We start from the raw sequence: 54645 nt of genomic DNA, 5'->3' as shown, positions 1-54645 counted from the left end.
CTACTTCGTCCCGCACACCATCGACTTCCGCCGCCCACCGAACACGACCTGGTCGGCCTGAGCCCCGCGCTCCGCTCAACTCCTCCGCCCCGCCGCCGAAGCTGGACAGAGGAACCGGCACGAGGGGGACGCAGCAAACGTGGGGACGGACACGCTGCCGGAGCGCGCGCAGCCGCGGCACGGACGGCGAACGGTGCAGCCGAGCGGCGTGGAGCGCCGACTGGAGCCCGATGACCTGATCGTGTCGAAGACCGACCTGCGCGGGGTGATCACCTACGCCAACGAGTCGTTCCTCCGGGTCTCCCGGTACGCCGAGGACGAGGTGCTGGGGCAGCCGCACAACCTGATCCGGCACCCCGACATGCCCCGCGGGGTCTTCGCGCTGCTGTGGGACACCGTCGCCGCCGGCCAGGAGGTCTTCGCCTACGTGGACAACCTGGCCGCCGACGGCGCCAACTACTGGGTGCTCGCCAACGTCACGCCCACCTTCGACCCCGGCGGCACGGTGATCGGTTACCACTCCAGCCGCCGGGCGCCGGCACCGCAGGCGATCGCCGGGGTGCGCCCGGTCTACGACCTGCTGCTGACCGAGGAGCGGCGCCACCCGAACGCCCGGGCAGCGACCGCGGCGTCCTCGGCGCTGCTGAGCTCGCTGCTGGCCGAGCGGGCGATGAGCTACGACGAGTTCGTCTGGTCGCTGATCGGTGAGGGAGGGCCTCGGTGAGCGCGCTGCCGAGGAGGCGACGGAACGGCGGGGGGCCCCGGGGCGCCGAGGAGGAGCTGGCGGTCTACCGCGCCTTCGTCCGCGAGCTGAGCGCGGTCTGCCGGGCCGCGGCGGCCGGTGACCTGGAGGCCCGCAGCCGTGCGGTGGACGGCTCGGCGGACGTACCCGAGCTGCGCGAGCTGCAGCACGGGGTGAACCAGCTGCTGGACGTCTCCGACACCTTCGTCCGGGAGGCCGGGGCCGCCCTGACCTCCGCCGCGAGCGGCCGGTTCCACCGTCGGGTGCTGCCCGCAGGGCTGCCCGGCACCTTCCGCCGCAGCGCCGGCGTGCTCAACCAGGCGGCCGAGGCGATGCGCGCCTCCGCCGGCCGGGTCACCGAGGCGCAGGCCACCCGCCTGCAGCTGGCCGACGAGTTCGAGTCGGTCGTGCTGGCCATGTCCGAGCAGGTGGCCACGGCCTCGACCGAGCTGAGCGCCTCGGCTGCCGGGCTGACCGGAGCCGCCGGTTCCGCGAGCACCGAGGTGCGTCGGGCCGGGGAGACGATCACCTCGCTGGAGGCCTCCTCCACCGAGATCCAGCAGGTGATCGCGCTGATCGACGCCGTCGCCGCGCAGACCCGGTTGCTGGCGCTCAACGCCACCATCGAGGCGGCCCGCGCCGGCGAGGCGGGCAAGGGCTTCGCCGTCGTCGCCTCCGAGGTCAAGGACCTCGCCGACCAGACCGCCAGTGCCACGGAGCGGGTCACCGCCCAGGTGGAGTCGGTGCGTGCGGCCTGCGACGACGTCGCCGAGGTGATGAGCAACGTCGGGACGACGGTCGCGGACATGACCGGGCTGGTCGACGGCATCACCACGGCCGTGGACGGCTCACCCGCACTGGGCCAGGACGGCGGCGCCTCCCCCGGCCTCTCCCAGCTGGCCGAGCAGCTGCGGTCGCAGATGACCGGCTTCCTCGGCGAGATGCGCGGCTGACCTCCACACCCGCCCGGAGTCAGCTCGTGCGCGAGGCCAAGCTCGTCTCCCGGCGCCACAGCCGCAGCACCAGCAGGCCGCCGATCGCCGGTACCAGGGCGCGCAGCCGCACCCGGGTCGGCACCGGCAGCTGCCAGGCCAGCACGATCACGACCAGGTAGCAGAAGCCGTGCACCGGGCCCAGCGCGGAGGCGACCGCCGGCAGGTGCACCGTCGCCAGGTTGGCCAGCAGGAGGACGAGGGACGCCGTCTCGACCGCCGCGGCGACCGTCAGCCAGCGGGTCTGCACCTCAGACCCCCGTGGTCGACCCGGGGCGCAGGATCATCAGCACCACGACCACCGCCCACAGCAGGTTGAAGGTGCCGGAGGCCATGGCCAGCCGGCGCACCAGGACGGCGGCGTCCGTCTGCCGGGTCGTCGGCGCGACCAGTGCACCCGCGGCGGACGTCGGCCCCGGGCCGCCCTCGGCCAGCTGCAGCAGCTGTCGCTGCCGGGGCAGGACGACGCCACCCAGCAGCAGCCCCGCGGCGAGGGTGAGCGCCATGGAGACCAGCACCCAGGGCTCGCCGAGCACCCCGAGGGCCGACCCCACCGCGATCCCGAAGACCGGGACGGCGAGCGCCAGCACCGCGTACACCCGGCTGATCCGGTGCAGCAGGTGCACCGCCGGGAGTGCTGGGGCCGCGGTCTCCTCCTCCAGCGCGAGCCGGGCGTAGCGGGGGAACAGGCTCACCGCCACGGTCACCGACCCCACGAACACGATCGCGGCCACCACGTGGACGCTCAGCAGGAACCCCGCCATCGACTGCTCCTCTCGGTCGCCGCGGATAGTATCAGCCCGACTGAAACTAGGGACGGTCTGCGGTGCTGGAGGCTGCAAGGATGGGGCGCTCCGCCGTCCGGGCGGTGGACCGAGGGAGACCCACGTGACCGACCCGACCGCGCCGGGTGCCGCGGAGCCGCCGGCGACGAGCCCGGCCGTGCTCCTCGTCGCCCTGGGCCGGGAGGTCGAGTCACGGCTGGGTGCGGCGCTGGAGGCCAGCGGCCTGTCGCTGCGGCTGATGGGCGCGCTCGGCCATCTGGCCCGGCAGCCCGGGCTGTCCTACACGGAGCTCGCCCGCCGGGCCCGGGTGACCCCGCAGAGCATGCACGCCACGGTCGCCGCGCTCATCGAGGCCGGCGCGGTCGCACCGGCGGGGCCGGGCCGGGGGAAGCGGGCGCTGCTCGAGGTGACCGAGCAGGGCCACCGGCTGCTCGCCGCCGGCCAGGCCGCGATCACCGCCGTGGACGTCGAACTGCGCTCGCTGGCCGCGCTCCCCCCGGACGGCGACCTGTTCCGGCTGACGACGGAGCTCTCCCGCCGTCCTCCGCCGGCCCCCTGACCCGCCTCGGGGACCTCAGCCGAGGGCGGCCGCGGCGGGGAGCCAGTCGATCCGGCCGCCGTGGGCGGCGGTGTACGCCAGCGGCTCGCCGTCCAGGGCCAGCAGGAAGCGGGCCTCGTCGTCGGCCGGCGGCGCGGGCAACCGCTCCCGGACGGCGGGCAGCACGCCCACCCCCTCCTGGGAGACCCAGCGCACCGGCAGCCCGGTGACCAGCTCGGTGAACGCCTCCTTCGCCGGCGTCGGCAGGTAGGCCAGCACCGCGGTGTGGAAGACGACGACGGTGGCCTCAGCCGGCATCGCGGCGACCAGCCCGGGCAGCTGCTCGACCAGGTCGCCCCGCCGGATCTCCGCCGGCTCCCGGGCGGCGATCGCGGCCGCGGCGGTGAGCCGGTCGCGTCGCTCGTCCATGCCCGGCCAGATCAGCGCCTGCAGCCAGGCGACGTCGTCGGGGTCCGCGGGGTCGAGCGGGTTCAGGTCGATGCCGGCCCGGCGGACGACCTGCGGCACCTCCGTCGGCACCGGCCCACGCCCGGTCACCGCACACCGCAGCTGCACGGGGCTCGAGGCGGGCCCGACCCGGACGTCGTCGTACGCGTAGCCGTACCGGTCGGGGTACAGGCACAGCCCGGCCGACGCGCCCACCTCGATCAGCGCCAGCGGCCCGGGCAGGCCGGCGAGCACCGGCAGCAGCGCTGCGCAGCGGGCGGCCTCGTTGGTCTGGGTCGCCCGGGCCAGCATCGTCGCCCGCAGCCGGTCGGCGTCGCCGGTGACCCGCTCGTGCAGCTGCCCGCCGTCGGCCGGCGGGCCGCCGTACAGGTACTGCAGCGCGCCGAGCAGCAGGTTGGCCTGCCGCTTGGGCCGCGGCAGGGTGCCCAGGAAGGCCAGCACCTCGGCGTCCTCGGCGACCGCGGCAGCGAGCTCGGCGTACCGCGGCGAGACCGGCGCGGCCTCCACCTGGGCGAACCACCGGTAGTGGTCGGCCAGGTCGGTCAGCTCCTCGTCCAGGGACCTCATGTGGTGGTCAGGTCGCGCGGGGCGGCGGCGAAGCGGGCCAGGTCGTCGCGGGTCGGCTCCACCAGCACCCGGCCGTCGGGGGTGAGCACCACCGGCGCGGACGCCTCCTCGACCCCGAGCTCGGCGAGCAGCCGGGCGGCGGCGTCGTCCTCGGCCGGGTCCAGCCAGGTGTGCGGGACCCCGTCCTCGGCCAGCTGGGCCCGCAGCTCGGCGCTGGCCGGCCAGCGCCGGTCGCCGACCACCCGCAGCCCGCTCGCCTGCCCGATGAGCATCGCCCGGCGCAGCAGGAACGACCGGGTGATGACGTCGGCCAGCCCCCGGTCCCGGGTGAAGACGGCGCGCAGCTGCTCCAGGCTGAGCACCAGCACCTCACCGTCCTCGGCGGCCACCAGCGAGCGCACCGGTCGCTGCCCGGCCAGCATGTTCAGCCCGCCCAGGAACCGCCCCGGGCCGTGCACGGCCACCACCCGCTTGCCGCCGTCCGGCCCGCCGTCCAGCGGCCCCTCGACCACCGCGACGGCGCCGGCGAGGACGACGAAGAAGTCGAACTCCGCCTGCCCCGAGCGCAGCAGCACCTGCCCGCGGGTGGTGCTCAGCCGGCGCCCCACCCGCCGCAGCACGGCGGTGTGCCCGTCGGACAGCCGTGGCGAGGCGCCGTCCTCCGGCGTCTCGGCGAGGCGCTCGCCCGGCAGCACGTCCATCGCGGGCAGCTGGGCGGCCGGGGAGAGGGCCACCGACGACCGCGCCGGGGTGACCAACTCGGCCGCCGGCAGCAGGCTGCCGTGGCCGGGCCCGCGCGGGTCGGAGGCGACCAGCGCGGCGGCGAGCGCCTCGGTGGTGGTCGGGCCGTCGTGCCCGACACCGTTGACGAAGAACGTCGGGGTGCCCTGCACCCCGCTGGCCTCCGCACCGACGACGTCGGCGCGGACCCGGGCCGCGTGCGTGCCGCTGCCCAGCTCCTCGGCGAAGCGGCCGAGGTCCAGCCCGAGCGCGGCGGCGTGGTCGAGCAGCTGGTCGGCCTCGAGCTGGTCCTGGTGGGCGAACAGCCGGTCGTGCATCGCCCAGAACGCGCCCTGGGCGCCGGCGGCCTCGGTGGCCTCGGCGGCGAGCTCGGCGTGCGGGTGCACGTCGGGCAGCGGCAGGTGCCGGAAGACGTAGCGCAGGTCGTCGCCGAACCGGCGGCGCAGCTCCTCGACCACCCCGGTCGCCCGGCCGCAGAACGGGCACTCGGCGTCGCCGTACTCGACCAGGGTCAGCGGCGCGTCGACCGGGCCACGGAGGTGGTCGACCTCCGGGTCGACCGGCGGGTCCAGCTGCCGGGGCCCGGTGCTGGCCACCTGCGGCGAACGTCGTCCCAGCGCCCAGAACCAGACCGCGCCCAGCGCGGCGGCGGCGACGCCGGCGGCCAGGACGCCGACCATCGCCTCCTCGCGCAGCACCGGGTCGTCGAAGGCCAGGTCGGCGACGAACAACGACACGGTGAAGCCCAGGCCGGACAGCGCCGCCCCGCCCCACACGCTGCCCAGCGACACCCCGGGCGGCAGCGAGCCCATCCCGAACCGGACGGCGAGCGTGGACGCCAGCCCGATGCCGACGAACTTGCCGACGACCAGGCCCACGAAGACGCCGATCGTGATCGGGGAGGTGAGCGCCCGGTCCAGCAGCTCGGTGTTGAACTGCACCCCCGCGTTGGCCAGCGCGAACACCGGGACGACGACGTACCCGCTCCACGGCACCAGCAGCGCGCCGATCCGCTCGTTCGGCGAGATCGCCCGCTCCACCGACAGCTTCGCCCGCCGGGCCAGCGCGACGTCGGGTGCCTGCCGGAAGGCGCGGGCCAGCGTGCCGGCGGACTCCACCTCGTCCCGGCGCGGCCGGTAGGCACTGACCAGCAGGCCCAGCACCACGCCGCCGATGGTGGCGTGCACCCCCGAGGCGTGCATCGCCAGCCACATCACCACGCCGACGGCGAAGTAGGCCGGCCCGCGCCACACCTTCAGCCGGGTGAGCAGTCCGAAGGCGACCACGCACAGCGCGGCGACACCGAGGGCGACCAGGTCGATGTCGTCGGAGTAGAAGACCGCGATCACGGTGAGCGCGCCGATGTCGTCGACGACGGACAGTGAGAGCAGGAAGACCCGCAGCTGGGTGGGGCAGCGGGAGCCGACCAGCGCCAGCGCACCGAGGACGAAGGCGGTGTCGGTGGCCATCGGGATGCCCCAGCCCTGCGCGCCGGGGCCACCGGCGTTGATCGCCAGGTAGAGCCCCGCGGGCACCACCAGCCCGGCGACCGCGCCGAGCGCCGGCACCGAGAGCCGGCTGCGCTGGGTCAGCTCCCCCATCGACAGCTCGCGGCGCACCTCCATGCCGATGAGGAAGAAGAAGAACACCATCAGGCCGTCGTTGACCCAGTGCCGCAGGTCCATGGCGACGGCCATGGAGCCCAGCTCCAGGCTGAGCTCGGTGTGCCACACCCGCTCGTAGGAGTCGCCCCACGGGGAGTTGGCCCACAGCAGCGCGGCCAGGGTGCCGACGACGAGCAGCGCCGCGCTGGACGCCTCGGTCTGCAGGAACCGGCGGGCCGGGGTGGACAGCTGGGCGAGCAGGTGACCGGTCCGGGAGGCTCGGCTCGAGGTGCGGGACGGGGACGTCACGCGCTGTTCCTACCCTGCCGATGTGACGGCGCGGAATCCGCCGGACGACCCGTCCGGCGGAACCGGCCTGCCCGCCGGACGACCGTGCGGCGGCACGGACCACCAGGAGGACCGACATGGCGGACCACGGAGCTCTCGAGGGCAAGGTCGCGGTGGTCACCGGGGCGGCGCGGGGCATCGGCCGGGCGATCGCCCTGGAGCTCGCGTCGGCCGGCGCCGACGTGGGCCTGGGCCTCCGGGACGTCGCGTCCGACGGCGGGCTCACCGGGGAGATCGCCGCGCTCGGACGCCGGGTGGTCGCCGTCCCGATGGACGTCACCGACCTGGCCCAGAGCCGGGCGGCGATCGACCGGGTGGTCGACGAGCTCGGGTCGGTCGACGTCCTGGTGAACAACGCCGGCGGCGGGGTGATGGCCTCGGCGCTGGAGCTGACCGAGGCGGACTTCGACGCCGTCTGGTCCCGCAACACCCGCTCGACGTTCTTCCTCGCCCAGCACGCCGCCCGGCACATGGCCCGGGCCGGCGGCGGGGCGATCGTCAACGTCGCCTCACAGGCCGGGCTGGTCGCGCTGCCCGGCGAGTCCGCCTACTGCACCGCGAAAGCAGCCGTCATCCACCTGACCCGGTGCCTGGCCGTCGAGTGGGGCGAGCTGGGCATCCGGGTCAACGCGGTTGCGCCGACCTTCATCGAGACGCCGGGCACCGAGCCGGCGCTGTCCGACCCGGCGTTCCGGGCCGACGTCGTCGACCGGATCGCCGCGCTGCACCGGATCGGCCGGCCGGAGGAGGTCGCCACCGCGGTCGCCTTCCTCGCCTCCCCGGCGGCCTCCCTGGTCACCGGCCACACCCTGACCGTGGACGGCGGCTGGACCGCCCGCTGAGGCCCGGGTCAGCCCAGGACGACGAGCAGGTCACCGCCCTCGACCTGCTGGACGGCGCCGATCGCGACCCGGGAGACCGTGCCGGCCCGTGGCGCGGTGATCGCGGCCTCCATCTTCATCGCCTCGATGGTGGCCAGCTGCCCGCCCGCCTCCACCGTGTCGCCCTCGGCGACGGACAGGCTGACCACCCCGGCGAACGGTGCGGCCACCTGCCCCGGGTCGCTGCGGTCGGCCTTCTCGGCGGGCTGGACGTCGGACGTGACGGACCGGTCCCGTACCGACACCGGCCGGAGCTGGCCGTTGAGCGTGCACATCACCGTGCGCATCCCCCGCTCGTCGGCGTCTGAGATCGCCTCGATCGCGATGAGCAGCCGCACGCCGGGCTCCAGGTCGACCGAGTGCTCGACCCCCTGGCGCAGGCCGTAGAGGAACTCCTTGCTCGGCAGCACCGAGGTGTCCCCGTAGGCCTCCCGGTGCTCCTGGAACTCCTTGGTCGGGCCGGGGAACAGCAGCCGGTTCAGCGTCGGCCGCGGCGCCTCCGCCAGACCCGCCAGGTCCTCGTCCGAGAGCTCCGCGGGCGGCTCAGCGGGGCGCCGTCCCTGCAGCGCCTTGGTGCGGAACGGCTCCGGCCAGCCACCGGGCGGGTCGCCCAGCTCGCCGCGCAGGAACCCGACCACCGAGTCGGGCAGGTCGAAGCGCCCCGGGTCGGCGGCGAACTCCTCGACGTCCACCCCCGCACCGACCAGCTGCAGCGCCAGGTCGCCGACCACCTTCGACGACGGGGTGACCTTGACCAGCCGGCCGAGCAGCCGGTCGGCCGCGGCGTACATCGCCTCGACCTCCTCGAACCGCTGCCCCAGCCCGAGGGCGATCGCCTGCTGGCGCAGGTTGGACAGCTGCCCGCCGGGGATCTCGTGGGTGTAGACCCGCCCGGTCGGGGCCGGCAGCCCGGACTCGAAGGGCGCGTAGACCCGGCGGACCGACTCCCAGTAGGGCTCCAGGTCGTTGACGCGCGTCAGGTCCAGGCCGGTGGCCCGCTCGGTGTGGTCGGTGGCGGCGACGATGCTGCTCAGCGCCGGCTGGGACGTCGTCCCGGCCAGCGCCGCGCTGGCGCCGTCCACCGCGTCGACCCCGGCCTGCCAGGCCGCCATCAGCGTCGCCAGCTGCCCGCCGGGGGTGTCGTGGGTGTGCAGGTGCACCGGCAGGTCGAACCGCTCACGCAGCGCGGTGACCAGCGTGGCCGCCGCCGGCGGGCGGAGCAGCCCGGCCATGTCCTTGATCGCCAGCACGTGCGCCCCGGCCTCGACGATCTGCTCGGCGAGCCGGAGGTGGTAGTCGAGGTCGTACAGCTGCTCGGCCGGGTCGGAGAGGTCGGCGGTGTAGCAGAGCGCGACCTCGGCGATCGCCGTCCCGGTCTCCCGGACGGCGTCGATCGCCGGGCGCATCTGGCTGACGTCGTTGAGCGCGTCGAACACCCGGAAGACGTCGATCCCGGTGCGGGCGGCCTCGGCCACGAACGTCGTCGTCACCTGCTCCGGGTAGGGGGTGTAGCCGACGGTGTTGCGCCCGCGCAGCAGCATCTGCAGGCAGATGTTGGGCACCGCCTCGTGCAGCGCCGCCAGCCGCTCCCACGGGTCCTCGTGCAGGAACCGCAGTGCGACGTCGTAGGTCGCCCCGCCCCAGGCCTCGATCGACAGCAGCTGCGGGGTCGCCCGCGCCACATGCCCGGCCACGGCCAGCAGGTCCTTGGTGCGCACCCGGGTGGCCAGCAGCGACTGGTGCGCGTCCCGGAAGGTGGTGTCGGTGACCGCGAGGGCCTTCTGTGCGCGCAGGTCGGCGGCGAACCGCTCGGGCCCCAGCTCGCGCAGCCGGTCCCGGGAGCCGTCCAGCGGGTGCAGCGCCAGGTCCAGCCGCGGGAGCTTCTGCACCGGGTCGACCAGGTGCGGGCGCTCACCGTGCGGGGCGTTGACCGTGACGTCGGCCAGGTAGGTGAGCATCTTGGTGCCGCGGTCGGCGGAGCTACGGGCGGTGAGCAGCTCGGGCCGCTCCTCGATGAACGACGTCGTCACCCGGCCGGCCTGGAAGTCCGGGTCGTCCAGCACCGCCTGCAGGAACGGGATGTTCGTCGACACCCCGCGGATGCGGAACTCGGCCACGGCGCGGCGGGCCCGGGCCACCGCGATGTCCCAGGTGCGACCCCGGCAGGTGAGCTTGACCAGCATCGAGTCGAAGTGCGCGCCCACCTCGGCGCCCAGGGTGGCGGCGCCGTCCAGCCGCACCCCGGCCCCGCCGGGCGAGCGGTAGGCGGTGATCCGGCCGGTGTCCGGGCGGAAGCCGTTGGCCGGGTCCTCGGTGGTGATCCGGGTCTGCAGCGCCGCCCCGCGCAGCACGATCGACTCCTGGGTCAGCCCCAGGTCGGCGAGGGTCTCCCCGGCCGCGATCCGCAGCTGGCTGCCCACCAGGTCGACGTCGGTGACCTCCTCGGTGACCGTGTGCTCGACCTGGATCCGCGGGTTCATCTCGATGAAGACGTGCCGGCCCTCGCGGTCGACCAGGAACTCGACCGTGCCCGCGCAGCTGTAGCCGATCTCCCGGGCGAAGGCGACGGCGTCGGCGCAGATCCGCTCGCGCAGGGCCGGGTCCAGGTTCGGCGCCGGGGCGATCTCGATGACCTTCTGGTGCCGGCGCTGCACCGAGCAGTCGCGCTCGTACAGGTGGATGACGTCCCCCTGCCCGTCGGCCAGGATCTGCACCTCGATGTGCCGGGGGTCGATCACCGCCTGCTCCAGGAAGACCGTCGCGTCCCCGAACGCCGACTCCGCCTCCCGCATCGCCGCCTCGATGGCACTGCGCAGCTGGTCACGCTGCTCGACCCGGCGCATGCCGCGCCCGCCACCACCGGCCACGGCCTTGACGAAGACCGGGCCCTCGATCGCGTCCGCGGCGGCCAGCAGCGCGTCGACGTCGTCGCTGGGCTCGGTGCCCTGCAGCACGGGGAGGCCGGCCGCACGGGCCGCGGCGATCGCCCGGGACTTGTCCCCGGTCAGCTCCAGGACGGCGGCGCTCGGGCCGACGAAGGTGATCCCGGCCCGCGCGCAGGCCTCGGCCAGGTCGGGGTTCTCCGACAGGAACCCGTAGCCGGGGTAGACGGCGTCGGCGCCGGCGCGCTGGGCGGCCCGGACGATCTCGGCGACGTCGAGGTAGGCCCGCACCGGGTGGCCGGGCTCGCCGATCTCGTAGCTCTCGTCGGCCTTCAGCCGGTGGACGGAGTTCCGGTCCTCGTGCGGGAAGACGGCGACCGTCCCGGCGCCCAGTTCATAGGCGGCGCGGAAGGCGCGCACGGCGATCTCGCCGCGGTTGGCGACCAGGACCTTCTCGAACACGGGCGCGTCCTCTCGTGTCGGGGGAGGGCCGGCACGCGCGCCCTCGGGGGCCGACGCTAGCGGCGCGCCCGGCTGCCTGACTGCCGGACGTTTCTGTTGTGCGCAACGCGCGTGCCCCGGCGCTGCGCCGGGTAGCCCCCCGGCGTGACCGCCCAGAGCCCGGCTGACGACGTCTCCTCCGCCCGCGAGCTGAGGGAGGTCGTGCTCGTCCTCGGCGCCTCCAGCGGCATCGGCCGGGCCAGCGCGATCGGGTTCGCCCGGCGCGGTGCCTCCCTCGTGCTGGCGTCCCGCAGCGCCACCGCCCTCGCCGACGCCGCGGCCGACTGCCGGGCCGCCGGCGCCGCGGCCGTCGAGTGCGTGCCCGCCGACGTCCTGGACGCCGAGGCGGTGCAGGCCGCCGTCGACCGCGCGACGGGCACTTTCGGCCGGCTGGACGTCGTCGTCCACTCCGCCACCGTGATGGCCTACGGCCGGATCGAGGACATGGACCCCGCCGTGTTCCAGCGGGTGGTCGACACCGCCGTCCAGGGCACCTTCCACGTCTTCCAGGCGGTCGTGCCGGTGTTCCGCGCCCAACGCCGGGGCTCGCTCGTCGTGGTCAGCTCGCTGCTCGCCTCGATCACCGCCCCGACCATGAGCGCCTACGTCACCGCCAAGTGGGGCCAGCTCGGGCTCATCCGGACACTGCAGCAGGAGCTCCGCGAGCTGCCCGACGTGCACGTCTCCGCCGTCGCCCCCGGCGGCGTCACCACACCGATCTACGACCAGGCGGCCACCGTGCTCGGCAACGGCGCCCACCCGCCGCCGCCGGTCTACACCCCGGAGCGGGTCGCCCGGGCCGTGCTGGACCGGGTGGCGAACCCGCGCCGGCTCAAGCAGTCCGGCTTCGCCAACCCGGTGATCATCGCCGGGTTCCGGCTCTTCCCGCCGGTGTTCGACGCCCTGGTCGGCCCGCTGCTCAAGGCGTTCAGCATGGGCCGCGATCCGGTGCCGCCGACCACCGGCAACGTGTTCGCGCCGGTGCCGGAGAAGGAGGCGACGCGCGGCAGCTCCTGGGGCATCTGACCCCGGTCAGAGGAGCCCGGCGACGTGGGCCAGAATCGCCACCTGCACGCGGTTGGCCGTGCCCAGCTTGGTGAAGACCCGCGAGACGTGGGACTTCACCGTCGCCTCGCTGAGGAACAGCTCCTTGCCGATCTCGGCGTTGGACAGGCCCCGCCCCACGGCCAGCAGCACCTCGCGCTCCCGGTCGGTGAGGGTCTCGATCCGCGCCCGCGCCTCCTGGCGGCGGACGTCGGCGCCCGTGTCGGTGTAGCGGGTGATCAGCCGCCGGGTGGCGGTCGGGGAGAGCATGGCCTCACCGGCGGCGACCACCCGGACCGCCTGGACCAGCTCCCGCGGTGGCGTGTCCTTGAGCAGGAAGCCGCTGGCCCCGGCCTGCAGCGCACCGAAGACGTGCTCGTCCAGGTCGAAGGTGGTCAGCACCAGCACCCTGGGGGCGTCGGAGCGGGCAGTGAGCGCGGCCGTGGCGGCCAGCCCGTCCATCCGCGGCATCCGCACGTCCATCAGCACGACGTCCGGCCGGTGACGCAGCACGGCCTCGATCGCGTCCGCGCCGTCCCCGGCCTCACCGACCACGCGCAGTTCCGGGGCGCTGGCCAGGACGGCGCGCAGACCGGCGCGCACCAGCGCGTCGTCGTCGACCAGCAACAGGCGCACGGGCTCGGCCGCCGACCCGCTCATGGAAGGTCTCCGTCTCCGCGATCGGGCCAGGGCAGGTCGGCGTGCACCAGGAAGCCGTCGGGCTGCGCTCCCGTGCTGAGCCGGCCACCCACCAGCTCCACCCGTTCGCGCAGCCCCAGGAGGCCCAGGCCGGCCCCGGGCACCAACGGTGCCGCCGCCGTCGCCGGGGCGCTGTTGTGCACCCGCACCTGCAGACCGCCGCCCGGTTCCCCGGCCAGCAGCACGGTGGCCGTGCCACCGGCGGCGTGCTTGTGCACGTTCGTGAGGGCCTCCCGCACGACCCGGTGCGCGGTGCGGCCGACCAGCGGGGGCGGGGTCTGCCCGGTCGGCAGGTCGGTGTGCAGCTGCACCGCGACACCTGCCTCGGCGCTGGCCCGGACCAGCCGGTCGACGTCGGCGAGGGTGGGCTGCGGCAACAGCTCCGCCTCGGCCGGATCGACCGGCTCGGGCAGGCTGGTGTCGGCGCGCAGCACCCCCAGGACCGTGCGGAGCTCCTCCAGGGCCTGCCGGGCGGTCGTGCGGATGAGGGCGGCCGACTCCTCGACCTCCGCCGGGCCGGCCGCCGGGTTCACCTCCAGGCCGCCGGCGTGCAGCGCCACCAGGGACATGCGGTGCGCCAGCACGTCGTGCATCTCCCGGGCGATGCGGGTGCGCTCGGCCTGCCGGGTCTGCTCGACGCGCAGCCGCTGCTCGGCCTGGGTCTGGGCGACCCGCTCCTGCAGCGACTGGACCAGGTCGCGGCGGGCACCGAGGTAGGCACCCAGCAGCGCCGGGAACCCGATCATGACCACCGCGAAGGCCGCCGTGACCGCGGCGTACAGGGGATCGGCGAACACCAGGTCGAGCCCGATCTCGGTCGCGCCGTTCACCACCAGGGCGACCAGCGCCGCGGCCACCACCAGCGCCAGCCACCGGTCGCGGTGCCGGATGGCCACGGTCAGCAGGGCCAGCCAGAGCGGCAGCCACGAGCCCCCCACGGCCACGACGACGCAGCCCAGCAGCGCCACGCGCACCGGGTACCGCCGTCGCCACCACAGGGCGACGGCGACCGTCAGCGTGCCCAGGGCCTGCAGCCACGTCCCGGTGGGGATGTCCGCCACGGGCCCCTCGCCGACGAACAGGGTGGCCGCCCCGAGCACACCGAGCGCCACGAAGGCCAGGTCGCGCAGCCGCGCCCAGGGCCACCGGCGGCCACCGGCCACCTCGACCACCGACCCGTCACCCGTCTCCACGGGCAGTGAGCCTAGAGATCATCCGGCTCCGCGACGTCCACCGACGGGCTGAGGAGCGGGCCGATGACCTGCGACTTTCGTAGTAGGGAGCCGTGTACCTACGGGCGATGCCCACACCCCCCGGCGCCGGACAGGCTCGTGCCATGCACGACACGCAGACGTCCACCGTCCACCTCGACCCGGAGAACTGGCCCGTCCGCGCCGTGGGCACCGACGCCATGGCCGTCCTCGGTCTGGTCTTCGCCTTCGTGTTCTTCCCGCTCGGCATCGTCTTCAGCGCCCTGGGCCTGCGCAACACCCGCCGGGACGGCACCCGCGGCCGCGGTCTCGCCCTCGCCGGGATGACCATCTCGCTGCTGCAGGTGGTCGCGGTCGTCGGGCTGGTCCTCTGGGCCGCCTTCGGTGCCGGCTCCTGATGGCCGGGTACGACGCGGCCTGGAGCGGTACCGAGAGCGCCAGCGTCCTGGCCGCCCGCCAGCTCGCCGAGGAGGCCCGGCAGCAGCGGCACCACCCCCGCCGCCGCCCGCCGCGCCGTCGCCCGCTCGGCCGACGGGCTCCCGACGAGTGCGCAGTTGTGGTCGTCGACACGCGCCGACGCGCCGGGCTCGGCGACCGGTACTGACCTCTCGGCGCCCGCGGGGCGTCGGGGAGGATGGGCCGGTGACCTCCCTCCGCACCGCCTTCTCCGCCGAGGTCACCGCCGCCGCCACCCGGCTGGCCGGCGTCGCCGAGCGGACGCCGCTGCAGCGCAACGCCCGGCTCTCCGAGCTCACCGGCGCCGCCGTGTGGGTCAAGCGCGAGGACTTGCAGGTCGGCCGCTCGTACAAGGTGCGCGGCGCCTACAACACCATCAGCCAGCTGGACGCCGCCGGGCGGGCCGCCGGTGCGGTCACCGCCAGCGCCGGCAACCACGGCCAGGGCGTCGCCTACGCCTGCCGGGTGCTCGGTGTCCGGGGCCGGGTCTTCGTGCCCGGGACGACGCCGCGGCAGAAGCGGCAGCGGATCGCCGCGCTCGGCGGGGACATGGTCGAGCTCGTCGTCCACGGCGACACCTACGACGACGCAGCGGCCGCCGCGACCGAGCACGCCACGATGACCGGGGCCGCCCTGGTGCCCGCCTTCGACGCGCTGTCGACCGTCGCGGGCCAGGCCACCGTCGCGTGCGAGCTGCTCGAACAGCTGGACAGCCCGCCGGACGTCGTCGTCCTGCCGGTCGGTGGCGGCGGGCTGCTGGCCGGCTGCGGCACCTGGCTGCGCGAGCACGCGCCCGGCGTCCGGCTGGTGGGGGTCGAACCGGCCGGGGCGGCGAACATGGCCGCAGCGCTGGCCGCCGGCCGGCCGGTGGAGCTGGCCGAGATCGACACCTTCGTCGACGGCGCGTCGGTGCGCCGGGCCGGTGACGTGACCTTCCCGCTGGTGCGCGACTCGGGTGCGGAGCTGGTGACGGTGCCCGAGGGGCAGGTCTGCACCGAGATGCTCGACCTTTACCAGGTCGACGGGGTGATCGCCGAGCCCGCCGGCGCGCTCGCCAGCGCGGCGCTGACCGGCGGTCAGGTCGTCGTCGAGCCCGGCCAGACCGTCGTCACCCTGCTCTCGGGCGGCAACAACGACGTCAGCCGGTACGCCGAGGTGGTCGAGCGGTCACTGGTGCACCGTGGCCTCAAGCACTACTTCCTGGTCGAGTTCCCGCAGGAGCCCGGGGCGCTGCGCCGGTTCCTCGACGAGGTGCTCGGCCCGGACGACGACATCGTGCTGTTCGAGTACGTCAAGCGGGACAACCGGGAGACCGGGGCGGCGCTGACCGGCATCGAACTGGGCAGCGTCGCTGGCCTGGCCCCGCTGCTGGCCCGGATCGAGGCCGGTCCGCTCAAGATCCAGCACCTGGCGCCCGGCACGACCGCCTACCGCTTCCTGGTCTGACGAAGGGCCCCCGTTCTCTGGGAACGGGGGCCCTTCCAGCAGGTCACCAGGTCAGGGCTCGACGGTGACCTTGATCGCCTCGCCGTTCTTCACGATGGAGAAGGCGTCGAGGACGCGGTCCAGCGGCAGGCGCGCGGTGATCAGGTCCTTGACCGGCACCTGACCGGTGGAGATGTACTCCAGCGCCCGCTTGTTGTGCTCCGGCGCGGACCCGTTGGCGCCGTGGATGTGCAGCTGGCGGTAGTGCACCACGTTGGAGTCGCAGGTGATCGTCGGGTTCGTCTTCGGCAGGCCGCCGAAGAAGGAGATCCGGCCGTTGCGGGCGGCCATCGCGATGGCCTGCTCCTGGGTGACGTTCGCCGCCGTCGCGGTGATGATCACGTCGGCGCCCCGGCCGCCGGTGAGCTCCAGGACCCGGGCGACCACGTCGACCTCGGCGCCGTTGATCACCTCGTCGGGCTGGACGGCGTCGGCCGACATCTTCAGCCGCTCGGCGTTGACGTCGACCAGGATGACCGTGCCGACCTTGTGGACGCCGCGGGCGATGCGGATGTGCATGCACCCGATCGGGCCCGCGCCGAAGACGACGAGGGTGTCCCCCTCCTCGATGTCGAGGAGCTCCTGGGCGTTGATGGCGCAGGCGAACGGCTCGGCGGCCGAGGCCTCGTCGTAGCCGACGTTGTCCGGGATCCGGTTGAGGCCGTCCACCTTCAGCACCTGCTGGGGGACGATCATGTACTCGGCGAACCCGCCGTCGTACTGGTAGCCGACCGAGGTCTGGTTCTGGCACACCGCCATCCAGCCCTTCCGGCACTCGTGGCACTCCCCGCAGGGCACCGCCGCGATCACCTGCGCCCGGTCGCCCGGGGCCCAGTGGCTGCCGTAGGTCGCATTGACGTCGGCGCCGACCTCGACCACCTCACCGGCGATCTCGTGCCCGATGGTGCGCGGCGGGGAGAGGTTCTGGTGGCCGTTGTGGAAGATCTTGACGTCGGTGCCGCAGGTGGAGCAGTTCTTCACCTTGAGCTTGATCTCGCCCGGGCCGCACTCGGGCTCCGGGACGTCCTCGAGGCGCACGTCTTCAGGGGCGTAGAACCGCAGGGCCTTCATGTCGTCCTCCGAGTGCTGTGTCAACGGGTGGTGTGTCGACGGGTGTCGTGTGGACCGAGGGCCTGCCGACGCCGTCCCAGGTGTGGCCCACTGCTGGTGTCTCTGGTCACTCTAAGACCCCTCTCCACGCCCGGTTGCATGGTTCTCCGTGCGAACGTGTGGGTTTCATGCCACTTGACCCCGGTCTCCGGGGTCTATATACAGACATTCACAGATTCTCGTGACTCCGCTCACAGAGTTCGGAGCACGTGTCAACCCCCGGCCGGCTGCGTGCCGCTCGCCGACGCCGCAGCTCGAGGAAAGGTCCACTCCATGGCCACGACGACCCACCCGGCCGCCCGTTCGGGCGGGGCGCGGATGCACGTCCAGCGGTTCGGCACCTTCCTGTCGAACATGGTGCTGCCCAACATCGGCGCCTTCATCGCCTGGGGCCTGATCACCGCCCTCTTCATCGAGACCGGCTGGATCACCCTGATCGGCGACGCCCTCGGCTACGAGGGCGGCTACGGCTTCGTCGAGGACCTCGGCGCCTGGGGTGACGGCGCCGAGGGCACCGGGATCGTCGGCCCGATGATCACGTACCTCCTGCCGCTGCTCATCGGCTACACCGGCGGCCGGATGATGTACGACGACAACCTGCGCGGCGGCGTCGTCGGCGCCATCGCCACCATGGGCGCCATCACCGGCTCCACCGTGCCGATGTTCCTGGGCGCCATGGTCATGGGCCCGCTCGGCGGCTGGTCGATGAAGAAGCTCGACGCGCTGTGGGCGCACAAGATCCGCCCGGGCTTCGAGATGCTGATCAACAACTTCTCCGCCGGCATCTGGGGCGGGTTCCTGGCCGTCGTCGGCTTCGTGATCGCCGGCCCGTTCGTGCAGGCCTTCAGCGACCTGGCGTCCAACCTCGTGGACGTCCTGGTCGAGAACAACCTGCTGCCGCTGACCTCGATCTTCATCGAGCCGGCCAAGATCCTGTTCCTGAACAACGCCATCAACCAGGGCATCCTGACCCCGCTGGGCACCACCGAGGCGGCCCAGGCCGGCCAGTCGATCCTGTTCCTGCTCGAGGCCAACCCCGGCCCGGGCCTGGGTCTCCTGCTCGCCTTCGCCCTGTTCGGCCGCGGCGTGGCCAAGGCCTCGGCGCCCGGCGCGATCCTGATCCAGTTCGTCGGCGGCATCCACGAGATCTACTTCCCCTACGTGCTGGCCAAGCCGAAGCTGATCGCCGCGGTCATCCTCGGCGGCATGGCCGGCGTGGCCACGAACGTCCTCTTCGGCTCGGGCCTGCGCTCGCCGGCGTCCCCTGGCTCGATCATCGCCGTCTGGGCGGCGTCCCCGCCGAGCAGCCTGCTGGGCGTCACCGCCTCGGTGCTGGTCTCCGCCGGCGTCACGTTCCTGGTCGCCGCCTTCCTGCTGAAGCTGGACAAGGACGACGACGGTGACCTGACCGCGGCGACCGCCGCGATGGAGGCCAACAAGGGCAAGAAGTCGTCGGTCTCCTCCGCGCTGACCGGCGCTGGCGCCGCCCGCACCGACGGCCCGATCCGCTCCATCGTGTTCGCCTGCGACGCGGGCATGGGCTCCTCCGCCATGGGCGCCTCGGTGCTCCGCAAGAAGGTGCACGGCGCCGGGTTCGACGACGTCACCGTGGTCAACAAGGCCATCTCCAACCTCACCGACGACTACGACCTGGTGGTCACCCACGAGGACCTGACGGAGCGGGCGGAGCAGCGGACCGGCTCGGCGGTGCACGTGTCGGTGTCGGACTTCATGTCCAGCCCGCGCTACGACGAGATCGTCGAGATGCTGCAGCGGACCAACAGCGCGCCGACCGCCGAGGAGGCCACCGCCGCTGCCGCTCCCGACGGCGCCGCCGTCCCCGGGCGCCAGGCGACCGCCCCCGCCGCGGCCGGCGGCGTCGCACGACTGAGCGACGACGGAACGGACGAGGACACCGACGTCCTCGCCGTGGAGAGCATCGTCCTGGACGGCTCCGCCACCACCCGCGACGAGGCGATCCAGGAGGCCGGCGAGCTGCTGGTCGCGGCCGGCGCCGTCGACGCCTCGTACGTGCAGGCCATGCACGAGCGGGAGAAGTCCGTGTCGACCTACATGGGCAACCGGCTGGCGCTCCCGCACGGCACCAACGAGGCCAAGCCCGCCATCCGGCGCACGGCGATCTCCTTCGTGCGGCACGCCCGGGGCGTCGACTGGAACGGCAAGGAGGTCTCGTTCGTGATCGGCGTCGCCGGCGCCGGGGACGACCACCTCAAGCTGCTCGGCCGGATCGCGGAGGTCTTCGTCGACCCGGCTCAGGTCGCTCGCCTCGAGGAGGCCCGGACGCCCGCCGACGTCCTGGCCGTGCTCGGTTCGCTGCAGCCCGCGTAGGCGACCAGCCCCCACGACGGCCCCGGCCGACCCACACGGGTCGACCGGGGCCGTCGTGCGTGCTCAGCGGGTGTAGCGGACGGCGGCGCGGGCGCGGGCCTGGGCGGCCAGCACCTCGCGGTCCTTGGGCGGGGCGGTGGTGACCAGGTCGGCGAGCAGGTGCTCGGTCGCGTGCGCGATCTCCTCGACCGCCCGGTCGAACGCCGCCTGGTTGGCCTGCGACGGCTTGGTCGACCCGCTCACCTTGCGCACGTACTGCAGCGCCGCCGCCCGGACCTCGTCGGAGGTGGTGGCGGGCTCCAGGTTGTGCAGGACGTGGATGTTCCGACACATGCCCGGCAGCCTAGGCCCGCCCCCCGACCACCAGGATGGCCATTGTGGTGGTCCCCAGGGGCCAAACTCGCGACTTTGGCCCCCCTCCCCGCCCCGCTCGACGCCGAGTGACAGCTGAGCGGGCGTACCGGCGGGCGGATGCCCGCTGGGCTGTCACTCGACGAGGCGGGGCCCTAGGGGACGACGGTGGTCACCGGGGCGCCGCCGCGGGCCAGGGCGCGGCTGATCACCAGGCGCTGGATCTGGTTGGTGCCCTCGAAGATCTGCATGACCTTGGCCTCGCGCATGTACCGCTCGACCGGGAAGTCGCGGGTGTAGCCGTACCCGCCCAGCACCTGGACGGCGTCGGTGGTCACCTTCATCGCGTTGTCGGTGGCCACCAGCTTGGCGATCGAGGCCTGCTGGCCGTAGGGCTGGCCGGCGTCGCGCAGCCGGGCCGCGAACAGGTACGTCGCCCGCGCGGTCTCGACGGCGGCGGCCATGTCGGCGAGCAGGAAGCCCAGCCCCTGGTGCTCGATGATCGGCTTGCCGAAGGTCTCCCGTTCCTGGGCGTAGGCGACCGCGTCGTCCAGCGCGCCCTGGGCCAGGCCGGTGGCGACGGCGGCGATCCCGAGCCGGCCGGCGTCCAGCCCGGCGAGGGCGATCGACAGCCCCTCGCCCTCCTCGCCCAGCCGGCGGTCGGCGTCGACCCGGACGCCGTCGAACCGCATGGTCGCCGTGGTCGAGCCGGTCAGCCCCATCTTGCGCTCGGCGGTGTCGGCGGACAGCCCGTCGCTGTCGGCCGGCACGAGGAAGCAGGAGATGCCGCGCGCGCCGTCGTCGGAGGTGCGGGCCATGACCTTGTAGAAGTCCGCGTGCCCGCCGTGGGTGGTCCAGGCCTTCTCGCCGGTGAGCACGTAGGAGTCGCCGTCCCGCACGGCGCGGGTGCGCATCGCCGCCGGGTCGGAGCCGGCGTGCGGCTCGGAGAGGCAGTAGGCGCCCAACTGCTCGCCGCCGAGCATCTCCGGCAGCCACTGCTGCTGCTCGGGCGTGCCCCGGGTGGCGAGCCCGAAGCAGGACAGCCCGTGCACGCTCACCCCCACGCCGACGCTGGCCCAGGCGGCCGCGATCTCCTCGAGCACCTGCAGGTACACCTCGTAGGGCTGCCCGCCGCCGCCCAGCTCCTCGGCGTAGGGCAGGCCCAGCAGCCCGGCCCGGCCGAGGGTGCGGAAGACGTCGCGGGGGAACTCCTCGGCCGCCTCCGCCGCGGCCGCCCGGGGCGCGAGCTCGTCGCGGGCCAGCTGCCGGGTGAGGTCGAGCAGGTCGGCGGCCTCCTGCGTGGGGACCAGGCGACGGACGGGCACGGTGCACCTCCAGGCGGGTCGGGACGACGCCGTCCCGACCGGGTTGCAGTACTCCCGGACGGTACGCAGTACTGGACTCCCCAGCGCAACACCTCCTCCGCCGCCGCCCACCGGGAGCTCGCCGACCTCGTCGTCGCCCCGCGCTGCTGACGGACCCCGTCCTCCGCACCCCTCGCACGCTCGGGGCGAGCCTCGGGACGGGGCCGCGGAGGACGACGGTGCCGAGGTGGGCCAACGCTGGGTAAGGTCAGCCTCACCTGCTCGGCCGGCGACCCGGCCTGCCCGCCGTCCCCAGGAGTCGCTCGTGGTGCAACGCACGGCGACCTGGCCTGCCGGGGAGGTGAGCCCTCCGCCGCGCCGGGGTCTGCTGCGGGGCATGGCCCCGCGGGTGCTGGGGCTGTGGTTGCTGCTGGCCGTCGTCGTGGCGGTCTGCGCGCTGAGCATCGCCGTCGGCACCAGGCCGATCGGCCTGGGCACCGTGTGGCAGGCGCTGATCGACCCGAGCACCCCCGGCGACGAGACGGTGATCATCCGCGAGCTACGGGTGCCGCGGACCCTGCTCGGTGTGCTCGCCGGTTCTGCCCTGGCCGTCTCCGGGGCGCTGATGCAGGGCCACACCCGCAACCCGCTGGGCGACCCCGGCCTGCTCGGCGTCACCGCGGGCGCCTCGTTCGCCGTCGTCCTCTCGATCTGGCTGCTCGGCATCACCACGGCCGGCGGGTACGTCTGGTTCGCCTTCGCCGGCGCGCTGCTGGGCAGCGTGGCGGTCTTCCTGATCGGCTCGGCCGGCCGGGGGGCGCCCAGCCCGGTGAGCCTGGCCCTCGCGGGGGCGGCGATCACCTACCTGCTCTACGCCCTGGTGCAGGCGGTCACCATCCGCGAGACGACGGCGCTCGACGCCTACCGGTTCTGGGTCGTCGGCGCACTGGCCGGGCGGGACGTCGAGGTCGTCACCCAGGTCGCCCCCTTCATCGTGGTCGGCCTGGCGCTCGCCCTGGTCAACGCCCCGGCGCTGAACCTGCTGAGCCTGGGGGAGGACGTCGCCCGGGGGCTGGGCCAGCGGGTCTGGCTGGCCCGCGTGGTCGGGCTCGCCGCCATCACCCTGCTCACCGGGGCCGCCACCGCCGCGTGCGGCCCGATCGCCTTCGTCGGGCTGGTCGTGCCGCACGTCGCCCGGGCGATCACCGGCCCCGACCACCGCTGGCTGATCCCGTACTCGGCGCTGCTCGGCGTGGTCTTCCTGCTGCTCGCCGACGTCCTGGGCCGGGTGCTGGCCCGGCCGGGTGAGCTGCAGGTCGGCATCGTGCTCGCCGTCGTCGGTGCGCCGTTCTTCATCGCGCTGATCCGCCGCCGCCGGCTGGTGCAGCTGTGAGCACCACGGCGCCCACCCGGGCCACCACCCCCCGGTCCCGGCCCCGCCGGCCGCTGCGGGTCGGCCCGGTCTCCGCCACCTACCGGCTGCGCGACGTGCTGGTGCCGATCGCGGTCGTGCTGGTGCTGGTGCTGGCCGCCGCGACCAGCCTCGGCCGCGGTGACTACCCGATCGGCGTGCTCGACGTGCTCGGCACGCTGGTCGGGCTGGGCGACGAGACCCAGCGGTTGATCGTGTTCGAGCTGCGCGCACCGCGGATCGCGGTGGCCGTGCTCGTCGGGGTGGCGCTCGGCCTGTCCGGCGCGCTCATCCAGACCTTCGCCCGCAACCCGCTCGCCAGCCCGGACATCCTGGGCGTCACCGGTGGGGCGGCGATCGGCGCGGTGAGCGTGATCGTGCTGGGCGGCACCGGCACCACCGCGGCCGGGCTGCTCGGCGGGATCGGCATCCCGGCCGCGGCCCTGCTCGGCGGCATGGTCGTGGCCTTCCTGGTCTTCGGGCTCGCCTGGCGGTCGGGGGTCGACGGCTACCGGCTGGTGCTCATCGGCATCGGGTTGTCCGCGATGGCCCAGGCGATCGTCAACTACCTGCTCACCCGCAGCGCCCTCTGGGACGCGGCCGCCGCCAACGTGTGGATCACCGGGTCGCTGAACGGGCGCGGCTGGGAGCAGGCGCTGCCCCTGGCCCTGTCGCTCCTGGTGCTGGTCCCGGCAGCCCTCGCGCTGAGCCGGGTGCTCGGCGTCCTGCAGTACGGGGACGAGACGGCGCGGGCGCTCGGGGTGCGCGTCCCGCTGGCCCAGGGCGTCGTCGTCGTGGTCGCGGTCTGCCTGGCCGCGTTCGCCGTCTCGGCGGCCGGGCCGATCCAGTTCGTCGCCCTCGTCGTCCCCCAGATCGCCGTCCGGCTGACCGGCGGGTCACGCCCGCCGCTGGTCACCTCCGCCCTGCTGGGCGCACTGTTGCTGGTCAGCAGCGACCTGGTCGCCCGGACCGCACTGCCCGAGTCGTTCCCGGTCGGCGTGATCACCGCGATCGTCGGCGCCCCGTACCTGCTCTGGCTCCTCGTCCGCGGAAGGCGGCGATCCACCCTGTGACCGTGACCGAGCACCGCACCTCCTCCGCCGGTGCCGAGCAGCCCCCGTCGGTGCGGCTGGCCGCCGACGGCGTCCGGCTCGCCTACGGCGACAAGGTCGTCGTCGACGGTCTGGACCTGGAGCTCACCGACGGGTCGTTCACCGCGATCGTCGGCCCCAACGGGTGCGGCAAGTCCACCGTGCTGAAGGCGCTGGGGAGGTTGCTGCGCCCGACCTCCGGAACCGTCCTGCTCGACGGCCGGGCGATCGGCGCCACCTCGACCCGCGACGTCGCCAAGGTGCTGGGCCTGCTGCCGCAGACGCCGCTGGCACCCGAGGGGCTCACCGTCGCCGACCTGGTCGCCCGGGGGCGGCACCCGCACCAGAGCTGGCTGCGGCAGTGGTCCTCCGACGACGAGGCCGTGGTCACCGAGGCGCTGACCTGGACCGACATGGCCGACCTCGCCGACTCCCCGGTCGACGCGCTGTCCGGGGGGCAGCGCCAGCGGGCCTGGATCTCCATGGCGCTGGCCCAGGGCACCGACCTGCTGCTGCTCGACGAGCCGACGACCTACCTCGACCTCGCCCACCAGGTCGACGTGCTGGAGCTGGTGGGCCGGCTGCACGCGGAGAAGGGCCGGACCGTGGTGGTCGTGCTGCACGACCTCAACCTGGCCGCCCGGTACGCGAAGCGGCTGGTCGCGATGAAGGACGGCGTCCTGGTCGCCTCCGGGACCCCGGAGGAGGTGCTCACCGAGCAGCTGCTGGCCGACGTCTTCGAGCTGGAGGCCCGGGTGGTGCCCGACCCGGTGACCGGCACCCCGATGGTGGTCCCGGTCCGCCGCCTCCGCTAGCCCGCCTGCCCACCCCCTCCGCAGACGATCATGGAGCTGCGGTGGCGACCCGCCGTTGCGCACCGGCGGGTCGCCACGTCAGCTCCATGATCACCCCGAAGAGGGGCGGGAGAGGGGAGGGGTCAGGGCCGCGGGGCCCGGGGCTCGGGCTGGACCGCCTCGCTGTGGCCGTTGGGGCTGTGGCGGACGACCAGTTCGAAGTCGTCGCCGTGCCGGGTGATCCCGTCGACGACCGCGGCCTCGACGGCCTCGCTGGCGTAGGTGCTGCGCAACACCATGGGGTCCGAGCGGAGGTCCTTGGTCAGCGCGACCGCCAGCCCGATCATCACCAGCGCGAAGGGGAGCGCGGCGATGATCGTCAGGTTCCGCAGCCCCTGCAGCGCCTCGTCACCGCCGACGAGCAGCATCACGGCGGCGACGCCACCGGTCAGCAGCCCCCAGAAGACGACCATCTTCGACGTCGGCTCACGGGTGCCGCGCTCGGACAGCGACGCCATCACGATCGAGGCCGAGTCCGCGCCGGTGACGAAGAAGATGCCGACCAGCAGCATCACGATGACGCTGGTGACGGTGGTGAACGGCAGCTCCTGGAGCAGGCCGAACAACTGGCCCTCGGCCGTCGACTGGCCGGCGAGGTCCTGGCCCGACTGCTGGGCCCCGATCCCGGCACCGCCGAAGATCGCGAACCAGAACAGGGTGACGACGCTGGGCACGAGCAGCACGCCGGCGATGAACTCCCGGATGGTGCGGCCGCGGCTGATCCGGGCGAGGAAGACGCCGACGAACGGCGTCCAGGAGATCCACCAGGCCCAGTAGAAGACCGTCCAGCCCGAGAGCCACTCGGCCATCTCGTCGCCGCCGGAGGCGTTGGTGCGCGCAGCCATCTCGGGGAGCTCGGCGGCGTAGGAGCCCAGCGCGGTCGGGATGAGGTTCAGCATCAGGACCGTGGGGCCCACCACGAAGACGAACAGCGCCAGGGTGAACGCCAGGCCGACGTTGATGTTGGACAGCCACTGGATGCCGCGGGCGACGCCGGAGAAGGCGGAGGCCACGAAGGCCGCGGTCAGCACCGCGATGATGCCCACCGTCGCCGCGTTGCCCACCGGACCCAGCCAGCCGAGGATCTCCAGCCCGCTGCCGATCTGCAGGGCCCCGAGCCCCAGCGAGGCGGCCGTGCCGAAGAGCGTGGCGAAGATGGCGAGGACGTCGATCACCTTGCCGGCCGGCCCTTCGGCGACGCCGCGCCCGAACAGCGAGGTGAAGGCCGAGGAGAGCAGCTGCCCCCGGCCCCGGCGGTAGGTGCCGTACGCGACGGCCAGCCCGACCAGGGCGTACAGCGCCCAGGGGTGCAGCGTCCAGTGGAAGAGCGTCGTGGCCATCGCCGTGGTGACGGCCTCCTGGGTCTCGCCGTCGACGGTGCCCGGCGGCGGGGAGACGTAGTGCGACAGGGGCTCGGAGACGCCGAAGAACATCAGCCCGATGCCCATGCCGGCGCTGAACATCATCGCGATCCAGCTGATCGTCCGGAACTCCGGCCGTTCACCGTCCCCGCCGAGCGGGATGCGGCCGTAGGCGCTGGCGGCGATCCAGAGCACGAAGAGCACCACGGCGGTGCCGAGCAGCACGAAGAACCAGCCGAGGTTCAGCTCGATCCAGCCGAGCGCGCTGCTGCTGGCCGAGCCCAGGCCGCTGGGGGTGAGGAACCCCCAGGCGAGGAAGGCCAGCGAGAGGAGGGCTGCGACCCCGAAGACCGTCCGGTCCAGCCGCGGCTTGCGCTCCTCGTCCTGCACCGGGGGCTGAGCGATCGCCGGGTGCGTCTGGCTGGGGACGTCGGGGTCGAGCACGTCGTCGATCGTCTGGCCGGTCGCGCCGGCGTCGTCGACGGCCGGGGCCTGATCGGCAGCCGGGGCCTGGTCGGCGCCCGGGGCCTCGCCGCTGCGGGTCGAGCCGGACGACGGCTGCCCAGGTGGGTTGTTCGGTGGGTTCGTCACGTGGCGTGGCGCCTGATCGGCGCCCCTCCCTTCGGGTCGGCGCGCAGGTCGAGCGAGCTGCCCCACACTCAGGACAACTCGTTGTACGGACCACCGTCCTTGCCTCCGGGCCCGGATGCAAATCCGTGGCGCGCGCACCAGCGGCCCCACCGAACCCACCCACACCACCCGCGCACCCCACGCACAGGTCCACGGGCCACACTGGGCGGTGATGAACGTGCTCGCCGCCGGCCCGGTCACCGACTTCTTCTACTGGCTCCGCGGACCCGCCCTCGACGCACTCCTGATCGTGCTGGGCGCGCTGCTGGTGGCCCGGCTGGTCAGCTGGGCCGGGAACCGGATCACCGACCGGATCGACGCCGCCGCGACCGACTCCGACGCCCTGGTGCGCTCCGAGGCAGCCAAGCACCGGCACTCGCTGACCCAGGTGCTGACCTGGGCGGCGATCGTGCTGATCTGGTCGATCGCGGTCATCTTCGCGCTCGACCGGCTGGGGCTCCCGGTCACCGGCCTGGTCGCCCCGGCCACCGTGCTCGGCGTCGGGCTGGGCTTCGGCGCCCAGCGGGTCGTCGGTGACGTGCTGGCCGGCTTCTTCCTGATCACCGAGCGGCAGTACGGCTTCGGCGACGTCGTCTCCATCCAGGTGGTCGGTGGCATGGAGCCCGCGTCCGGGACGGTCGAGGACGTCACCCTGCGGATCACCCGGGTGCGCTCGGTCGACGGAGAGGTGGTGATCGTGCCCAACGGCCAGATCGTCAAGGTCACCAACCTCTCGCGCGACTGGGCCCGGGCCGTCGTCGACGTGCCGGTGCCCGCGACCGCCGACGTCACCCGGGTGCAGGAGGTGCTGCGGGAGGTCGGGCAACGCGCCTTCGCCGACCCGCGGCTGCACAAGCTGCTGCTCGACGAGCCCAGCGTGATGGGCGTGGAGAGCCTCTCGCTGGACGAGGTGAACCTGCGGGTCGTCGCCCGCACGCTGCCGGGCAAGCAGTTCGACGTGGGCCGCGACCTCCGGGCCCGGGTGGCGCTGGCGCTGTCCCGGGAGGGCGTGTCGCTCCGCGCCACCAACGTGCAGGACGGCGTGAGCATCCAGGACGAGGCGTTGGCCGAGGACCGGGCACGGACGGGAGGGGCCGCATGAGCACGTCGTCGGACGATCAGCCCACCAAGGTCCTGCCGCAGGCCGCCACCGAACAACCGTCCGCGGTCGCCGCCCCGGCCACCCGGCGCTCGCCGACCTGGCACGAGCGGGTGCCCTCGCACATCGGGCGGGCCCGCACCTCGACCGTGGTGCTCGGCGGCCTGTTCGTGGTGCTGTTCGTGCTCAACCTCTTCCTGCCGAGCCGGGACAGCGGGACCACGCCCGTCACGCTCCCGAACGGGGAGACGGTCGACGTGCCCAACTCCGCGCTGCCCAGCGACGTGCCCACGGACACGCCGACGCCCCCGGAGCCGGAGACGCCCGTCCCGGTCGTGCCGACGAGCCCGGTGCCGCCGGACAACGGGGAGGACGAGGAGCCCGCGGGCACGCCGCCCCGCACGACCACCCCCCGCGCGCCGTCCGCGACCCCGACGCCGACCCGGACCCCGTCGCCCACCAGCGAGACGACGGAGCAGGATGAGGAGACGACGGACTCCGACCCGACCGGCACCACGACGGTCGAGACGACGGCGGACCCGACCGACTGATCCCTCAGAACGAGGTGACGACGGCGATCCCCGGCTCGCGGCCCACCGCGGCCAGCGCGGCACCGGCGTCGTCCAGGCCGAGCTCGCGGGTGACCAGCAGCTCCGGGTGCAGCCGGCCGGCGGTGATCAGCGAGAGCATCGCCGGGTAGTCGGCCGCCGCCATCCCGTGGCTGCCCAGCAGGGCGAGCTCGCCGGCGATCACCCGCTCCATCGGGATCTCCGGGCGGCCGAGCACCGGCGGCAGCAGCCCGACCTGCACGTGCCGCCCCCGCGGGCGGAGGCTGCGGATGGAGTTCAGGCAGGTCACGGCGGCGCCGAGGGCGTCCAGCGAGACGTGCGCACCGCCGTCGGTCAGCTCGGCGATCGCGCCGGGGACGTCGCCGGCGCCGTCCACGGTGTGCTCCGCACCGCAGGCCCGGGCCAGCTCGAGGGCACCCGGGGCGATGTCGACGGCCACGACCCGGGCCCCGGCCGCCACCGCGACCTGGACCGCGGACAACCCGACCCCGCCGCAGCCGTGCACCGCCACCCACTCCCCGGGCCGCACCCGGCCGACGCCGGTGACGGCCCGGAAGGCGGTGGCGAACCGGCAGCCCAGGCCGGCCGCGGTGGCGAACGGCATGCCGTCGGGCAGGGCGACCAGGTTGACGTCGGCGGCGTCGAGGGCGACGAACTCGGCCAGTGAGCCCCAGTGCGTGAACCCGGGCTGGGTCTGGTTCAGGCAGACCTGCCCGGCCCCGTCCCGGCACGGCCCGCAGTGCCCGCACGCGCAGACGAACGGCACGGTGACCCGGTCGCCCACCGACCAGGTCCGCACCCGGTCACCGACCGCGGCGACGGTGCCAGCGAGCTCGTGACCGGGCACGTGCGGCAGGACGACGTCGGGGTCGTGGCCGGACCAGCCGTGCCAGTCGCTGCGACAGATGCCGCTGGCGCCCACCCGGACGACGACGCCGTCCCGGTCGGGGGTGGGGTCGGGCACCGACCGGACCGCCAGCGGGCCACCGAACTCCTCGAACACCAACGCGCGCACCCCGACAGCCTCCCCCGAGGGGCCGAAGTCGCGACTTTGGCCCCTCGGGGAGGCTGTCGGCGTGGGCTTCAGCGGGCCAGCAGCTCCTGGAGCGCAGCGTCCGTGCCGCCGTCCACGTCGACCACCTTCGAGCGGGCCGTGGCGCCGGTGACGAGCGTGACCGCGGAGCGGCGGACGCCGAACGCGGCAGCGACCGCGGCCAGCGCCGCCTCGGTGGCCTTGCCGTCGACCGCCCGCGCCGACACCCGGACGACGAGGGCACCGCCGTGCTCGCCGCCGACCTGTGTCCGCCCCGCCCCCGGCCGCACCCTGATCGCCACCCGCACGGCCCGCAGTCTCCTACCCGCGCCTCAGGTGCGGCTCCACCGCGGCGGCCACGTCCGGCGCATCCAGCAGCGGGAGGGTGTGGTGCGTGGCGTCGGCCAGCCGGACGACCGTGGTGCCCGGCAACGCGGCCGCACGCCGGGCCACCCGGTCGGGGTCGTGTGCCCGGCTCCTCCCGGCGACCACCACCAGCGTCGGCACCGCCAGCGCCGACAGCTCGGCCGCGCTGGGACGCCGGGTCCGCACCAGGGGACCGTGGTCGCGCAGCGCGCCCCGGACGTGGGTGTCGACCCAGGCCTCCGGGAGCGCGCGCCCCGCCGTCTCCCAGTCCAGGAACCGGCGCACCCGTCGCTGGGTGGGCCGCACCAGCGACGGGACGGCCCGCACCAGGTAGCCCGGGCGGAAGCCGGCGACGACGGCCGTCGGGTCCAGCAGCGTCAGGGTCGCCACCCGGTGCGGAGCGGCCAGCGCCGCGCGGAGACCGAGGTGCGCCCCCGCGGAGTGCCCGACCACGTGCCAGCGGGGGCACCCGACCGCGGTCTGCAACTCCGCCAGCCAGGACACGAGGTCCGCGGACGAGCGCGGCGGCCGGCTGGTCGCGCTGAGCCCGACGTCGCCGGGCTGGTCTGGTGCCAGCAACCGGCACCGGCCGGCGAGCTCGCCGGCCAGGTCCGCCCAGGCGGTGGCGGTCGCCCCGCCGCCGTGCAGCAGCAGCACCGCCGGCGCGTCGAGGGGCCCGGCGGCGAGCAGGTGGGTCCGGCCCCACGACGTCGGGACGTCGGTCTGCGTCGCGCCGGCGGGCCAGCGCCCAGCGGCGGCTGCGTAGCTCTCGGCGAAGGTCGAGGTCACCCCCGTGAGTCAACTAGAGTGTCTAGCTACCTGACAAGCTGGATACCTTCGCGCCATGCGAGAGGACGCCCCCGGCACCGTGCACCGGCTGCGGGCGCTGACCGTGCTCCTCGATCAGCACGGCGGCGCCTTCGCCGCGCAGCACGGCCTCGGCGGTACCGACGTCCGGGCGCTCATCGCGCTGCTGGACATGGAGCGCGGCGGAGTGGACGCCAGCCCCACGCGGCTGGCCCGCGAACTCCGGCTGACCACCGCGTCCACCACCGTGCTGCTCGACCGGTTGGAGCGAGCCGGGCACGTGCGCAGGACGGCGCGCACCGACGACCGGCGCCGGGTGGACGTCACCGTCACCGACGCCGCCAAGCAGCTGGGGTGGACCTTCTTCGGGCCGCTGATCACTGCCACCCGCGCGGTGCTCGACGAACGCACCGCAGCCGAGCGCGCGGTCATCGACCGGTTCCTGGACGACCTGGTCACCGCCCTGGAGGCCGGACCGGAGGACGGGCCGACACGGGACCACCGGTGACCGACAGCCGCCCTCGCGAATACCACCGCACGGGACCCGCGTGGCACAGGCGTGCCCCGTCGCCTACCGTCGGCGCTACGCGGTGCTCCAGCCAGACGTAGCGCGGCCCCCTGTCGTCGCCGGTCACCCGGCACAGCCCGGAGCAGCCCGGGACCCAGTCTGAGAGAGCAGATGACCGCAACCACGCTGGAGGGCTCCACGCCTCCCCCCGCCCGGGCGCCCCGCCCCGAGCGAGCCCGCGACCGTCAGGTCAGCGTCTACGCCGAGCTCTCCCAGCAGGTGAAGGACGCCGGGCTGCTGAACCGCCGCCGCCCGTACTACGTGGTGTCGATCGCGCTGACCGTGGCCGCCTTCGCCGGGGTCTGGGTGGCGATCGTGGCACTGGGCGACTCCTGGTGGCAGCTGGGCCTGGCCGTCGTGTTCTCGCTGGTCTGCACCCAGTTCGGCTTCCTGGGCCACGACACCGCGCACCGGCAGGCCTTCGGCTCGCACCGGGCCAACGAGTGGAACGCCCGGGTGCTCTCCTGCGGCTTCGCCGGCATCGGCTACGGCTGGTGGATGCAGAAGCACAACCGGCACCACAACGCCCCGAACCAGATGGGCAAGGACCCTGACATCGAGTCCGCGGTGCTGGCCTTCACGCCGGACGACGCCGAGGACCGGATGAGCGGCCTGCGTGGCTGGTGGACCCGGCACCAGGGCTGGGCGTTCTTCCCGCTGCTGTGCTTCGAGGGCGCGGCCCTGCACGCCAACAGCCTGGCCACCCTCGCCCGCGAGAAGACGATGCCGCACCGCCGGCTGGAGATCGCGATCATCGCGGCCCGGCTCGGGCTCTTCGTCGCCGCGGTCTTCCTGATCATGCCGCCGCTGCTGGCCGTGGCCTTCATCCTGGTCCAGCAGGCCGTGTTCGGTCTGCTGCTGGGTGGTTCGTTCGCGCCCAACCACAAGGGCATGCCGGTCGTCCCGAAGAACGCCAAGGTCGACTTCCTGCGCCGTCAGGTGCTCATGTCGCGCAACATCAAGGGCGGCCGGGTCACCGACTTCATGATGGGCGGCCTGAACTACCAGATCGAGCACCACCTCTTCCCGAGCATGCCGCGGCCGAACCTGAAGAAGGTGCAGCCGATGGTGCGCGCGCACTGCGCCCAGCACGGGATCAGCTACACCGAGACGTCGCTGGTCGGCTCGTACCGGATCGTCGTCCAGTACCTGAACCGTGTCGGGCTCGGCGAGCGCGACCCGTTCGTCTGCCCGCTGACGGCCTCGACCCGCAACTGACGTCGGGCCCGCTGCCCCACCCCCGGCAGCGGGGCCTCACCCTCCGTTGAACAGCACCAGCAGGGCGACGAGGACGAAGAACGCCGCCAGGGCGAGCAGCCCGGCCCGGTGCCGGCGCTGCGACCGCTCGCCGTCGAGCACCCAGCCGTGGACGTCGCCGGGGCCGGCGGGGGCCCGCCCGGCGAGGTCGCGCACCTGGACTGCCGCCGCCGCGCCGTCCACCTCGAGGAGCTCGCCCAGCCGGCCGAGCCCGTCGGCGATGAGCGCCCGGACGTCGGCCACCGGCGCGTCCAGCGCGTCGGCGACCGCCGCCTCCGGCAGGTCCGCGCCGTACCGGAGTGCGAGGGCCGCGCGCTGCCGCGGGAGCACGTGGGCCAGCGCGGCTGTCGTCTCGTCCGACGGGACCGGAACCGGGTGCGGCGAGGCGAAGCCGGGGAGGCCGGTGGTGCCGGCCAGCAGCCGGGACTCGGCGAGCACCGCACCGACCCGGCTCCACCGCCGGCCCAGGTGCCCGGCCACCAGCTCCCGCCGGACGGCGGCCGTCGCCCCCTCCCGGTCCGCGAGCTGGTCCCAGCGGCGGTGGACGGCGATCAGCGCCTCCTGCAGCAGGTCACCGGCCGCGCGACCGTCACCGGTCAGCAGGTACGCCACGCGGAGGGACGGCGTCGACTCCGCGGCGACGAACTCCTCGAACGGCCCTGCGGTCACGCGCTCCCCGGCGACGCCACCGGCTCGGACCAGCCGGCCAGGTGCCCGATCCAGGCGAGCCCCAGCCACGCGCCGGTCAGCGACCCGTGCGCCGACCCGTCGCTGACGGTCAGCGTCCACTCCGCCTCCGGGTGGCGGGGCGAGCGCGAGCCGGTGCCCGGCACCGCCGCCACCACCCGCCACGCCTCCACCGGCAGCCGTCGCGCCGGCCTCCCCGCCGGGGTCGCCCAGACCCCGGTCCGCGTCGCCTGCACCGGCTCGGACGGGCCTGACTCGGGCAGCCGCAGGGTCAGCGGCCCGAGGTCCAGGTAGTCGTCCGGGTCGGCCGGCAGGGTCCACCCGGGTCGACGAGCCCCGATCCCGGCGTCCGCGCCCAGGGTCGCCACCGCGGAGACCAGGTGGACGACCCCGCCGAGGAACCGGCCGGCCCGCCGGGCCGCTGAGGTGTCATCGACGGTCCAGGAGACCTGACGGCGCAGCTCCTCGGCGCTCATCCGCTCAGCCCTCCTGCTGCACCCGGCGGACGGCGCGGTGCTGGTCGAGCCGGTCGGTGTAGCTCTTCGCGTTCAGCTCGATCGCCGTGCGGTCGTCCTCGGTGGTCTCCCGCCGCACCTTGGCCGGCACCCCGGCGACCAGGGAGTTCGGCGGGATCTGCGCGCCCTGCATGACCACCGCGCCGGCGGCGACGATCGAGCCGGAGCCGATGTGCGCGCCGTTGAGCACGGTGCTGCCCATGCCCACCAGCACGTGGTCGTCGACCCGCGCGCCGTGCAGCACGACGTTGTGGCCGACCGTCACGCCGCGGCCGATCACCAGCGGGTGCCCGGGGTCGCTGTGCAGGGTCGAGCCGTCCTGGACGTTGGAGTCCGCACCGATCTCGATGACCTCCGAGTCGGCCCGAGCGATCGCGCCGTACCAGATGCTGGCCCGCGGGCCCATGGTCACCTTGCCGACGACGACGGCCGTGGGGGCGACGAACGCCTGCTCGTCGATCTCCGGGGCACCGAAGTCGAGGGCTCCGATGTAGCTGTCAGCCACGTTGCTGCACTCCTCACCGAGGGGGCGGGCGGTTCCCGCTGCTGGGCGCAGCAGATCACACCGGCTCGTCGGCGCCCCACTCGGCGAGGAAGTCGGCGGGGGAGCGCTCCGCCAGTTGCCGCCGGACCTGCGCCAGCATGTCGCCGGGGTCCATCGGGTCACCGGCCCAGACGCGCAGCACCTCGGCGCCGTCGGCCCGCCGGGTGACCACCACGTCGTGCAGGGACGGCCCGGGGACCAGCCCCCAGGCCAGCTCGGACACGAACGCGGCCGCCAGCCGCGCACTGCGCAGCACCCGCCCGCCGGGGCGCGGCTGCAGCGTCGCCTCGTAGACCTCTGCCGCCCGGACGCCGTCCGTCGCGCTGTCCGGGTCGGTCACCGACCCAGCCTGCCGAAGACCGATCGCGGTGTCACTCCTCGTCGGGAGTGAAGACGTCCTCGATCCGGCAGTCGAAGAGCGCGGCGATCCGGAACGCGAGCGGCAGGCTGGGGTCGAAGCGCCCCTTCTCCAGCGAGATCACCGTCTGCCGGGACACGCCCAGCTCCTCCGCCAGCCGCCCCTGCGACCAGCCGCGGGCCTGCCGCCGGTCGGCCAGGTCGTTGCGCACTCAGGCGGCGCGACGGCGCAGCACGGTCAGCCGCACCGCGACGTCGGCGAAGGCGAAGAGCAGCAGCCACATGAGCACCGAGGAGGCCGCCAGTTCCAGGTCCGTGACCGCCAGCGCGAACGCGCCCAGCCCGGCGACGATCAACAGGTCGAGGAAGGCGGCGGAGGTGCTCCGCTGCAACCACTGGTGCTCGATCGTCTCCTCGACGTGCGCCGGCGGGTCCTCCCCCGTCACGCCGGAGAGGAACACCAGCCAGCCCACGCCGTACGCCGGCCCGACCGTGCAGCTGGCGAAGACGACGGCACGCAGCCAGAACTCGTCGGGTGCGAAGGCGCCCGCGAGCAGGCCGATCCCGCTGGCGATCAGCAGTCCGGTCAGTGCGGCGGCGACGTGCCGGCGGACCATGGCGAACCCCCGAGTGACAAGTGAGCTTGACAGTGGGGCCAGCTCACCAGCTCCGCGAGCACCCTGTCAAGCTCACTTGTCACCCAGGAGGCGTCAGAGGTCGACCTCGGCCATCACCCTGGGGATCTCCGGCGGCAGCTCCCGGGCCAGGAAGCCCAGCTGCCCGACCGTCGCAGCCAGCCGCTCACCGGCCCGGCCGTGCAGGTGCGCGGTCCAGACGGCAGCCTGGGCCGGCTCCGCGCCGCGGGCCAGCAGCCCGGCGACGATCCCGGCGCGCACGTCTCCGGAGCCGGAGACCCCGAGCCCGGCACCGCCGCTCTCGTCCGCCCAGAGCCGGCCGTCGGGGGCAGCGATCCAGCTGGTCACCCCGCCCAGGGCGACGACGGCGCCGGTCTGCTCGGCCAGCCGCCGGGCCGCCCCTGCCGGGTCGTCCTCCAGCTCCTCTTGTTCCACGTGCAACGCGATCGCCAGCTCCATGGGGTTGGGGGTCAGCACCACGTTGCCGCCAAGGTGCTCCAGGCAGGCCGGGTCGGCGGTGACGGCGGCCAGCCCGAGCGCGTCGAGGGCGACCGGCCCCTGGAGCTCGGGCAGCAACTGCTCGACCAGGCGCCGGGTCTCGGGCTCGTCGGCCATGCCCGGCCCGATCAGCACCGCGGAGGCCTGCTGAGCCAGGTCCAGGAACAGCTCGGCCGAGGAGCCCTGGATGGCGCCGGCCTCGGTGGACGGCACGCCGCGCACCAGCGCCTCGGGCAGCGAGATGGAGACGTGCGGGGCGACCTTGGACGGGACGACGACCTGGAGCTTCCCCGCCCCGGACCGCAACGCGGCCTCGGCGGCCAGCAGGACGGCACCCACGGTCTCGGTGCTCCCGCCGACGACCAGGATCGAGCCGCGGGCCTCCTTGCCGCCGGTCGGCTCGGGCAGTCGCCAGTCGCGGAGCACCTGGGGGCTGACCAGGGTGTGGTCAGGCCGGGGACGGGACATCGGTCTCCTCGGTCACGGGGGCTCCGTCGGCCCGGTCGGCGTCGTCCAGGTGGTCGACGCCGTTGAAGCCGGCCAGCCGGAACAGCCCGCCGTCGGCGGACTCGTAGCGGGTCACGGACGTGTTGGCGACCTGCTCGGCCCGGTCGATGTCCAGCAGCTGCTGCTCGGAGAGCTCCTCCAGCACGTACCGGAAGACCATGATCACGGCCTGGTGCGAGACGCAGAGCAGCCGCTCACCGTCGTGCCGCAGCGCCTCGGTGGCCAGCAGGCTGCGCACCCGCAGCGCGACGTCGGCCCAGCTCTCCCCGCCCGGTGGCCGGTAGTAGAACTTGCCGAGCAGCTCCCGGCGGCCGGCCTCGTCCGGGTGCTCCTCGCGGATGCCCTGCCCGGTCATGCCGTCGAAGACGCCGAAGTCCCGTTCCCGCAGCCGCTCGTCGTAGCGGATGGTCAGGTCCAGCCCGCTGGCCGCCACCGCACGCCGGGCGGTCTCGGCCGCGCGGCTGAACGGCGAGCTCAGCACGGTGGTGGGTCGCTCGTCCTCCGGCAGCCCCGCCAACCACGCGCCGAGGGCGTCGGCCTGGCGCTCGCCGGTGTCCGACAGCGGGACGTCGGGGTCACGGACGTCGAGCTCCAGCCGGCCCGACCCGGTCTCGTTCGCGTGCGCGTCGGCCAGGTTGCCCACGCTCTCGCCGTGCCGCACCACCCACAGGGCGGTGGGACCAGGTGCCCGTGCCATCGGTCGTCCCGTCCGTCGTCGCGGCACCCCTGCTGGGCGCCGTCCGCCCTGCGGTAGCCGACCGGTCGCCCGGACAAACCGGACGCCGGGCCCCCTGGACGGCGCGGGTGCGGCTGCGGACGATGACCGGCGTGGCCGACGAGAGCACGTTCGAGACTCGGGCGTTCGCGACCCCCGCCGACTTCGACGCCTGGCTGGCCAGCGAGCACGACCGGGCGCCGGGCCTGTTCCTGAAGATCGCCAAGAAGTCGGCCGGCATCCCCTCCCTGACCGCGGCCGAGGCGGTGGAGGTGGCCCTATGCCACGGCTGGATCGACGGCCGGGGCAACCGGGTGGACGACGACTGGTTCACCGTCCGGTACACGCCGCGGCGGCCGAAGAGCGTCTGGTCGCAGAAGAACGTGGAGACGGTGGCCCGGCTGATCGCCGACGGCCGGATGCGCCCGGCGGGGCTGGCCGCGGTCGAGGCCGCCCAGGCCGACGGCCGCTGGGACCGCGCCTACGCCGGGCCCGCCACGATCACCGTGCCCGACGACCTGGCCGCCGCGCTGGCGGCCTCACCTGCGGCCCAGGAGGCGTTCGCCGGGCTCGACGGGGCCAACCGGTACGCCGTGCTGTGGCGGGTGCACACGGCCGCCACCCCGCAGACCCGGGCCAAGCGGATCGCGGCCTGCGTGCAACTTCTCGCGGAGGGCCGCCGCATCCACGACTGAGCCCCGGCCCCGCTGCCGGGGCCCGCCGCGAGCTCGCGAGCGGTGGGGGCAGCGGGGTCCTTCCTCAGCCGGTGACGCGGCGGGCGCTGACGTAGCCGCCCTTGTCCACGCTGGTGACCGCGACCGGGCGGCCGGAGACGCTGGCGTGCACCATCTGGCCGTTGCCGATGTACATGCCCACGTGGCTGATCGGCGAGTAGAAGAAGACCAGGTCGCCGGGCTGCAGGTCCGCCCTCGACACGGCGACGCCCAGGCTCGACTGGGCGCGGCTGGAGTGCGGCAGCGAGATGCCCGCGGCGGCGTAGGCGTACTGGGTGAGTCCGGAGCAGTCGAAGGAGTCCGGGCCCACGGCGCCGATGCCGTACATGTCGCCGATCTGGGCCAGCGCGGTCTGCACGGCGACGCCGGCGGCCGCGGTGGGGGCCGGCGCGGGGGCGGGGGCGGCGACCTCGGGCCCGGAGATGACGTTGTGCACCCGGACCTGGTCGGCGGCCGACAGGCGGGCGAGGTCGGCCTGGTAACCGGCGAGCTCGCCCTCCAGCTGCTCCTTCTGCGCCCGCAGCTCGGACTCGGCGGCGGCCGCGGTGGCGGCGGCCGCAGTGGCGTCCTGCTGCGCCTGCTCGGCGGCGGACCGGGCGGTGGCTGCCGTGGCGACGATGCCGTCGGCGTGCGTGGCCAGCTGGTCGAGGGTGTTCATCTGCTGGATCAGGTCGTCGGCCGAGCCGCTGGTCAGGAAGGCGGCGAGCCGGCCGCGGGTGGTGCCGACGTACCCGGCCTGCGCGATCGACCGCAGCTGCGGCTCGAGCGCGTCCAGCTGCGCCTGCGCCTGGACGGCCGCGGCAGCGGCGGCGTCCGCGGCGGCCTGGTGCTGCTCGGCGGCGGCCTCGGCCTCGTGGACCTGCTCGTCCAGAGCGGTGAGCTCGAGCCCGGCGTCGGTGACGGCCTGCCGGGCCTCGGCTGCAGTGGTCGGCGCCGCGACACCGACCGACGGGGTCAGGACGACGGCCGCGCCGACGGTCAGCGCGAGAGCGGCAGCGCGCGTCCACCGCCGGTTGGTCGATCGGTTCACTGGGCCTCCGTCTGCGCACGTTCCGCCCGGGGAGGGGCGAGGGACTCCGTGCACGTCTCGACGGACGGTAGGGAGATCGCGCTCTTGTCAAGAGGCGCGGCACGCCGGGACCGATCGGTCCACAGTGGACCTCAGTCCCACAGGCCCCGTGCGCCCCTCCTGCCCCGCGCCGGCGCGACGAGGCGGTCGGCGACGGCGCCGGTGGCGAAGGCGTAGACGGCCTTGTGCGCCACGTCGACCACCTGGTCACGTCGGGACCAGGTCCACGGCGGCGCGCCGACGCCCGTGACGTTCTCCAGGGTCTGGTCGACCGCCAGCCGCACGGAGGTGTGCCAGGCGGAGGCGCGCACGCCGCGCAGCCCGGCCGCGGCCCAGACCCCACGCAGCGCGCCGACGGCGGCGCCGGTGCCCCAGTGCATGAGGTGGTTGCGCACCGGTGGGCGTGCGGACCCGGGGAGCCGCCGCCCGGTGGTCAGGGCGGTGAGCGTCCGGGCCGGGACGTAGGAGTCCGGGCGACCGGTCACCTGCTGTTCGAGCTTCTCCCCCGCCGTCATGACCGCCACCCCGGCCAGCCCGGCCACCGCACCGCGTACCGCTGCTCTCGCCCACATGGGCTCCGGGCTACCCGGGGTGCGGGCCCGGCAAAGACGACGAGCCGCCCACCGGTTCCCCGGTGGGCGGCTCGGTCGGATCTGGCGGGCTCAGCCGGCGGCCGGCTCCGAGGCGTCCAGGGCCTCGACCGCGGCGACGTCGCGCAGGATCGCGGACAGCTCGGCCGACGTCCACGCCTCACAGCAGTCGCAGGTGCCGGTCGGGGTGAAGCTGCGCAGGCCGAGGCTGCCGCCGGCCTGGTCCTCGGCGAGGGACAGCTGGCCGTCCTCAGGGTTTCGGTGGCATCGACACGACGAGGCGCACATGCCCAGGCCCCAGCCCGAGACGATCACGGACGGGCCGTTGTCGTGGACCTTGCCCACCTGGAAGATCGAGGGCTTCTGGCAGTACGTCATGTAGAGCTCCCCTCGCCGTCCTGCCGGGGAGGCAGGGGGTCGTCGTCGGCGTTCGTGGGGAAGTAGACACGAATCGCGTTTCATGTCCGTGACAGACGGGCACGAAACGCGGTTTGGTCGTCGAGTTGCGCACACCCGCCACACCCACCCCGCCCATCCCGGCCGCCCCGCGGACCGCACCCCGCCCCAGCAGTGCCGGGGCGAGGGCGTCCCAGCGCGCGTGCATCCGCCGGCGACCGGTGGGGTAGGGCCCGGCCATGTCGATGAGCGCACCCATGGAGCCGAACCTGCCGAACGCGGACGACGGGATCCCTGCGGCCGATCCCGGGGCCGGTGCCCCGCCGACGGCCGAGGGCTTCGGCGTCGGTGGCGAGGAGCCGGACGCCCCCGAGGAGGGCGCGGACGACGCCGAGGCCGCGCCGCCGACCGAGACGGCCTTCCGAACCCCCGAGCCCGACGACGTCGGCCGCGGACCCGTCACCCCCTGACCGTTCCGGCCGGGTTCCACGGGGTACCCGGTCGCCATGACCGAACCCGCCGGCTCCGACCCGGCCACCGAACCCACCTCCACGGACGCCGACACGCAGGGCCCCGAGCCGACCGGCGACCCGGTCGACCCGGCGGTCGCCACGTCGAGCCCCGACCCCGGCCAGACGGGCCGCGACCGGCGCGAGCACTGACCGGGGTCGGCCGCCCGGCCGGCGTCAGCTGGCCGGGCTGACCGAGCTCATGTTGAAGTCGGGCACCCGGAGCATCGGCATCGAGGCCCGGCTGAACCAGTCGTTCCACTCCCGCGGCAGGGTCCGCTCGGTGCGGCTGGCCTCGGTCGCCCGGGCCAGCAGGTCGACCGGCGACTCGTTGAACCGGAAGTTGTTCACCGCACCCGTCACCTCGCCGTTCTCGACGAGGAAGACCCCGTCGCGGGTCAACCCGGTGACCAGCAGCGTCTGCGGGTCGACCTCGCGGATGTACCAGAGCGTGGTGAGCAGCAGTCCGCGTTCGGTGCGCGCGATCATCTCCGCCGGCGAGGCGGTGGCGGTGGGGTCCTCCAGGATGATGTTGTCCACCGCGGCGGTCGCCGGTGCCGTCGTCCGCAGCGCCCAGGCCCGCGGCCGGATCAGGTTCGTCAGCACCCCGTCACGGATCCAGTCGACGGCGGGCGTCGCCATGCCGTTGTCGAAGACGGAGGCGGACCCGGACGAGCCGCCGACCACCTGGAACGGCGCGGTCTCCAGCCCCGGGGCGTACGGGTCGCTGCGCAGGGTGAGCGGGAGCTGGGCCAGTCGGTCCCCGATCCGGTTGCCGCCACCGGTCCGGGCGTAGACGCTGCGCCCCTCGTCGGCGTCCCGGGCCTCCATCGCCCAGTAGGTGGGGATCATCAGGTCGCTGACCGTGGACGGCGGCAGGAGCGTCTCGTACCGCCCGGCCGGCAGCTCCACCCGGCGCTGCGACCAGGCCATCTTCTGCTGCACCTCGGCCGCGAGGCCGGCCACCGAGACGTCGGTGAAGTCGCGGGTGCCGACCCCGGCCCAGACGGAGCGGCCGAAGTCGGCGCTCTTCCCGTTCAGCTCGACCCGCCCGGTGGGCTGGTCGTGCCGCAGCCGCAGCCCGGTCGAGGTGCCCAGGTAGGTCGTGGCCAGTTGGTGCTCGGCGAACCCGAAGAGCAGCTCGCCCCGGTCGCGGGCGCCGCCGAAGGCCTCGCCCAGCGCGGGCGCGAAGTCGGCGAACACGTCGATGGAGGTGGTGGACGCCTCGGCGTCCCAGTCGCCCGACCCGGCGGGGGCCTCGCTGATCAGCGGCATCGCGTCCTCGGCCGGCCCGGCGTCCCGGGCGGCCCGCTCGCTGGCCGCGACCAGCTCGGCGATGTCCGGGGTGCCGGTGCGGGCCACGGTGCCGGTGGCCATGCCGGCGCCGCCGTCGACGAAGGAGATGACGACGACCTGCCGGGAGCGCATCGCGCCGTTGGTGGTCAGGCTGTTGCTCGCCCAGCGGAGGTTGGCCTCCGAGCTGTCGGTGACGTAGGTGATCTGCCCGTCCACCGTGGACGCCGCCAGGGCGGCCTCGACGAGCTGCTGCGGGGTCTGCGAGCTCATCGCCCACCCTCCTGCTTCGTGTTGAGGATGGTCGTGTTCTCGAACAGTGCCGTCGGGCAGCCGTGGCTGACCGGGGCCACCTGGCCGGGCTGGGCCTTGCCGCAGTTGAAGGCGCCGCCGAGCACGTACGTCTGGGGCCCGCCGACCGCCGTCATCGAGCCCCAGAAGTCGGTGGTCGTCGCCTGGTAGGCGACGTCGCGGAGCTGGCCGGCCAGCCGGCCGCCCTCGATCTTGTAGAACCGCTGCCCGGTGAACTGGAAGTTGTACCGCTGCATGTCGATCGACCAGCTGTTGTCGCCGACGACGTAGACGCCGCGCTCGACCCCGCCGATGACCTCCTCGGTCGAGGGGCCGCCGGGGGCGGGCTGCAGCGACACGTTCGCCATCCGCTGCACCGGCACGTGGGCGGCGGAGTCGGCGAACGCGCAGCCGTTGGAGCGCTCCATCCCGCGCAGCCGGGCCATGTTGCGGTCGACCTGGTAGCCGACGAGCACGCCGTCCCGGACCAGGTCCCACTGCTGGCCGGCGACGCCCTCGTCGTCCCACCCGACGGTGGAGAGGCCGTGCTCGGCGGTGCGGTCGCCGGTGACGTGCATCAGCGGCGAGCCGTACTGCAGCGTGCCGAGCTTGTCGACGGTGGCGAAGGAGGTGCCCGCGTAGGCGGCCTCGTAGCCGAGTGCGCGGTCCAGCTCGGTGGCGTGCCCGATCGACTCGTGGATGGTCAGCCACAGGTTGGACGGGTCGACGACCAGGTCGTAGCGGCCCGGGTCGACCGAGGGGGCCTTGACCTTCTCCCGCAGCAGCTCGGGGAGCTCGGCCAGCTCACCGCGCCAGTCCCAGCCGGTGCCGGTGAGGTACTCCCAGCCGCGGCCCACCGGCGGGGCCAGCGTGCGCATCGACTCGAAGGTGCCGGTCGTGCGGTCGACGGTGAGCGCGGTGAACTCCGGGTTCACCCGGACACGCTGCTGGCGGGTGCGGGTGCCGGCCGTGTCGGCGTAGAACTTCTGTTCCTTCACCTGCATCACGCTGCTCTGCACGTGCTCCACGCCGTCGGCGGCCAGCAGCCGCTCGGAGAGCTCGACCAGCAGCGCGGTCTTCTCCGCGTCCGGGACGGCGAACGGGTCGACCTCGTAGGCCGACACCCACTCGCCGTCGGCGTACACCGGCTCGGGCGCCAGCTCGACCCGGTCGGTGTTCATCGCCGCCGACACCTGGGCGACGGCGACGGCCTCCTCGGCCAGCCGCACCGCCTCGGCCGCGGTGAGCACCACACCGGCCGCGAAGCCCCAGGTGCCCTCGTGCACCACGCGCACCGCCAGGCCGAGGTCCTCGCCGTCGGCCAGCGCCTCCAGCCGGGCGTCGCGCAGCCGGACGGTCTGGGTGCGGATCCGCTCGACCCGCAGGTCGGCGTGCTCGCAGCCCAGGTCGACCGCGCGGGTCAGTGCCGCATCGGCCAGCGCGGACAACGGGAGCGCGAGGAAGGACTCGTCGACGGAACGGGGCTGTGCCACGGCCCCGTGTCTACCAGCCCGACGCGACGCGACGCACCGGAGTTGCTGAGCCGCGCTACAGGTCCCCGGCCCCCGGACGGCGTCAGTGCAGGTGCAGCTGCCAGTCGGCCGGCACCCGGCCGGCGGGGCCCGGCACCGGCTGGTCGGCCGGCCGGGCGTGCGGCGGGGCGAGCGCCGGCCCGGCACCGAACTGCGCGGCGCCGTAGTCCCAGAACCAGTCCTCGCCCGGCTCGTAGCTCTGCGCGATGCGGTGGCCGGTCTCCGCGGCGTGGTGCGAGGCGTGCTGGGACGGCGAGGAGTCGCAGAACCCGACCTGCCCGCACGCGGCACAGCGCCGCAGGTGCAGCCACCAGCTGCCACTGCGGTCGCACTCGAGGCACCCGGCGCCGCTCGGCGGCACGGTCGGGTCGATCTGGTCCATCGGGGCTCCTCGCGTCCGGCGTCCGGGCGCGGCGATCGTGCCCCGCCCGGGGCGACGAGGGCAACGCCGCCGTTGTGCACCTACCGCTGGTCCCGGGGTCCAGGACCGACGATGCGGGCACACCGGCCGGTTGCGGACGCTCCCCGGAGGGGTAACCCGGCCGGCATGACCACACCCGGGGACGACGTCACGCTCACCTTCGGTGGCACCGCCACCACGTTGCTGCGGATCGGGCCGTTCACCCTGCTGACCGACCCGAACTTCCTGCACCGCGGCCAGTGGGCGCACCTGGGCTACGGGCTGCGCAGCAGGCGACTGACCGACCCGGCGCTGGTGCCCGCGCAGCTGCCCGCGCTGGACGCCGTCCTGCTCAGCCACATGCACGGCGACCACTGGGACCGGGTGGCCACCCGGTCCCTGCCCAAGGAGACCCCGGTGGTGACCACGCCGGAGGCGGCCGGCTGCCTGGAGAAGCGGGGCTTCACCGCGACCGCCGACCTGCGGCCCTGGCAGACCCACGAGCTCACTCGGGGGACCGACACCCTGCGGATCACCAGCGTCCCCGGGGTGCACGGCCCCGGACCGCTGGCCCGGCTGCTGCCCCAGGTGATGGGCAGCGTGCTGGAGTTGGTGCGCGACGGGCAGGTGACCTGGCGCGGCTACGTCAGCGGCGACACCCTCTACCGGCCGTACCTCGGCGAGGTGCTGCAGCGCTGCGGGCCGCTGGACGCGATGGTCCCGCACCTGGGTGGCACCAAGGTCGCCGGCATCACCGTCACCATGGACGCCCGGCAGGGCGCCGACCTGGTCGAGCTGCTGCGCCCGCCGGTCACCGTGCCGGTCCACTACGACGACTACGGCCTGTTCAAGAGCCCGCTGGGCGACTTCGTGGCCGAGGTCGCCGCCCGCCGGGCCCCCGGCGAGGTGCGCACCGTGGGGCGCGGCCAGACGATCTCGCTGCGCGCCTGATCCGCCCCGGGGATGACCCGCTGACCTGGGCGGATCAACCCGACGGGCGACGCCCGCTGACGACGTCCGGCCCGATGCTCGTACCGCCACCGACCGGTGGCGCGGACGAGTGGAGGCACCCCCGGTGGTCAGCACGAAGAAGGTCCTGCTCGGCGCCGTCACGGCGATCGTCGGCGTGGTCGGGGCGGGGTCCGCCGCGCTGGCGGTCACCATGCCGTCCGGGGTGGACGGCCCCGGCGCCGCGCTCGCCGAGCTCCAGGGGCACACCGCGACGTCCGACCACGACACCGCCGACGCCGCACCCCGCGACGACGTGCCGGACTGGACCCGCGCCGTCGGCTCGGACGTGACGGTCGTCCGGCCGGGGGAGGCCGCGGGCGACGACGGCGGCAGCATCCGCGTGCACATGACGCTGGCCGACGGGACGTCGCTGCCGGCGGACTGCACCCCGCTGGACCAGGTCGGCATGCCCTTCGACGGCGGAGGCCGGTGGCCAGACCTGGGCGACACCGCCCAGCTGTGCGACGGCTGGGTCACCGTGGTGCTGGACGACCAGCTCTACGCCTGGACCGACGACCAGACGCGGGGCTGATCCCCGCCGCGGGGCTTGCGCGGGCCACGTCCCGGGCACCCCCGGGCGATGGAACCGGTGATCCGCCACAGCGCCGACGTCGACCTCGAGACCTGGGACGACCCGGTGCGCGGCACGGTCGCCTTCCGGGTGCTGTTCAGCCAGGACCGGACGCCGACCGCCGCGCTGTACACCGGACTGGGTGAGCTGGCCCCCGGCGGCTGGCTGGGCCTGCACCGGCACAGCGCGACCGAGGTCTACCACGTCATCGAGGGCAGCGGCGTCGTGGCGCTGGACGGGGTGGACCACCCGGTGACCGCCGGTTCCGCGGTCTTCATCCCCGGCGACACCGAGCACGGCATCCGCAACATCGGCGAGGGCCCGCTGCGGCTCGTCTACGCGTTCCCGACCGACTCGTTCGACGACGTCCGCTACCGCTTCTCCGCGGAGGAGTGACCTCCCTGCTCAGCGGCCGGCGAGCCGCATCGCGCGGGTCTGCACGTCGGCCCGCAGCTCGGCCTCGTCGACCGTCGTGGACACCCCGTCGCGGACGACCTGCCGCCCGGCGACCCAGGTGTCGCGCACGTGCCGGGAGCCCACCGACCAGACCAGGTGGGTCAGCAGGTCGGTGACCTCGCCGACCGGCACGAAGGCGATGTCGTCGGTGTCGACGTGCACCAGGTCCGCCCGCCGGCCGACGGTCAGCTGGCCGAGGTCCTCACGGCCGATCGCCGCGGCCGCCGCGCCGGTGGCCAGCCAGAAAGCCTCCGGGGCGGTGAGCGCGGTGGCGTCCCGCTCGCGCAGCCGGGCCAGCTGGGCGGCCAGCCGGAGGTCCTCGAAGAGGTCGAGGTTGTCGTTGGACGCCGGGCCGTCGGTGCCCATGCCGACCCGGATGCCGAGGTCGAGCATGTCCCGCAGCCGGGCGGTGCCGCTGGCCAGCTTGGTGTTGCTGCCCGGGCAGTGGGCCACGGCGACGTCGTACTCGCGCCACAGCTCCAGGTCGCCGTCGTCCATGTGCACGCAGTGGTTCGCCAGCACCCGGCCACCGAGCACGTCGTGCGCGGCGAGCAGCTGCGGCACGCTGAGGCCGTGCTCGGCGAGCAGCCCGGCGCCCTCCGTCGCGGTCTCGGCGACGTGCGTGGTCAGCAGCAGGCCGTGCTCGCGCGCCACCTCGGCCGCCTGGGAGAGCACCGGCAGCGGCACGGTGTAGGCCGAGTGCGGGCCGATGCCCCACTCGACCTGGTCGTCACCGGTGCCCGCGGAGTCGGTGGCGCGGGCCAGCTGCTCGTCGAACGTGCCGAAGCCGGGCAGGCCGATCAGCGGGTGGGTGATCACGCCACGGGCGCCGGTGCGCCGCACCGCGGCGGCCATCCGCTCGGGGTGGAAGTACATCTCCACGCTGGTGGTCACGCCGTGCCGCAGCATCTCCGCCGACGCCGCGGTCATCGCCACCTCGACGTCCTCGGGGGTGAGCTTCGCCTCCCGGGGCCACATCACCTCGTTCAGCCAGCGGTCCAGCGGCAGCCCCTCGCCCTGGCCGCGGAACAGCACCATCGGCGCGTGCGAGTGGGTGTTGACCATGCCGGGGGTGAGCACCCCGGGCAGCGCGGTGACCTCGGCGTCCCCGGCCGGCGGCGCCTCGGCGGCCGGGCCGACCCAGCTGATCAGGCCGTCCTCGACGTCCAGCACGGCATCGGGGACGACGGTGCCGGCGTGGTCCCCGACCACGACGGCGCGGGCGGTGAAGCGGTGCACCATGGGGACAGACCCTACGGTCGCCCCGGCCCGGCAGCAGGGCGGCGCACGGCGACCGCCGATACCGTGGGGCCCATGTCCGTCCTCGCCGCCGCTGCATCCGACGAAGGCGGGATCACCGGCTTCCTGCTCGACCTCATCGAACGGCTGGGGGCGGTGGGCGTCGGCCTGACGATCCTCATCGAGACGGTCATCCCGCCGATCCCCAGCGAGGTCGTGCTCGGCGCGGCCGGGGTGCTGATCAACGACGGCCGGATGTCCCTCGTGCCGGTCATCCTGTGGGCCACCGTCGGCTCGGTTCTCGGGGCGATCGTCCTCTACTGGGTCGGCCGGCTGTTCGGCCCGCGCCGGTCGCACGCCTTCCTCGACCGGCTGCCGCTGGTCGAGACCGCCGACGTGGACCGGACGTTCGAGTGGTTCGCCCGGCACGGTCGCGCCGCGGTCTTCTTCGGCCGGATGGTGCCGATCGTGCGCAGCTTCGTCTCGGTCCCGGCCGGCGTCGTGAAGATGCCGATGCCGCAGTTCCTGCTCTTCACCGCCGCCGGCAGCCTGCTCTGGAACAGCCTGCTCATCGGCCTGGGCGTCGCGGCGGGCGACTTCGTGCAGGCCAACCTGCAGTACCTGGACTACGTGGTCGTGGTGGCCGTCGTCGCCGCGGTGGCCTGGTTCGTCTACAAGAAGGCGACCGGTAGGTTCCAGCGTCCGCCGGACGCCGGCACCGACCTCCCCGTGGAGGCCCCCGCCGAGGAGCGGGACCAGGCATGACCGCGCCGCGGACGCGGCCGGCCGTGGTCGCCTTCGACGTCAACGAGACGCTGCTGGACCTCGCCCCCGTCCAGGCCACGCTGATCGAGAACGGCGAGCCGGGGCACCTGCTGCCGACCGTCTTCAGTCGCACCCTGGCCCTGGGGTTCGCCGCCGCCACCGCCGGCACCCGGTGCCGCTTCCGGGACGCGTTCGAGGCCGCGCTGGCCCAGCTGACCGCGCTGTCGGCGGCACAGCGGACGGCGGTGGCCGACGCCTTCGGTGAGCTCAGCCCGCACCCCGACGTCGAGCCCGCGCTGCGCCGGCTGACCGCCGCCGGGGTGCGCGCGGTGACGCTCAGCCAGGGGACGCCCGGCGTCGCCGAGGCCGGGCTGTCCCGCGGCGGGGTGACCCCGCTGGTCGAGCGGACCCTGACCACCGAGTCGATCGGCGTCTGGAAGCCCGACCGGGCGGCCTATCTCTGGGCGGCCGGGGTGTGCGACGTGGCACCGGAGGAGCTGGCGCTGGTCGCCGTCCACTCCTGGGACGTGCACGGTGCCCAGCGCGCCGGCCTCACCGGCGGGTGGTGCTCCCGCGCCGAGTCGGCCTACGCCGCGGTGTACGAGCCGCCGCACGTGCAGGGCAGCTCCCTCGTCGAGGTCGTCGAGGCGCTGCTGGCACTGCCCCCGGCGTGACCGCCGCGGAGGTCCCGACCCCCCTCGGCCCCGCCCGCGTGCACCGCGCCGAGCCGGCGGGCGACGTCCGCGGCACCCTCGTGCTGGGTCACGGCGCCGGCGCCGGGTCTGACTCCGCCGACCTGCTCGCCGTCTCCGCCGCCGCGTGCGCCGCCGGCTGGCGGGTCCTGCGGGTCGACCAGCCGTGGGTGGTGGCCGGCCGGCGGATCGCACCCGCCCCGGCCCGGCTGGACGAGGGCTGGACGGCCGTGCTCGACGCGCTCCGCACCGACGGGCTGCTGACCGGACCGCTGGTGCTGGGCGGGCGCAGCGCCGGCGCGCGGGTGGCCTGCCGGACCGCGGCCGCGCAGGGAGCCGCCGGGGTGCTGGCCCTGGCGTTCCCGCTGCACCCGCCGGGCAAGCCGGAGAAGAGCCGCGCGCCCGAGCTGCAGCAGGTCGCCGTCCCGCTGCTGGTCGTCCAGGGCGCCACCGATGCGTTCGGTCGCCCCGATGAGGTGGTCGCCGCGCTCGCCGGTCACCCCGGGGTGGTCGCGGGGGTACCGGGCGACCACGGGCTGAAGAAGGACCCCGCCGCCGTGGCCGGCGCAGCCGTGGACTGGCTGCGCCGGCACTGAGTCCCCCCCGGGCGCCCCGGGGCGGGCCGATGCGTCAGCGCCGGCGGCGGCGCACCAGCAGGGCGACCAGGAGCGCCAGCACGGTGACCCCGGCCGCCGGGGCGGCGTAGCGGGTCAGCGCCGCGCCGCCGGCCACCTCGAGCAGGTCGATCGGCTCCGGCTCGGCCGGGGCCACCGGCCGCCGCGGCGCGCTGGGGGTGGTGCGCACCGGGCCACCACCGGCCGGGCGGTTCGGCGGGGCGGTGGTGCCGGTCGGCGGCTTGCTCGGTGCCTTGCGCGGGCCACCGGCCGGCGCGTCGGCCGCCGTCGTGGAGGCCGGCTCGGCGTCGGCTGCCTGGTCCTCGACCGTCCCGGTGCCGGTGAACGGTGCCGCATCGCCGGCAGCCGGGGCGGTGTCGCCCGCGGCCGGGGCCGTGTCGCCGGCAGCCGGGGCGGTGCCGGTGGCGGCCGGCGTGCTCTTCGTCGGCGGGGCCAGCGGATCCGGGACCGCGGCCGCGGCCGGGGCGCTCGTGGCGGGAGCGGCCTTCTTGGCCGCCTTCGCCGGCGCCGCCGCCTCCGCGTCGGCTGCCTTGTCCGCCGCCGCAGCGGCGGTCTTCTTCGCCGCGGCGCCGGCCTTCTTGGCCGCGCCGGCCGCCGGGCTGTCGCCCGCGGAGCCCTCGACGCTCGCCGCGGCCTCCTCGACGACGCCGGCGGTGGTTGCGGCGGCCTTGGCGGCAGCGGCGGTGGCCGTCCCCGCCACGGTCGGCTCCTGCGTGCCCGCGGCCGCTGCGGCCCGAGAGGCGTCACCCTCGGCGTCGCCGCTGGCCAGCTGGGCGGAGAGCTTGTCGGCGAACTGGCCGAGCAGCTTGTTGCCGACGTCGGTCATGACGCCGCGGCCGAACTGGGCCGGCCGCCCGGTGATGTTCAGGTCGGTCAGGACGTCGACGCGGGTGGTGTCGCCCTCGGCCGCGAGCGTGGCGGTGATGACGGCCGCGGCGGTGCCGTTGCCGCGCTGGTCCTTGCCGCGGGCGTCGATGACCGCACGGTGGGCCGCCTCGTCCTTCTCCACGAACGACGCCTTGCCCTGGTAGGTCAGGGCGATCGGCCCGAGCTTCACCTTGACCCGGCCGGTGAAGTCGTCACCGGTCACCGAGTCCAGGGCGGCCCCGGGCATGCAGGGCGCGATGCGCTCGATGTCCAGCAGCACCCGCCAGGCTTCGTCGATCGGCACCGGCACGGTGAACGCGTTCTCCAGCTGCACTGCAGGACCTCCGAGAGTGGGCAGCCCGGGCGGGAGGCGACGAGTCGGCGACAGCCCGTCCGGGTCGTGCGGTGATCGAGGCGAGACGGCGACGCTACCGCGCCCCTGCCGGCGCCGCCGGACCGGTCACGCCACGGATGTGACGGACCGGTCCGGCGCTACGCCCCTACAGGCCCACCGCGGCGGCCAGCGCCCGCCGGGTGAGCACCTGGGCGAGGTGCTGCCGGTAGTCGGCCTGGGCGTTCAGGTCGTTGCTGGGGCTGGTGCCCTCAGCTGCCTGGGCCGCCGCCGCGGTCACCGTCTCCATGCTGACGTCCACCCCGACCAGCGCCGCCTCGGTGGCCGACGCCCGCAGCGGGGTCGGTCCCATGTTGGTCAGCCCGATCCGGGCCTCCGCGATCCGGCCGCCCTCCCGCCGAACGGCCGCGGCCACCGCCACGATCGACCAGGCCTGGGCCACCCGGTTGAACTTCTCGTACCGGACCCCCCAGCCCTCGCCGAGCTTGGGCACCCGGATCTCGACCAGCAGCTCCCCCTCCTCCAGCGCGGTGGTGAGGTAGTCGACGAAGAACTCCGCGGCGGGCACGGTGCGCCGCCCGCCCGGCCCGACGAGCACGAACTCCGCGTCCAGGGCCAGCGCGACCGCCGGGAGGTCCCCGGCCGGGTCGGCGTGCGCCAGCGCGCCGCCGAACGTGCCGCGGCGGCGCACCTGCCGGTCGGCCACGGTCTCGGTCGCCTGCACGATGAGCTGGCCGTACTGGGCCAGCAGCGGGTCGGCGAGGACGTCGGCGTGCGTGGTCATCGCCCCGATGACCAGCGTGTCGCCGTCCTCCCGCACCCCCCGCAGCTCCTCGACCCGGGTGAGGTCGACGAGCACCTCGGGCGCGGCGAGCCGCAGCCGCATGACCGGGATCAGCGACTGCCCGCCGGCCAGGACCTTGACGTCCTCACCGCCCTCGGCGATCGCCTGCAGGGCCTCCTCGACCGTCGTCGGGCGGGCGTACGCGAACGGTGCGGGAATCACAGGTGACCTCCGGAGGACGACGGATCGGTGGACGCGGCAGCCGTCTCGCCAGCGGTGGCGCCCTGGGCGTTGGAACCGGCGGCGGCCCGGTCTCCGCCGTCGCCGCCCTGGTGGATCGCCCGCCACACCCGTTCCGGGGTGAGCGGCATCCGGATGTCGGTGACGCCCAGGTGCCGGACGGCGTCGAGCGCGGCGTTGACCACGGCCGGGGTGCTGGCGATGCAGCCGGCCTCTCCCACGCCCTTGGCGCCCAGCGGGTTGCTGGTCGCCGCGTGCACGGTGTTGCCGGTGTCGAAGTGCGGCAGGTCCGAGGCCGCCGGCACCAGGTAGTCGACGAAGCTGCCGGTGGTCAGGTTGCCCTCGGCGTCGTAGATCGCCTCCTCGTACATCGCCTGGGCGATCCCCTGGGCCAGGCCACCGTGCACCTGGCCCTCGACGATGAGCGGGTTGACGATCGTGCCGACGTCGTCGACGCAGGCGTACTTCCGGATCTTGGCGAACCCGGTCTCGGTGTCGATCTCCATCGCGCAGATGTGCGTGCCGTGCGGGAAGGAGAAGTTCTCCGGGTCGAAGGTGGCCTCGGCGTCGATGGAGGGCTCGATCCCCTCCGGGTAGTCGTGCGCGGCGAAGATCGCCAGGGCGACCTCCTGGATGCCGACCCCGGCGCCCGGCGTCCCGCGCACGGAGAACTTCCCGCCGGTGAACTCGAGGTCGTCGGCGTTGGCCTCCAGCAGGTGGGCGGCGATCACCCGGGCCTTCTCGACCACCTTCTCCGCGGCCTTCACGACCGCGGTGCCCCCGACGACCAGCGACCGGGAACCGTAGGTGTCCAGCCCGCGCGAGGAGATCGCGGTGTCACCGTGCAGCACCTCGACGTCCTCGAACGGCACGCCGAGCTGGTCGGCGACGATCTGGCTCCACGCCGTCTCGTGCCCCTGGCCGTGCGGCGTGGAGCCGGTGACCACCTCGACCTTGCCGGTGGGCAGCATCCGGATCGACGCCTGCTCCCAGCCACCCGCGCCGAAGGCCAGCGAGCCGAGCACCCGAGAGGGGGCCAGCCCGCACATCTCGGTGAAGGTGGAGAAGCCGATGCCCAGCTGGACCGGGTCGTTCGAGTCGCGGCGACGCTTCTGCTCCGCCCGCAGCTCGTCGTAGCCCAGCAGCTCCAGCGCCTGCTCGGTGGCCTGGTGGTAGTCGCCGGAGTCGTACTCCAGCCCGGCGACCGTGGTGAACGGGAACTCCTCGGCGTTGATCCAGTTCTTCCGGCGCACCTCCAGCGGGTCCATGCCCAGCTCCACGGCGAGCTCGTCCATGATCCGCTCGATCGCGAAGGTCGCCTCGGGCCGGCCGGCGCCGCGGTAGGCGTCGGTGGGCACCTTGTTGGTGAAGACGCCGTCGCACTCGAACCGGTAGGCCGGGAACTTGTAGATGCCCGGGAACATGAACGCGCCCAGCGCCGGGACGCCGGGGGTGATCAGCCGCAGGTAGGCGCCCATGTCGGCCAGCAGCCGCACCCGCAGGCCCTTGACCGTGCCGTCACGGTCGGCGGCGACGTCGATGAACTGCACCTGGTCGCGGCCGTGGTGGGCGGTCATCAGCGACTCACCGCGGGTCTCGGTCCACTTGACCGGCTTGCCCAGCCGCCGCGCGATGAGCAGGCAGAGGATCTCCTCCGGGTTGACCTGCAGCTTCCCGCCGAACCCGCCGCCGACGTCGGGGGCGATCACCCGCAGCTTGTGCTCCGGGATGCCGGTGACCATCGCGGCCATCACCCGCAGGATGTGCGGGATCTGGGTGGCCGACCACATCGTGTAGTTGTCGCCGGAGGGCTGGACGACGACCGAGCGGGGCTCCATGAACGCCGGGATCAGCCGCTGCTGGACGAACCGGCGGCTGACCACGACCTCGGCGTCGGCGAACGCCTGGTCGGTGTCCCCTCCGGTGCCGGCCTCGCCGGCGTCGAAGACGAAGTGGTAGCTGGTGTTCGACGTGGTGTGGTCGTGCACCAGGGGCGAGCCCTCCTGCACGGCCTGCTCCATGTCCAGCACGACCGGCAGCGGCTCGTAGTCGACGTCGATCGCCTCGAGGGCGTCGGCGGCGGCGGTGCGGCTGCGGGCCACGACGATCGCGACCGCCTCGCCCACGTGGTTGACCTGCTCGACCGCGATCGAGGGGTGCCCCGGGTTGACCATCTCGGGGGTGACCGGCCAGGCGCAGGGCAGCGAGCCCTGCTCCTCGGCGAGGTCGGCCCCGGTGTAGACGGCGACGACGTTCGGCCGCTCCTTGGCGGCGCTGACGTCCAGGTGGGTGATCCGGCCGTGGGCCACCGGGCTGCGCAGCACCGCCAGGTGCAGCATCCCGGGCAGCACCATGTTGTCGGTCCAGGTCGTCTTTCCGGTGATCAGCCGGGCGTCCTCCTTGCGGCGACGCGCCTGCCCGACCTCCTTGGCCGGCGGCAGGTCGACCGCGGCCGGGTCCTCGACGGCGGTCATGCCTGCACCGCCACGTGCTCGGCGGCCGCGGTGTCGACGGCGGCCGGCTCGGCCTGCGGGTCGTCGGCGGCCTTCCCCGACATCTCCGCCGCCGCCTGGCGCACCGCCCGGACGATGTTCTGGTACCCGGTGCAGCGGCAGAGGTTGCCCTCGATGCCCTCCCGGACCTCCTCGTCGCTGGGGTCGGGGTTCTCCTTCAGCAGGTCGATCGAGGCCATGATCATCCCGGGCGTGCAGAACCCGCACTGCAGACCGTGCATCTCGTGGAAGGCGCGCTGCACCGGGTGCAGCGTTGCGCTCTCGCCCTCGCCGGTGGCGACGCCCTCGATCGTGGTGACCTGGCAGCCGTCGGCCTGCACCGCGAACACGGTGCAGGACTTCACGGCCTGACCGTCCAGGTGCACGGTGCAGGCACCGCAGTTGCTGGTGTCGCAGCCGACGACGGTGCCGACCTTGCCGAGCTGTTCCCTCAGGTAGTGGACCAACAGGGTCCGTGGCTCGACGTCGTCCGTGTAGGACGCCCCGTCGACCCGCACGTTGATCTGGGTCACGAGTCCTCCGCTCCGTTGCAGGGCCGTTCGTGGCCGAGAGCACCCGGCCTCGGCGTGAGTGTGTCAACGGACACACTCAGGCGCCAGACCGAGTTCCCCGCTCCGGCGAGCGGAGCGTCGCGCGCGAGACGGCCCACTCCGGTGGTCCCGGCCCTACGCTGCCGCCGTGAGCCGAGCGAGCAGTCGTGCCCTGCAGGCAGCCGGTGGCGTGGCCATCGCCGGTGGCCTCCTCCTCGGGGGTGCGCCGATGCCGCTGGGCGACTACGGCTGCGGCGCGGCGTTCGCCGGCTCCCCGTACATCACCGACAACACCATCGACGTCGTACTGGCCTGCGCCGAGCAGCGCGCGGACCGGCAGGAGGTCGCGATCGGGTTCCTCGTGCTCGGGGTGGCGACCGCCCTCGGTGCACAGGTGCACCTCTGGGCCAGCCGCGCCCCGGTCCAGCCGCGGCGGACGCAGCCCAGCTCGACGACCTGACCGGCAGCGCCGGCAGGTGGGCTCAGCCCGCGCCGAGCTCCCGGCGACGCAGCACGGCCGACGCGGCCAGGAAGCCCAGGCCGAGGACGGCGAGCCCGGCGCCCACCACGCTCGGCGCCCGGTAGCCCAGGCCGGCGGCGATGACCAGACCACC

61 protein-coding genes (2 of these 61 cut by a window edge) are annotated in these 54645 nt (G+C 74.4%); 27 read left to right on the top strand and 34 right to left on the bottom strand.

Annotation, left to right across the window (positions count from 1 at the left end; translation table 11 throughout):
• The 3 genes from O2W53_RS08370 to O2W53_RS08360 all read left to right on the top strand — a co-directional run.
• On the top strand, window positions 1-61 hold the 3' portion of the coding sequence (locus O2W53_RS08370; protein WP_269162599.1) for a glutathionylspermidine synthase family protein. The gene continues 1202 nt to the left of window position 1, outside the view; only the last 61 of its 1263 coding nucleotides appear in the window; its start codon lies off the left edge, out of view; the stop codon is at window positions 59-61.
• Window positions 62-208: 147 nt separating this feature from the next.
• Complete coding sequence (locus O2W53_RS08365) at window positions 209-724, top strand: PAS domain-containing protein (RefSeq protein WP_269162598.1); 516 nt, start codon at window positions 209-211, stop codon at window positions 722-724.
• Complete coding sequence (locus tag O2W53_RS08360) at window positions 721-1695, top strand: methyl-accepting chemotaxis protein (RefSeq protein ID WP_269162597.1); 975 nt, start codon at window positions 721-723, stop codon at window positions 1693-1695. Before O2W53_RS08365 ends, O2W53_RS08360 begins: the two co-directional genes overlap by 4 nt.
• A gap of 19 nt (window positions 1696-1714) precedes the next feature.
• Here the strand turns inward: O2W53_RS08360 and O2W53_RS08355 are convergent, their stop codons facing one another.
• Complete coding sequence (locus O2W53_RS08355; RefSeq protein WP_269162596.1) at window positions 1715-1984, bottom strand: hypothetical protein; 270 nt, start codon at window positions 1982-1984, stop codon at window positions 1715-1717.
• Window position 1985: 1 nt separating this feature from the next.
• Window positions 1986-2498, bottom strand: a complete 513-nt coding sequence (locus O2W53_RS08350) for a hypothetical protein (RefSeq protein WP_269162595.1) — start codon at window positions 2496-2498, stop codon at window positions 1986-1988.
• A gap of 124 nt (window positions 2499-2622) precedes the next feature.
• Here O2W53_RS08350 and O2W53_RS08345 point away from each other — a divergent pair, with 124 nt between their 5' ends.
• Window positions 2623-3078 (top strand): MarR family winged helix-turn-helix transcriptional regulator, encoded by a 456-nt coding sequence (locus tag O2W53_RS08345; RefSeq protein WP_269162594.1) that lies wholly within the window; start codon window positions 2623-2625, stop codon window positions 3076-3078.
• 15 nt (window positions 3079-3093) lie between these two features.
• Here the strand turns inward: O2W53_RS08345 and O2W53_RS08340 are convergent, their stop codons facing one another.
• Both O2W53_RS08340 and nhaA read right to left on the bottom strand, forming a co-directional pair.
• Entirely contained in the window at window positions 3094-4092 is a 999-nt protein-coding gene (locus O2W53_RS08340; protein ID WP_269162593.1) for a DUF2332 domain-containing protein, read from the bottom strand.
• Window positions 4089-6746 carry a Na+/H+ antiporter NhaA gene (gene nhaA / locus O2W53_RS08335; RefSeq protein ID WP_269162592.1) on the bottom strand — a complete coding sequence of 886 codons (2658 nt, stop codon included), beginning with the start codon at window positions 6744-6746 and terminating at the stop codon, window positions 4089-4091. The genes O2W53_RS08340 and nhaA overlap by 4 nt, the downstream gene beginning before the upstream one ends.
• A gap of 116 nt (window positions 6747-6862) precedes the next feature.
• On the opposite strand from nhaA, the gene O2W53_RS08330 reads away from it, so the two are divergent.
• A complete protein-coding gene (locus O2W53_RS08330) occupies window positions 6863-7627 on the top strand; it encodes an SDR family NAD(P)-dependent oxidoreductase (RefSeq protein WP_269162591.1) in 765 nt (254 codons plus the stop codon).
• 8 nt (window positions 7628-7635) lie between these two features.
• On the opposite strand, the gene O2W53_RS08325 is transcribed toward O2W53_RS08330, so the two are convergent.
• Complete coding sequence (locus tag O2W53_RS08325; RefSeq protein WP_269162590.1) at window positions 7636-11010, bottom strand: pyruvate carboxylase; 3375 nt, start codon at window positions 11008-11010, stop codon at window positions 7636-7638.
• Between the two features lie 144 nt (window positions 11011-11154).
• Here O2W53_RS08325 and O2W53_RS08320 point away from each other — a divergent pair, with 144 nt between their 5' ends.
• A complete protein-coding gene (locus tag O2W53_RS08320; protein ID WP_269162589.1) occupies window positions 11155-12075 on the top strand; it encodes an SDR family NAD(P)-dependent oxidoreductase in 921 nt (306 codons plus the stop codon).
• Between the two features lie 6 nt (window positions 12076-12081).
• On the opposite strand, the gene O2W53_RS08315 is transcribed toward O2W53_RS08320, so the two are convergent.
• A complete protein-coding gene (locus O2W53_RS08315) occupies window positions 12082-12753 on the bottom strand; it encodes a response regulator (protein ID WP_269162588.1) in 672 nt (223 codons plus the stop codon).
• The gene (locus O2W53_RS08310; protein ID WP_269162587.1) at window positions 12750-13985 is read right to left on the bottom strand and encodes a sensor histidine kinase; all 1236 of its coding nucleotides are present in this window, start codon (window positions 13983-13985) and stop codon (window positions 12750-12752) included. Before O2W53_RS08310 ends, O2W53_RS08315 begins: the two co-directional genes overlap by 4 nt.
• A 143-nt stretch (window positions 13986-14128) precedes the next feature.
• Between O2W53_RS08310 and O2W53_RS08305 the strand changes: the two genes are divergently transcribed.
• From O2W53_RS08305 to ilvA, 3 genes are read left to right on the top strand one after another with little or no spacing between them, the layout of a single operon-like run.
• Window positions 14129-14401, top strand: a complete 273-nt coding sequence (locus tag O2W53_RS08305) for a DUF4190 domain-containing protein (RefSeq protein ID WP_269162586.1) — start codon at window positions 14129-14131, stop codon at window positions 14399-14401.
• Window positions 14401-14607: a hypothetical protein gene (locus tag O2W53_RS08300; protein ID WP_269162585.1), complete on the top strand. Its 207-nt coding sequence runs from the start codon at window positions 14401-14403 to the stop codon at window positions 14605-14607. The genes O2W53_RS08305 and O2W53_RS08300 overlap by 1 nt, the downstream gene beginning before the upstream one ends.
• 38 nt (window positions 14608-14645) lie before the next feature.
• Window positions 14646-15905 carry a threonine ammonia-lyase IlvA gene (ilvA, locus tag O2W53_RS08295; RefSeq protein WP_269162584.1) on the top strand — a complete coding sequence of 420 codons (1260 nt, stop codon included), beginning with the start codon at window positions 14646-14648 and terminating at the stop codon, window positions 15903-15905.
• A gap of 51 nt (window positions 15906-15956) precedes the next feature.
• On the opposite strand, the gene O2W53_RS08290 is transcribed toward ilvA, so the two are convergent.
• Window positions 15957-17015: a zinc-dependent dehydrogenase gene (locus O2W53_RS08290; RefSeq protein WP_269162583.1), complete on the bottom strand. Its 1059-nt coding sequence runs from the start codon at window positions 17013-17015 to the stop codon at window positions 15957-15959.
• A 312-nt stretch (window positions 17016-17327) separates the two neighbouring features.
• On the opposite strand from O2W53_RS08290, the gene O2W53_RS08285 reads away from it, so the two are divergent.
• Window positions 17328-19403 (top strand): PTS mannitol transporter subunit IICBA, encoded by a 2076-nt coding sequence (locus O2W53_RS08285; protein WP_269162582.1) that lies wholly within the window; start codon window positions 17328-17330, stop codon window positions 19401-19403.
• Window positions 19404-19466: 63 nt separating this feature from the next.
• Here the strand turns inward: O2W53_RS08285 and O2W53_RS08280 are convergent, their stop codons facing one another.
• On the bottom strand, window positions 19467-19736 hold the full coding sequence (locus O2W53_RS08280) for a DUF2277 domain-containing protein (RefSeq protein WP_269162581.1): 270 nt from the start codon (window positions 19734-19736) through the stop codon (window positions 19467-19469).
• Between the two features lie 173 nt (window positions 19737-19909).
• A complete protein-coding gene (locus O2W53_RS08275) occupies window positions 19910-21079 on the bottom strand; it encodes an acyl-CoA dehydrogenase family protein (RefSeq protein ID WP_269162580.1) in 1170 nt (389 codons plus the stop codon).
• A gap of 304 nt (window positions 21080-21383) precedes the next feature.
• Between O2W53_RS08275 and O2W53_RS08270 the strand changes: the two genes are divergently transcribed.
• Genes O2W53_RS08270 through O2W53_RS08260 form a run of 3 tightly spaced genes read left to right on the top strand, consistent with a single transcriptional unit; the run spans window position 21384 to window position 24375 of the window.
• Window positions 21384-22451, top strand: coding sequence for a FecCD family ABC transporter permease (locus tag O2W53_RS08270; protein ID WP_269162579.1), 1068 nt, complete (start codon window positions 21384-21386; stop codon window positions 22449-22451).
• Window positions 22448-23542 (top strand): FecCD family ABC transporter permease, encoded by a 1095-nt coding sequence (locus O2W53_RS08265; RefSeq protein WP_269162578.1) that lies wholly within the window; start codon window positions 22448-22450, stop codon window positions 23540-23542. The genes O2W53_RS08270 and O2W53_RS08265 overlap by 4 nt, the downstream gene beginning before the upstream one ends.
• 2 nt (window positions 23543-23544) lie before the next feature.
• A complete protein-coding gene (locus O2W53_RS08260) occupies window positions 23545-24375 on the top strand; it encodes an ABC transporter ATP-binding protein (RefSeq protein WP_269162576.1) in 831 nt (276 codons plus the stop codon).
• 122 nt (window positions 24376-24497) lie between these two features.
• On the opposite strand, the gene O2W53_RS08255 is transcribed toward O2W53_RS08260, so the two are convergent.
• Entirely contained in the window at window positions 24498-26366 is a 1869-nt protein-coding gene (locus tag O2W53_RS08255; RefSeq protein ID WP_269162575.1) for a BCCT family transporter, read from the bottom strand.
• A 211-nt stretch (window positions 26367-26577) separates the two neighbouring features.
• Here O2W53_RS08255 and O2W53_RS08250 point away from each other — a divergent pair, with 211 nt between their 5' ends.
• Both O2W53_RS08250 and O2W53_RS08245 read left to right on the top strand, forming a co-directional pair.
• Window positions 26578-27507, top strand: coding sequence for a mechanosensitive ion channel family protein (locus O2W53_RS08250; RefSeq protein ID WP_269162574.1), 930 nt, complete (start codon window positions 26578-26580; stop codon window positions 27505-27507).
• A complete protein-coding gene (locus tag O2W53_RS08245; RefSeq protein ID WP_269162573.1) occupies window positions 27504-28055 on the top strand; it encodes a hypothetical protein in 552 nt (183 codons plus the stop codon). Before O2W53_RS08250 ends, O2W53_RS08245 begins: the two co-directional genes overlap by 4 nt.
• A 4-nt stretch (window positions 28056-28059) precedes the next feature.
• Here O2W53_RS08245 and O2W53_RS08240 read toward each other — a convergent pair whose 3' ends face one another.
• The 3 genes from O2W53_RS08240 to O2W53_RS08230 form a co-directional block, all read right to left on the bottom strand.
• Window positions 28060-29088, bottom strand: a complete 1029-nt coding sequence (locus tag O2W53_RS08240; protein ID WP_269162572.1) for a zinc-dependent alcohol dehydrogenase family protein — start codon at window positions 29086-29088, stop codon at window positions 28060-28062.
• A gap of 68 nt (window positions 29089-29156) precedes the next feature.
• On the bottom strand, window positions 29157-29414 hold the full coding sequence (locus tag O2W53_RS08235; protein WP_269162571.1) for a DUF167 domain-containing protein: 258 nt from the start codon (window positions 29412-29414) through the stop codon (window positions 29157-29159).
• 13 nt (window positions 29415-29427) lie between these two features.
• Window positions 29428-30261: an alpha/beta fold hydrolase gene (locus O2W53_RS08230; protein ID WP_269162570.1), complete on the bottom strand. Its 834-nt coding sequence runs from the start codon at window positions 30259-30261 to the stop codon at window positions 29428-29430.
• 55 nt (window positions 30262-30316) lie between these two features.
• On the opposite strand from O2W53_RS08230, the gene O2W53_RS08225 reads away from it, so the two are divergent.
• A complete protein-coding gene (locus tag O2W53_RS08225) occupies window positions 30317-30787 on the top strand; it encodes a MarR family winged helix-turn-helix transcriptional regulator (protein WP_269162569.1) in 471 nt (156 codons plus the stop codon).
• Between the two features lie 171 nt (window positions 30788-30958).
• A complete protein-coding gene (locus O2W53_RS08220; RefSeq protein ID WP_269162568.1) occupies window positions 30959-32065 on the top strand; it encodes a fatty acid desaturase family protein in 1107 nt (368 codons plus the stop codon).
• Between the two features lie 36 nt (window positions 32066-32101).
• On the opposite strand, the gene O2W53_RS08215 is transcribed toward O2W53_RS08220, so the two are convergent.
• The 8 genes from O2W53_RS08215 to O2W53_RS08180 all read right to left on the bottom strand — a co-directional run bounded on the left by O2W53_RS08215 (window position 32102) and on the right by O2W53_RS08180 (window position 36544).
• Window positions 32102-32773 carry a hypothetical protein gene (locus O2W53_RS08215; RefSeq protein ID WP_269162567.1) on the bottom strand — a complete coding sequence of 224 codons (672 nt, stop codon included), beginning with the start codon at window positions 32771-32773 and terminating at the stop codon, window positions 32102-32104.
• Entirely contained in the window at window positions 32770-33267 is a 498-nt protein-coding gene (locus O2W53_RS08210; RefSeq protein WP_269162566.1) for a hypothetical protein, read from the bottom strand. Before O2W53_RS08210 ends, O2W53_RS08215 begins: the two co-directional genes overlap by 4 nt.
• Before the next feature lie 4 nt (window positions 33268-33271).
• Window positions 33272-33811 carry a gamma carbonic anhydrase family protein gene (locus O2W53_RS08205; RefSeq protein ID WP_269162565.1) on the bottom strand — a complete coding sequence of 180 codons (540 nt, stop codon included), beginning with the start codon at window positions 33809-33811 and terminating at the stop codon, window positions 33272-33274.
• 55 nt (window positions 33812-33866) lie between these two features.
• The gene (locus O2W53_RS08200; RefSeq protein ID WP_269162564.1) at window positions 33867-34190 is read right to left on the bottom strand and encodes a hypothetical protein; all 324 of its coding nucleotides are present in this window, start codon (window positions 34188-34190) and stop codon (window positions 33867-33869) included.
• 31 nt (window positions 34191-34221) lie between these two features.
• Window positions 34222-34419: a helix-turn-helix transcriptional regulator gene (locus O2W53_RS08195; RefSeq protein WP_269162563.1), complete on the bottom strand. Its 198-nt coding sequence runs from the start codon at window positions 34417-34419 to the stop codon at window positions 34222-34224.
• Window positions 34420-34824 carry a hypothetical protein gene (locus O2W53_RS08190; protein ID WP_269162562.1) on the bottom strand — a complete coding sequence of 135 codons (405 nt, stop codon included), beginning with the start codon at window positions 34822-34824 and terminating at the stop codon, window positions 34420-34422.
• A 93-nt stretch (window positions 34825-34917) separates the two neighbouring features.
• Window positions 34918-35808, bottom strand: coding sequence for an NAD(P)H-hydrate dehydratase (locus tag O2W53_RS08185; protein ID WP_269162561.1), 891 nt, complete (start codon window positions 35806-35808; stop codon window positions 34918-34920).
• Window positions 35789-36544, bottom strand: a complete 756-nt coding sequence (locus tag O2W53_RS08180; protein WP_269162560.1) for a histidine phosphatase family protein — start codon at window positions 36542-36544, stop codon at window positions 35789-35791. Before O2W53_RS08180 ends, O2W53_RS08185 begins: the two co-directional genes overlap by 20 nt.
• Window positions 36545-36675: 131 nt before the next feature.
• On the opposite strand from O2W53_RS08180, the gene O2W53_RS08175 reads away from it, so the two are divergent.
• Entirely contained in the window at window positions 36676-37257 is a 582-nt protein-coding gene (locus O2W53_RS08175) for a YdeI/OmpD-associated family protein (RefSeq protein ID WP_269162559.1), read from the top strand.
• A gap of 64 nt (window positions 37258-37321) precedes the next feature.
• Here the strand turns inward: O2W53_RS08175 and O2W53_RS08170 are convergent, their stop codons facing one another.
• The 3 genes from O2W53_RS08170 to O2W53_RS08160 all read right to left on the bottom strand — a co-directional run bounded on the left by O2W53_RS08170 (window position 37322) and on the right by O2W53_RS08160 (window position 39333).
• On the bottom strand, window positions 37322-38326 hold the full coding sequence (locus O2W53_RS08170) for a C40 family peptidase (RefSeq protein WP_269162558.1): 1005 nt from the start codon (window positions 38324-38326) through the stop codon (window positions 37322-37324).
• A gap of 131 nt (window positions 38327-38457) precedes the next feature.
• Entirely contained in the window at window positions 38458-38937 is a 480-nt protein-coding gene (locus O2W53_RS08165) for a hypothetical protein (protein WP_269162557.1), read from the bottom strand.
• Window positions 38938-39027: 90 nt separating this feature from the next.
• Window positions 39028-39333, bottom strand: coding sequence for a hypothetical protein (locus O2W53_RS08160; protein ID WP_036335899.1), 306 nt, complete (start codon window positions 39331-39333; stop codon window positions 39028-39030).
• Window positions 39334-39596: 263 nt separating this feature from the next.
• Here O2W53_RS08160 and O2W53_RS08155 point away from each other — a divergent pair, with 263 nt between their 5' ends.
• Window positions 39597-39821: a hypothetical protein gene (locus tag O2W53_RS08155; protein WP_269162556.1), complete on the top strand. Its 225-nt coding sequence runs from the start codon at window positions 39597-39599 to the stop codon at window positions 39819-39821.
• Window positions 39822-39857: 36 nt separating this feature from the next.
• Complete coding sequence (locus O2W53_RS08150) at window positions 39858-40013, top strand: hypothetical protein (RefSeq protein WP_269162555.1); 156 nt, start codon at window positions 39858-39860, stop codon at window positions 40011-40013.
• A gap of 24 nt (window positions 40014-40037) precedes the next feature.
• Here the strand turns inward: O2W53_RS08150 and O2W53_RS08145 are convergent, their stop codons facing one another.
• The 3 genes from O2W53_RS08145 to O2W53_RS08135 form a co-directional block, all read right to left on the bottom strand.
• Window positions 40038-41426 (bottom strand): metallopeptidase TldD-related protein, encoded by a 1389-nt coding sequence (locus O2W53_RS08145; protein ID WP_269162554.1) that lies wholly within the window; start codon window positions 41424-41426, stop codon window positions 40038-40040.
• A complete protein-coding gene (locus O2W53_RS08140) occupies window positions 41423-42937 on the bottom strand; it encodes a TldD/PmbA family protein (protein WP_269162553.1) in 1515 nt (504 codons plus the stop codon). Before O2W53_RS08140 ends, O2W53_RS08145 begins: the two co-directional genes overlap by 4 nt.
• 82 nt (window positions 42938-43019) lie before the next feature.
• Entirely contained in the window at window positions 43020-43358 is a 339-nt protein-coding gene (locus tag O2W53_RS08135; RefSeq protein ID WP_269162552.1) for a UBP-type zinc finger domain-containing protein, read from the bottom strand.
• Window positions 43359-43523: 165 nt separating this feature from the next.
• Between O2W53_RS08135 and O2W53_RS08130 the strand changes: the two genes are divergently transcribed.
• From O2W53_RS08130 to O2W53_RS08120, 3 genes are all read left to right on the top strand, one after another.
• Window positions 43524-44327, top strand: a complete 804-nt coding sequence (locus O2W53_RS08130) for an MBL fold metallo-hydrolase (RefSeq protein ID WP_269162551.1) — start codon at window positions 43524-43526, stop codon at window positions 44325-44327.
• Window positions 44328-44451: 124 nt separating this feature from the next.
• Window positions 44452-44919, top strand: coding sequence for a hypothetical protein (locus O2W53_RS08125; protein WP_269162550.1), 468 nt, complete (start codon window positions 44452-44454; stop codon window positions 44917-44919).
• A 48-nt stretch (window positions 44920-44967) separates the two neighbouring features.
• Complete coding sequence (locus O2W53_RS08120) at window positions 44968-45354, top strand: cupin domain-containing protein (protein ID WP_269162549.1); 387 nt, start codon at window positions 44968-44970, stop codon at window positions 45352-45354.
• Between the two features lie 9 nt (window positions 45355-45363).
• On the opposite strand, the gene O2W53_RS08115 is transcribed toward O2W53_RS08120, so the two are convergent.
• Entirely contained in the window at window positions 45364-46656 is a 1293-nt protein-coding gene (locus O2W53_RS08115) for an amidohydrolase family protein (protein WP_269162548.1), read from the bottom strand.
• Between the two features lie 72 nt (window positions 46657-46728).
• Between O2W53_RS08115 and O2W53_RS08110 the strand changes: the two genes are divergently transcribed.
• The 3 genes from O2W53_RS08110 to O2W53_RS08100 are packed head-to-tail and all read left to right on the top strand — an operon-like array spanning window position 46729 to window position 48706.
• A complete protein-coding gene (locus tag O2W53_RS08110; protein ID WP_269162547.1) occupies window positions 46729-47418 on the top strand; it encodes a DedA family protein in 690 nt (229 codons plus the stop codon).
• Window positions 47415-48092 (top strand): HAD family hydrolase, encoded by a 678-nt coding sequence (locus tag O2W53_RS08105; protein ID WP_269162546.1) that lies wholly within the window; start codon window positions 47415-47417, stop codon window positions 48090-48092. Before O2W53_RS08110 ends, O2W53_RS08105 begins: the two co-directional genes overlap by 4 nt.
• Window positions 48089-48706, top strand: coding sequence for an alpha/beta hydrolase family protein (locus O2W53_RS08100; protein WP_269162544.1), 618 nt, complete (start codon window positions 48089-48091; stop codon window positions 48704-48706). The genes O2W53_RS08105 and O2W53_RS08100 overlap by 4 nt, the downstream gene beginning before the upstream one ends.
• A gap of 34 nt (window positions 48707-48740) precedes the next feature.
• Here O2W53_RS08100 and O2W53_RS08095 read toward each other — a convergent pair whose 3' ends face one another.
• The 4 genes from O2W53_RS08095 to O2W53_RS08080 form a co-directional block, all read right to left on the bottom strand.
• Window positions 48741-49946 carry an SRPBCC family protein gene (locus O2W53_RS08095; protein WP_269162542.1) on the bottom strand — a complete coding sequence of 402 codons (1206 nt, stop codon included), beginning with the start codon at window positions 49944-49946 and terminating at the stop codon, window positions 48741-48743.
• A gap of 166 nt (window positions 49947-50112) precedes the next feature.
• Window positions 50113-50970: an FAD binding domain-containing protein gene (locus tag O2W53_RS08090; protein ID WP_269162540.1), complete on the bottom strand. Its 858-nt coding sequence runs from the start codon at window positions 50968-50970 to the stop codon at window positions 50113-50115.
• On the bottom strand, window positions 50967-53462 hold the full coding sequence (locus O2W53_RS08085; protein ID WP_269162538.1) for a xanthine dehydrogenase family protein molybdopterin-binding subunit: 2496 nt from the start codon (window positions 53460-53462) through the stop codon (window positions 50967-50969). The genes O2W53_RS08090 and O2W53_RS08085 overlap by 4 nt, the downstream gene beginning before the upstream one ends.
• Window positions 53459-54013, bottom strand: coding sequence for a (2Fe-2S)-binding protein (locus O2W53_RS08080; RefSeq protein WP_269162537.1), 555 nt, complete (start codon window positions 54011-54013; stop codon window positions 53459-53461). Before O2W53_RS08080 ends, O2W53_RS08085 begins: the two co-directional genes overlap by 4 nt.
• A 166-nt stretch (window positions 54014-54179) precedes the next feature.
• On the opposite strand from O2W53_RS08080, the gene O2W53_RS08075 reads away from it, so the two are divergent.
• Window positions 54180-54491, top strand: coding sequence for a hypothetical protein (locus O2W53_RS08075; RefSeq protein ID WP_269162536.1), 312 nt, complete (start codon window positions 54180-54182; stop codon window positions 54489-54491).
• A gap of 22 nt (window positions 54492-54513) precedes the next feature.
• Here the strand turns inward: O2W53_RS08075 and O2W53_RS08070 are convergent, their stop codons facing one another.
• Window positions 54514-54645 carry the 3' portion of an MFS transporter gene (locus tag O2W53_RS08070; protein WP_269162534.1) on the bottom strand. It continues 1086 nt past the right edge of the window, so 132 of the gene's 1218 nt are visible here — the last part of the coding sequence; its start codon lies off the right edge, out of view; the stop codon is at window positions 54514-54516.

The organism is Modestobacter sp. VKM Ac-2978 (genome assembly GCF_026968025.1).
Classification (GTDB): domain Bacteria; phylum Actinomycetota; class Actinomycetes; order Mycobacteriales; family Geodermatophilaceae; genus Modestobacter.
This window is presented reverse-complemented; position numbering and strand designations above follow the sequence as displayed.

What these genes read in the sequence shown, in the direction of transcription:
- O2W53_RS08115 (WP_269162548.1), bottom strand. Translation starts at nt 46,656, where the DNA reads ATGGTGCACCGCTTCACCGCCCGCGCCGTCGTGGTCGGGGACCACGCC.
- O2W53_RS08290 (WP_269162583.1), bottom strand. Translation starts at nt 17,015, where the DNA reads ATGAAGGCCCTGCGGTTCTACGCCCCTGAAGACGTGCGCCTCGAGGAC.
- O2W53_RS08155 (WP_269162556.1), top strand. Translation starts at nt 39,597, where the DNA reads ATGAGCGCACCCATGGAGCCGAACCTGCCGAACGCGGACGACGGGATC.
- O2W53_RS08350 (WP_269162595.1), bottom strand. Translation starts at nt 2,498, where the DNA reads ATGGCGGGGTTCCTGCTGAGCGTCCACGTGGTGGCCGCGATCGTGTTC.
- O2W53_RS08085 (WP_269162538.1), bottom strand. Translation starts at nt 53,462, where the DNA reads ATGACCGCCGTCGAGGACCCGGCCGCGGTCGACCTGCCGCCGGCCAAG.
- O2W53_RS08145 (WP_269162554.1), bottom strand. Translation starts at nt 41,426, where the DNA reads ATGAGCTCGCAGACCCCGCAGCAGCTCGTCGAGGCCGCCCTGGCGGCG.
- O2W53_RS08340 (WP_269162593.1), bottom strand. Translation starts at nt 4,092, where the DNA reads ATGAGGTCCCTGGACGAGGAGCTGACCGACCTGGCCGACCACTACCGG.
- O2W53_RS08210 (WP_269162566.1), bottom strand. Translation starts at nt 33,267, where the DNA reads ATGAGCGCCGAGGAGCTGCGCCGTCAGGTCTCCTGGACCGTCGATGAC.
- O2W53_RS08130 (WP_269162551.1), top strand. Translation starts at nt 43,524, where the DNA reads ATGACCACACCCGGGGACGACGTCACGCTCACCTTCGGTGGCACCGCC.
- O2W53_RS08315 (WP_269162588.1), bottom strand. Translation starts at nt 12,753, where the DNA reads ATGAGCGGGTCGGCGGCCGAGCCCGTGCGCCTGTTGCTGGTCGACGAC.
- O2W53_RS08220 (WP_269162568.1), top strand. Translation starts at nt 30,959, where the DNA reads ATGACCGCAACCACGCTGGAGGGCTCCACGCCTCCCCCCGCCCGGGCG.
- O2W53_RS08190 (WP_269162562.1), bottom strand. Translation starts at nt 34,824, where the DNA reads ATGGTCCGCCGGCACGTCGCCGCCGCACTGACCGGACTGCTGATCGCC.
- O2W53_RS08285 (WP_269162582.1), top strand. Translation starts at nt 17,328, where the DNA reads ATGGCCACGACGACCCACCCGGCCGCCCGTTCGGGCGGGGCGCGGATG.
- O2W53_RS08185 (WP_269162561.1), bottom strand. Translation starts at nt 35,808, where the DNA reads ATGTCCCGTCCCCGGCCTGACCACACCCTGGTCAGCCCCCAGGTGCTC.
- O2W53_RS08280 (WP_269162581.1), bottom strand. Translation starts at nt 19,736, where the DNA reads ATGTGTCGGAACATCCACGTCCTGCACAACCTGGAGCCCGCCACCACC.
- O2W53_RS08250 (WP_269162574.1), top strand. Translation starts at nt 26,578, where the DNA reads ATGAACGTGCTCGCCGCCGGCCCGGTCACCGACTTCTTCTACTGGCTC.
- O2W53_RS08150 (WP_269162555.1), top strand. Translation starts at nt 39,858, where the DNA reads ATGACCGAACCCGCCGGCTCCGACCCGGCCACCGAACCCACCTCCACG.
- O2W53_RS08330 (WP_269162591.1), top strand. Translation starts at nt 6,863, where the DNA reads ATGGCGGACCACGGAGCTCTCGAGGGCAAGGTCGCGGTGGTCACCGGG.
- O2W53_RS08105 (WP_269162546.1), top strand. Translation starts at nt 47,415, where the DNA reads ATGACCGCGCCGCGGACGCGGCCGGCCGTGGTCGCCTTCGACGTCAAC.
- O2W53_RS08245 (WP_269162573.1), top strand. Translation starts at nt 27,504, where the DNA reads ATGAGCACGTCGTCGGACGATCAGCCCACCAAGGTCCTGCCGCAGGCC.
- O2W53_RS08225 (WP_269162569.1), top strand. Translation starts at nt 30,317, where the DNA reads ATGCGAGAGGACGCCCCCGGCACCGTGCACCGGCTGCGGGCGCTGACC.
- O2W53_RS08300 (WP_269162585.1), top strand. Translation starts at nt 14,401, where the DNA reads ATGGCCGGGTACGACGCGGCCTGGAGCGGTACCGAGAGCGCCAGCGTC.
- O2W53_RS08165 (WP_269162557.1), bottom strand. Translation starts at nt 38,937, where the DNA reads ATGTGGGCGAGAGCAGCGGTACGCGGTGCGGTGGCCGGGCTGGCCGGG.
- O2W53_RS08120 (WP_269162549.1), top strand. Translation starts at nt 44,968, where the DNA reads ATGGAACCGGTGATCCGCCACAGCGCCGACGTCGACCTCGAGACCTGG.
- O2W53_RS08180 (WP_269162560.1), bottom strand. Translation starts at nt 36,544, where the DNA reads ATGGCACGGGCACCTGGTCCCACCGCCCTGTGGGTGGTGCGGCACGGC.
- O2W53_RS08305 (WP_269162586.1), top strand. Translation starts at nt 14,129, where the DNA reads ATGCACGACACGCAGACGTCCACCGTCCACCTCGACCCGGAGAACTGG.
- O2W53_RS08135 (WP_269162552.1), bottom strand. Translation starts at nt 43,358, where the DNA reads ATGGACCAGATCGACCCGACCGTGCCGCCGAGCGGCGCCGGGTGCCTC.
- O2W53_RS08160 (WP_036335899.1), bottom strand. Translation starts at nt 39,333, where the DNA reads ATGACGTACTGCCAGAAGCCCTCGATCTTCCAGGTGGGCAAGGTCCAC.
- O2W53_RS08110 (WP_269162547.1), top strand. Translation starts at nt 46,729, where the DNA reads ATGTCCGTCCTCGCCGCCGCTGCATCCGACGAAGGCGGGATCACCGGC.